Annotated in this window: 49 protein-coding genes (2 of these 49 cut by a window edge); 24 read left to right on the top strand and 25 right to left on the bottom strand. The window is 72.2% G+C overall.

Features of this window, described 5'->3' with window-relative positions; all coding sequences use genetic code 11:
* The 9 genes from B4N89_RS33065 to B4N89_RS33110 form a co-directional block, all read left to right on the top strand.
* A protein-coding gene (locus B4N89_RS33065; RefSeq protein ID WP_235619055.1) for an alpha/beta hydrolase crosses the window boundary here: on the top strand, positions 1 to 349 show its final stretch. 647 nt of this gene lie to the left of the window's left edge; 349 of the gene's 996 nt are visible here — the last part of the coding sequence; its start codon lies beyond the left edge, outside the window; the stop codon is at positions 347 to 349.
* A gap of 153 nt (positions 350 to 502) precedes the next feature.
* Positions 503 to 1,264: a ParA family protein gene (locus tag B4N89_RS33070; RefSeq protein WP_235619056.1), complete on the top strand. Its 762-nt coding sequence runs from the start codon at positions 503 to 505 to the stop codon at positions 1,262 to 1,264.
* Positions 1,264 to 2,070 (top strand): hypothetical protein, encoded by an 807-nt coding sequence (locus B4N89_RS33075; RefSeq protein WP_078980145.1) that lies wholly within the window; start codon positions 1,264 to 1,266, stop codon positions 2,068 to 2,070. The genes B4N89_RS33070 and B4N89_RS33075 overlap by 1 nt, the downstream gene beginning before the upstream one ends.
* Positions 2,071 to 2,562: 492 nt before the next feature.
* Positions 2,563 to 5,154 (top strand): hypothetical protein, encoded by a 2,592-nt coding sequence (locus B4N89_RS33080; RefSeq protein ID WP_078980146.1) that lies wholly within the window; start codon positions 2,563 to 2,565, stop codon positions 5,152 to 5,154.
* A gap of 877 nt (positions 5,155 to 6,031) precedes the next feature.
* Positions 6,032 to 6,802, top strand: coding sequence for an SDR family NAD(P)-dependent oxidoreductase (locus B4N89_RS33085; RefSeq protein WP_235619057.1), 771 nt, complete (start codon positions 6,032 to 6,034; stop codon positions 6,800 to 6,802).
* Positions 6,803 to 7,632: 830 nt separating this feature from the next.
* Positions 7,633 to 9,024 carry a hypothetical protein gene (locus B4N89_RS33095; protein WP_161500906.1) on the top strand — a complete coding sequence of 464 codons (1,392 nt, stop codon included), beginning with the start codon at positions 7,633 to 7,635 and terminating at the stop codon, positions 9,022 to 9,024.
* A gap of 142 nt (positions 9,025 to 9,166) precedes the next feature.
* Positions 9,167 to 9,649, top strand: coding sequence for an NUDIX domain-containing protein (locus tag B4N89_RS33100; RefSeq protein ID WP_078980149.1), 483 nt, complete (start codon positions 9,167 to 9,169; stop codon positions 9,647 to 9,649).
* Positions 9,650 to 9,971: 322 nt separating this feature from the next.
* Positions 9,972 to 11,933, top strand: coding sequence for an IPT/TIG domain-containing protein (locus tag B4N89_RS33105; RefSeq protein ID WP_143658170.1), 1,962 nt, complete (start codon positions 9,972 to 9,974; stop codon positions 11,931 to 11,933).
* Between the two features lie 295 nt (positions 11,934 to 12,228).
* Positions 12,229 to 13,557, top strand: a complete 1,329-nt coding sequence (locus tag B4N89_RS33110) for a low temperature requirement protein A (protein WP_078980151.1) — start codon at positions 12,229 to 12,231, stop codon at positions 13,555 to 13,557.
* Between the two features lie 114 nt (positions 13,558 to 13,671).
* Here B4N89_RS33110 and B4N89_RS33115 read toward each other — a convergent pair whose 3' ends face one another.
* The gene (locus tag B4N89_RS33115) at positions 13,672 to 15,957 is read right to left on the bottom strand and encodes an MMPL family transporter (RefSeq protein WP_078980152.1); all 2,286 of its coding nucleotides are present in this window, start codon (positions 15,955 to 15,957) and stop codon (positions 13,672 to 13,674) included.
* A 431-nt stretch (positions 15,958 to 16,388) separates the two neighbouring features.
* Between B4N89_RS33115 and B4N89_RS33120 the strand changes: the two genes are divergently transcribed.
* On the top strand, positions 16,389 to 16,994 hold the full coding sequence (locus tag B4N89_RS33120; RefSeq protein ID WP_078980153.1) for a TetR/AcrR family transcriptional regulator: 606 nt from the start codon (positions 16,389 to 16,391) through the stop codon (positions 16,992 to 16,994).
* A 591-nt stretch (positions 16,995 to 17,585) separates the two neighbouring features.
* On the opposite strand, the gene B4N89_RS33125 is transcribed toward B4N89_RS33120, so the two are convergent.
* Positions 17,586 to 18,377, bottom strand: a complete 792-nt coding sequence (locus tag B4N89_RS33125) for an aminoglycoside adenylyltransferase family protein (RefSeq protein WP_078980154.1) — start codon at positions 18,375 to 18,377, stop codon at positions 17,586 to 17,588.
* Between the two features lie 198 nt (positions 18,378 to 18,575).
* On the bottom strand, positions 18,576 to 19,334 hold the full coding sequence (locus B4N89_RS33130; protein ID WP_078980155.1) for a DeoR/GlpR family DNA-binding transcription regulator: 759 nt from the start codon (positions 19,332 to 19,334) through the stop codon (positions 18,576 to 18,578).
* A gap of 50 nt (positions 19,335 to 19,384) precedes the next feature.
* Between B4N89_RS33130 and B4N89_RS33135 the strand changes: the two genes are divergently transcribed.
* Positions 19,385 to 20,032: an HAD family hydrolase gene (locus B4N89_RS33135; RefSeq protein ID WP_078980156.1), complete on the top strand. Its 648-nt coding sequence runs from the start codon at positions 19,385 to 19,387 to the stop codon at positions 20,030 to 20,032.
* A 111-nt stretch (positions 20,033 to 20,143) separates the two neighbouring features.
* Here the strand turns inward: B4N89_RS33135 and B4N89_RS33140 are convergent, their stop codons facing one another.
* Entirely contained in the window at positions 20,144 to 20,689 is a 546-nt protein-coding gene (locus B4N89_RS33140; protein WP_078980157.1) for a YceI family protein, read from the bottom strand.
* 127 nt (positions 20,690 to 20,816) lie between these two features.
* Here B4N89_RS33140 and B4N89_RS33145 point away from each other — a divergent pair, with 127 nt between their 5' ends.
* A complete protein-coding gene (locus B4N89_RS33145; protein WP_078980158.1) occupies positions 20,817 to 21,416 on the top strand; it encodes a MarR family winged helix-turn-helix transcriptional regulator in 600 nt (199 codons plus the stop codon).
* Between the two features lie 43 nt (positions 21,417 to 21,459).
* On the opposite strand, the gene B4N89_RS33150 is transcribed toward B4N89_RS33145, so the two are convergent.
* The 4 genes from B4N89_RS33150 to B4N89_RS33165 all read right to left on the bottom strand — a co-directional run bounded on the left by B4N89_RS33150 (position 21,460) and on the right by B4N89_RS33165 (position 29,739).
* Positions 21,460 to 22,254, bottom strand: coding sequence for a putative protein N(5)-glutamine methyltransferase (locus B4N89_RS33150; protein WP_078980159.1), 795 nt, complete (start codon positions 22,252 to 22,254; stop codon positions 21,460 to 21,462).
* 2,703 nt (positions 22,255 to 24,957) lie between these two features.
* Complete coding sequence (locus B4N89_RS33155; protein ID WP_078980160.1) at positions 24,958 to 26,100, bottom strand: terpene synthase family protein; 1,143 nt, start codon at positions 26,098 to 26,100, stop codon at positions 24,958 to 24,960.
* Between the two features lie 221 nt (positions 26,101 to 26,321).
* Positions 26,322 to 28,478 carry an NAD-dependent DNA ligase LigA gene (gene ligA / locus B4N89_RS33160; protein WP_078980161.1) on the bottom strand — a complete coding sequence of 719 codons (2,157 nt, stop codon included), beginning with the start codon at positions 28,476 to 28,478 and terminating at the stop codon, positions 26,322 to 26,324.
* Between the two features lie 76 nt (positions 28,479 to 28,554).
* Positions 28,555 to 29,739 (bottom strand): MFS transporter, encoded by a 1,185-nt coding sequence (locus B4N89_RS33165; RefSeq protein ID WP_078980162.1) that lies wholly within the window; start codon positions 29,737 to 29,739, stop codon positions 28,555 to 28,557.
* A 59-nt stretch (positions 29,740 to 29,798) separates the two neighbouring features.
* Here B4N89_RS33165 and B4N89_RS33170 point away from each other — a divergent pair, with 59 nt between their 5' ends.
* Positions 29,799 to 30,770 (top strand): ArsR/SmtB family transcription factor, encoded by a 972-nt coding sequence (locus tag B4N89_RS33170; RefSeq protein WP_078980163.1) that lies wholly within the window; start codon positions 29,799 to 29,801, stop codon positions 30,768 to 30,770.
* Positions 30,771 to 30,837: 67 nt separating this feature from the next.
* The gene (locus tag B4N89_RS33175; RefSeq protein WP_078980164.1) at positions 30,838 to 31,584 is read left to right on the top strand and encodes a YqjF family protein; all 747 of its coding nucleotides are present in this window, start codon (positions 30,838 to 30,840) and stop codon (positions 31,582 to 31,584) included.
* A gap of 1,174 nt (positions 31,585 to 32,758) precedes the next feature.
* Here the strand turns inward: B4N89_RS33175 and B4N89_RS33180 are convergent.
* The 4 genes from B4N89_RS33180 to B4N89_RS33195 all read right to left on the bottom strand — a co-directional run bounded on the left by B4N89_RS33180 (position 32,759) and on the right by B4N89_RS33195 (position 37,015).
* A complete protein-coding gene (locus tag B4N89_RS33180) occupies positions 32,759 to 33,286 on the bottom strand; it encodes a nucleotidyltransferase domain-containing protein (RefSeq protein WP_235619058.1) in 528 nt (175 codons plus the stop codon).
* A gap of 289 nt (positions 33,287 to 33,575) precedes the next feature.
* Positions 33,576 to 34,571, bottom strand: a complete 996-nt coding sequence (locus B4N89_RS33185) for a carbohydrate kinase family protein (protein WP_235619059.1) — start codon at positions 34,569 to 34,571, stop codon at positions 33,576 to 33,578.
* Complete coding sequence (locus B4N89_RS33190) at positions 34,568 to 35,599, bottom strand: LacI family DNA-binding transcriptional regulator (protein ID WP_078980166.1); 1,032 nt, start codon at positions 35,597 to 35,599, stop codon at positions 34,568 to 34,570. The genes B4N89_RS33185 and B4N89_RS33190 overlap by 4 nt, the downstream gene beginning before the upstream one ends.
* 111 nt (positions 35,600 to 35,710) lie before the next feature.
* A complete protein-coding gene (locus B4N89_RS33195) occupies positions 35,711 to 37,015 on the bottom strand; it encodes an AGE family epimerase/isomerase (protein ID WP_078980167.1) in 1,305 nt (434 codons plus the stop codon).
* Positions 37,016 to 37,354: 339 nt separating this feature from the next.
* Between B4N89_RS33195 and B4N89_RS33200 the strand changes: the two genes are divergently transcribed.
* The 3 genes from B4N89_RS33200 (at position 37,355) to B4N89_RS33210 (ending at position 40,360) form a co-directional block, all read left to right on the top strand.
* Positions 37,355 to 38,128 carry an ATP-binding cassette domain-containing protein gene (locus B4N89_RS33200; protein ID WP_078980168.1) on the top strand — a complete coding sequence of 258 codons (774 nt, stop codon included), beginning with the start codon at positions 37,355 to 37,357 and terminating at the stop codon, positions 38,126 to 38,128.
* Positions 38,125 to 39,309 carry an ABC transporter permease gene (locus B4N89_RS33205; RefSeq protein WP_201261048.1) on the top strand — a complete coding sequence of 395 codons (1,185 nt, stop codon included), beginning with the start codon at positions 38,125 to 38,127 and terminating at the stop codon, positions 39,307 to 39,309. The genes B4N89_RS33200 and B4N89_RS33205 overlap by 4 nt, the downstream gene beginning before the upstream one ends.
* Positions 39,310 to 39,391: 82 nt before the next feature.
* Positions 39,392 to 40,360 carry an ABC transporter substrate-binding protein gene (locus B4N89_RS33210; RefSeq protein ID WP_078980169.1) on the top strand — a complete coding sequence of 323 codons (969 nt, stop codon included), beginning with the start codon at positions 39,392 to 39,394 and terminating at the stop codon, positions 40,358 to 40,360.
* 234 nt (positions 40,361 to 40,594) lie between these two features.
* Here the strand turns inward: B4N89_RS33210 and B4N89_RS33215 are convergent, their stop codons facing one another.
* The 10 genes from B4N89_RS33215 to B4N89_RS33255 all read right to left on the bottom strand — a co-directional run bounded on the left by B4N89_RS33215 (position 40,595) and on the right by B4N89_RS33255 (position 49,742).
* Positions 40,595 to 41,182, bottom strand: coding sequence for a septum formation family protein (locus tag B4N89_RS33215; RefSeq protein WP_078980170.1), 588 nt, complete (start codon positions 41,180 to 41,182; stop codon positions 40,595 to 40,597).
* Positions 41,183 to 41,326: 144 nt separating this feature from the next.
* Entirely contained in the window at positions 41,327 to 42,001 is a 675-nt protein-coding gene (locus tag B4N89_RS33220; protein WP_235619060.1) for a S26 family signal peptidase, read from the bottom strand.
* Complete coding sequence (locus tag B4N89_RS33225) at positions 41,998 to 43,818, bottom strand: ABC transporter ATP-binding protein (RefSeq protein ID WP_078980171.1); 1,821 nt, start codon at positions 43,816 to 43,818, stop codon at positions 41,998 to 42,000. The genes B4N89_RS33220 and B4N89_RS33225 overlap by 4 nt, the downstream gene beginning before the upstream one ends.
* Positions 43,815 to 44,339 carry a redoxin domain-containing protein gene (locus B4N89_RS33230; protein WP_078980172.1) on the bottom strand — a complete coding sequence of 175 codons (525 nt, stop codon included), beginning with the start codon at positions 44,337 to 44,339 and terminating at the stop codon, positions 43,815 to 43,817. The genes B4N89_RS33225 and B4N89_RS33230 overlap by 4 nt, the downstream gene beginning before the upstream one ends.
* Positions 44,339 to 44,860: a MauE/DoxX family redox-associated membrane protein gene (locus B4N89_RS33235; RefSeq protein WP_078980173.1), complete on the bottom strand. Its 522-nt coding sequence runs from the start codon at positions 44,858 to 44,860 to the stop codon at positions 44,339 to 44,341. Before B4N89_RS33235 ends, B4N89_RS33230 begins: the two co-directional genes overlap by 1 nt.
* A 336-nt stretch (positions 44,861 to 45,196) precedes the next feature.
* Entirely contained in the window at positions 45,197 to 45,358 is a 162-nt protein-coding gene (locus B4N89_RS50150; RefSeq protein ID WP_161500907.1) for a hypothetical protein, read from the bottom strand.
* A 193-nt stretch (positions 45,359 to 45,551) separates the two neighbouring features.
* Positions 45,552 to 46,280 carry a class F sortase gene (locus tag B4N89_RS51850; protein ID WP_078980174.1) on the bottom strand — a complete coding sequence of 243 codons (729 nt, stop codon included), beginning with the start codon at positions 46,278 to 46,280 and terminating at the stop codon, positions 45,552 to 45,554.
* A gap of 3 nt (positions 46,281 to 46,283) precedes the next feature.
* The gene (locus tag B4N89_RS33245; RefSeq protein ID WP_078980175.1) at positions 46,284 to 46,754 is read right to left on the bottom strand and encodes a hypothetical protein; all 471 of its coding nucleotides are present in this window, start codon (positions 46,752 to 46,754) and stop codon (positions 46,284 to 46,286) included.
* Positions 46,755 to 46,915: 161 nt separating this feature from the next.
* On the bottom strand, positions 46,916 to 48,682 hold the full coding sequence (locus B4N89_RS33250; RefSeq protein ID WP_235619061.1) for a SpoIIE family protein phosphatase: 1,767 nt from the start codon (positions 48,680 to 48,682) through the stop codon (positions 46,916 to 46,918).
* A 40-nt stretch (positions 48,683 to 48,722) separates the two neighbouring features.
* Positions 48,723 to 49,742: an ACP S-malonyltransferase gene (locus B4N89_RS33255; protein WP_161500908.1), complete on the bottom strand. Its 1,020-nt coding sequence runs from the start codon at positions 49,740 to 49,742 to the stop codon at positions 48,723 to 48,725.
* A gap of 428 nt (positions 49,743 to 50,170) precedes the next feature.
* Here B4N89_RS33255 and B4N89_RS48120 point away from each other — a divergent pair, with 428 nt between their 5' ends.
* Together B4N89_RS48120 and B4N89_RS33265 are read left to right on the top strand one after the other, a co-directional pair.
* Entirely contained in the window at positions 50,171 to 50,668 is a 498-nt protein-coding gene (locus B4N89_RS48120) for a hypothetical protein (RefSeq protein WP_143658171.1), read from the top strand.
* Positions 50,669 to 50,711: 43 nt separating this feature from the next.
* Positions 50,712 to 51,620, top strand: coding sequence for a Gfo/Idh/MocA family protein (locus B4N89_RS33265; RefSeq protein ID WP_078980178.1), 909 nt, complete (start codon positions 50,712 to 50,714; stop codon positions 51,618 to 51,620).
* A 50-nt stretch (positions 51,621 to 51,670) separates the two neighbouring features.
* Here the strand turns inward: B4N89_RS33265 and B4N89_RS33270 are convergent, their stop codons facing one another.
* Positions 51,671 to 52,108, bottom strand: coding sequence for an ankyrin repeat domain-containing protein (locus B4N89_RS33270; RefSeq protein ID WP_078980179.1), 438 nt, complete (start codon positions 52,106 to 52,108; stop codon positions 51,671 to 51,673).
* Between the two features lie 111 nt (positions 52,109 to 52,219).
* The gene (locus tag B4N89_RS33275) at positions 52,220 to 52,651 is read right to left on the bottom strand and encodes a hypothetical protein (protein WP_078980180.1); all 432 of its coding nucleotides are present in this window, start codon (positions 52,649 to 52,651) and stop codon (positions 52,220 to 52,222) included.
* Between the two features lie 192 nt (positions 52,652 to 52,843).
* Here B4N89_RS33275 and B4N89_RS33280 point away from each other — a divergent pair, with 192 nt between their 5' ends.
* The 3 genes from B4N89_RS33280 (at position 52,844) to B4N89_RS33290 (ending at position 55,430) form a co-directional block, all read left to right on the top strand.
* A complete protein-coding gene (locus B4N89_RS33280; RefSeq protein WP_143658172.1) occupies positions 52,844 to 53,731 on the top strand; it encodes a SecDF P1 head subdomain-containing protein in 888 nt (295 codons plus the stop codon).
* A 185-nt stretch (positions 53,732 to 53,916) separates the two neighbouring features.
* Positions 53,917 to 54,873, top strand: coding sequence for a prolyl aminopeptidase (pip, locus tag B4N89_RS33285; protein ID WP_078980182.1), 957 nt, complete (start codon positions 53,917 to 53,919; stop codon positions 54,871 to 54,873).
* 68 nt (positions 54,874 to 54,941) lie between these two features.
* The gene (locus tag B4N89_RS33290; RefSeq protein ID WP_078980183.1) at positions 54,942 to 55,430 is read left to right on the top strand and encodes a GNAT family N-acetyltransferase; all 489 of its coding nucleotides are present in this window, start codon (positions 54,942 to 54,944) and stop codon (positions 55,428 to 55,430) included.
* A 1-nt stretch (position 55,431) separates the two neighbouring features.
* Here the strand turns inward: B4N89_RS33290 and B4N89_RS33295 are convergent, their stop codons facing one another.
* Positions 55,432 to 56,409, bottom strand: a complete 978-nt coding sequence (locus tag B4N89_RS33295; protein WP_078980184.1) for an acetylxylan esterase — start codon at positions 56,407 to 56,409, stop codon at positions 55,432 to 55,434.
* Between the two features lie 319 nt (positions 56,410 to 56,728).
* Here B4N89_RS33295 and B4N89_RS48125 point away from each other — a divergent pair, with 319 nt between their 5' ends.
* Both B4N89_RS48125 and B4N89_RS33305 read left to right on the top strand, forming a co-directional pair.
* A complete protein-coding gene (locus B4N89_RS48125) occupies positions 56,729 to 57,502 on the top strand; it encodes a hypothetical protein (protein WP_101897408.1) in 774 nt (257 codons plus the stop codon).
* A 28-nt stretch (positions 57,503 to 57,530) separates the two neighbouring features.
* Positions 57,531 to 57,671, top strand: the 5' portion of a protein-coding gene (locus B4N89_RS33305; RefSeq protein ID WP_078980185.1) for a class I SAM-dependent methyltransferase. Its footprint extends 615 nt past the window's final position; 141 of the gene's 756 nt are visible here — the first part of the coding sequence; its start codon is at positions 57,531 to 57,533; its stop codon lies beyond the right edge, outside the window.

A 57,671-nucleotide genomic window follows, 5' to 3' on the forward strand; every position in this document is an offset into this window, starting at 1 on the left:
TACGCGGGACAAGGCGACCGGCTGGGGGCTGACGACGGACGCCGTGGCGTGGGGTGTCGAGAATCTTGTGCCCGATCCTGTTCGGCGTGCCGATCCGGTGGTCAGTCCGCTTTTCGCCGCTGACCTGGCCGGGTTGCCGCCGGCGGTGGTTGTCACCGCCGAGCACGACCCGCTGCGCGACGAGGGGGATGAGTACGCGGATCGCTTGCGTGCCGCCGGAGTTCGGGTTCGGCATCGGTGTGAACTCGGGATGGTTCACGGGTTCTTGACCATGGAGCTTGTTTCGCCGGCGGCGGACGCGGCCGGCGGTCGGTTCTTTGCGGATGTGGCTGATCTTTTGCTGGGCTGAGGTGGGTGGGCTGCGGCGGCGCCGATGCGGGTATGGCTGGTTTGTTCGGGCTTGTGGAGTGTCGTTCGTCCCGAATGGGGTTTGCCCGGTGGGGGTCTGGCATGCTGGGTGATGTCCGAGTACCCGTTTCGGGGAAGCCAACGGAGGTCCCAGATGAGCCCTGCCCGCAGGTCGGCGGCGCCGCCGTCGAAAGCCAGAGTCGTGGTCGTCATCAACCGTAAAGGTGGTGTCGGCAAGAGCACGATCGCGGTGAATCTGGCCGCTGTTCAGGGTCAGAACTTCACCCCCACCGGGCCGATCGATCCGGATGCCGACGCGCCCGTGGTCGCCTGTGGGATCGACCCCCAGGGATCGATGGAGGACTGGGCGGACCGGGTTCCCGAGGAACTGCTGCCGTTCGACTACATGTCCACCAAGGGCAAGCCCGGCATGTTGGCCGAGTTGAAGGCCGACCCGAGCGTTGCCCGGATCGTGGTCGACAGTCCCGGCTTCATGGACACCGATCCCGACGCCGAACTCGCCACCGACCCGCTGGGCCACGGCGCGGCGGCGGACGCGCTGCGCGACATGCTCGAAGTGGCGGACCTGGCGGTGGTACCGATCACGCCGGAGTTCATGAGCTGGTCGCCCAGCGAGTACACGATCGAGCGGGTGCTCAAGCCGCGCGGGATCCCGTACATCGCGGTGGTCAACCTGTGGGATCCGCGCGACGGCGAGACCGACCGGGCGCGGGTCGAGGCGTGGATAGACGAACGCGGATATCCGCGGGCGCGGGAACCGATTCGCAAGTACAAGATCCACGCTCATGCGGCGGAGGGCGGGCTCGTGGTCACCCAATACAAGGAGAGCGGTACCGCGTTGCGTGCCCGAGAGGATTTCTACAAGCTCGCCCTCGCGATCGAGCAGGCGCTCTGATGGGCCGGCAGCGTACTCCCCGGACGGCCGCCGAGCCGCGTCGACTGCGTACCGCCGCCGACATGGCCAAGGAACTGCCCACGCCGTTCCGGCCGTTGTCGGACAGCCCGGTTTTGATCGACGACGAGCAGCGGCAACTGGCCGCGTGCGAGGCGGCGATCGAGACGTTGCGGGTCGCGTTCTGGGCGGCGGGCAAGGCGCTCCAGATCGTTCGTGACGCGCGGTTGTACCGCACGCGGTACGAGAGCTTCGAGGAGTACTGCCTCGATCGTTGGGACATGCAACGCCGTTATGCGGACCGGCTGATCCAGGCGTGGCCGATCGCCGAGGCGTTGAGTCCAATTGGACTCAAGGCGGTGAACGAGGCCCAGGTGCGCGAACTGGTCCCGCTGGCGGGGCGGTACGGGAACGAGGCCGCGGTGACGGTGTACCGCACGGTCGCGGAGGCCGAGTTCGTGCCGCTGACCGCGTCGGTGCTGCGGGGTGCGGTCGCCGCCATCGGGGATGCCTTTTCGCCTGCCGCCGCGGTGGAGCAGGTCCGGCGCTACCTCGATTCGCTCGGCATCGAACCCGCGGAGCCCGAGGGTGAGCGGGTGGTCGACTACACGGCCAAGGCCGCGGACACCATCCCGCGCCGTTGGCTGAGCACGCTCGCCCGACAGGATCGCGCGGCGGCGGTGGCGTATCTCGACGAATTGGAGCGGCAGGTTGCCCAGGCTCGCCGGGAGCTTGCGGAGGCGGACGGGGGCGGCGGGGACGGGTCGCCGGGCGGGCAGCGCGCGGATGAGGATGCCTTGAGCGCGTAGGGCGGGCGGTTGATGCTTGGCTTGGCTGCCGGGTGGTTGCTGCCGGGTGGTTGCTGCCGGGTGGTGGTTCCGGGCGGTGGTGGTGGGTGGGTGCAGTGGGTTGCCTGGTGGGGGCTGCTGGGTGGCTGTTGACGGCTGCTGTTGGCGGCGGTGGTCTGGTGAGTCCAATTGGACTCGGTTGGATCGCTGGGATTTGGTTGGCTGCCGTCGGGGCGGCTGAGTGTGGCCTGTGTGGTGCCTGCCCCTGCGTGGCCGTGGTTCCTTTGTGTCCGGAGCTTTGTGGCGGTCGGGATGTCTGTGGCGTCTGATCGGATCGCCCCGGGAACGGGCCTGGTCCGGTAGCCGAATCGCGCATCGCACGTTGCGCAGTGATCATCGATCGGATCACCCGCCGGTGATTCGGGCCCTTCCCTGCGGTCGTTTCACCCACGGATACGAGCACATCCCGAATCGGACCCGTGCCTCGCGCGGGACGAAGGAGTTGTCGTACAGATGCTGGACCTCGCGCGCTGGGACTGGTCTCGGGACTGGCCCTACCTGGCCGGAGCCCTCGTCGTGCTCGCGTCGGCCGTCCTGATCGAACGGGCGCGCCGCCGGGCCGTCGCCGAGCGGGCCAGGGTCGCCGCGTTGCCCGAGGAAGCCCGGAAGGCGCTGGAGAGCGACCGGACCGCGATCCGGGATCGGCGCGGCCGGCGGGTCGAGGACCTGCTGACGGCGGGCGTCGCGGCTGCTGCGGCAGGTCTTTCGGCGGCTCAGCTGGGCAAGTTCGGTCGGGACGTCATGGGCCTGACCGGGCCGTGGGCGTATCTGCCCTTCGTCGCGCTGGACTTCGCGGCGGTGGTCTGCGCCTTGCGGGCCCGGCGGCGGGCCTCGCGGGGCGCGGCGGCGGGGCTGTCCGGGGCGTTGGTGTGGGTCCTGGCGCTGTTGTCGGCGTCGATGTCGGCCAGCGAGGGGGCCGGCCTCGGCGAGATGTTCGCGTTGGGCATCTGGGCCCCGATCGCTGCGGTGTTGTGGGAGTTGGGCCTGGCCGAGGAGCGCCACGCCCGGACCGCGCGGGCCGACCGCCGGGTGGGCTGGATCCGCTGGTTGCACCCGATCGAGCGGGTCCTGGTCCTGGCGGAACTGGCGAGCGACGAACACCTCGGCGCGGCCGACGCGACCGAGCGGGTCCGGGAGCGGCGTGCCGCGCGGGCGCTGTACCGGCTGCGCCAGGCCACGGAGGCCAGGGACGCGCGGGCCGGGACGGGTGGGGCCTCGGCGCGGTCGGTACGCGGGATCGACCGCCGGTATCGCCGCGCCGAGGCATTTGCCCAACGCACCGCGTCCCGGGTGCGGTTGGCCGATGCGGAGGTGGAGGCCGCGGTGCTTCCCCAGCTCCGAGTCCTGGTCGACGTCGGCCGGTTGGCCACGATGACATGGCCTGCCCCGGGGGCCGCCGAACCGCTAGCGGGTGAGGCCGCGCCGGCGCCGAAGATGCCCCGGCCGCGTGTGGGCGACGCGGATACGGGCGCGGTGCCGCCGAACGGTGACGGCCGACACGCCGATCTCGACCGCGGATCGGCGGTGGTGTCCGCAGCCGGGCCCTTTCGTCACGAGGTAGGCGACGATCGGGGCCGCTTCGCGGCGGTGGCGGTGGCGGGGCGGCCGGGGGAGATGGATGACCGGATGCCGGAGTCCGGTGTCGCGGTGTCCGGTGGTGTGTCCGACGAGGGGTTCGCCGGCCGGGCGGCCGCTTCGGACATGCGCCGGCGGCCGACGGACGTTGCCGATGTCGGGGCGCCGAGCGCCGGGGGCGGGGTCATCGCCGCTGACGCGCCCACTGGCCGAGCGATTTCGTCGGACATGCGCTGGCGGCCGGCCGACGCCGCCGACGACTCGGCGTTGCGCGACGCCTCGATGGCCGAGTGGCCGATGGCGGGTGCCGCCGTGGCCGGTGGTGTCGTGGCCGGTGGTGTCGTGTCCGGTGGTGTCGTGTCCGGTGGTGTCGTGTCCGGTGGGGTCGATACGCGTCGTGATGTGGTGACCGGATGGCCGGTCGAGACGGGGGGCCGCCACGAGGTGTCCGGTACATCGCAGGGTGCGTCGGACACTCGCCGGCAGCCGGCCGGTGATGCGGCGGCGTCCGCGTGGCCGGAGGAGGCGGGTGACCCGGTGCCGGTGTCCGGTGTGGACGATGCCGATGCCGATGCCGATGCCGAGCCGCTCGGTGGTGTCGGGTCGCGGCGCCATGCGGTGGCGGATTGGCCGGGGGGTACGGAAGTTCGCCGAAGTGGTTCGGGCGCCGGCGGGCGGCGGGACGTTGCGGTCGCGTGGCCGGACTCGGCGGACAGCGGCCGGGATGGGGATGTCGATTCACCGGATCCGGGACCGGTCGGCGCCACCAAGGACGCCGGATCGCGGAGTGCTTCGCGGGCGCCTGCGGAGGGGGATCTGCATCACCATACGTCGGCCGCCATCGCGGCCGACGTCACGGATCTGCGTCACCGGGGGACAGCCGGGGCAACGGGTGAGGCGCATGCTCCCTACGACGATGACGATGATGCGAGCGCGGGTCGGGGACGGCGCGTCGACGGCGCGGCCGCGCGTTCCGATGCGCGCCGTGGGTCGACTCGCGCCGACGCCGCCCGGGATGCCGACACCGACACGGCGCACCGCCCGGCTGCGACGCCGCCGGCGGTGTCGTCGGACGTGCCCCCGACCGATGCGCCGTCGCCGAACACGATCCCCGTACAACGAGCGACCGGGGGGAAGGGGGCCAACCGCCGGAGCGTTGTCGCCGATGCCGACGCGGCGTCCTCGGACAACGTGTCCCCCGCCGTCGAGGCGACGCCCGGCTACGACTTCCCGGGCCAGGGCCACGCCGTCGACGGCACCCCGCTCACCAGCGCCGCACGTCGCGACCCCCGGATCCTCGGATTGGTCACCCTCCTCGCCGCCGAAGCCGACGTGACCGGCGCCGAGGTCGGCCGCCGCCTCGGCGTCAGCAGCCGAACCGGTCAACGCCTCCTCGGCCTGGCCCAGGACGAACTCGACGCCCGCCGCAACCACGCCGACGACCCCGAACTCAGCGACGCCGGCATCTGACCCCGCGCCCAACGCCGAGGCGACGGCGGCTTGTTGTCGGCCGTTCGCCGAGGTTCTACCTGGAGGCGCGTCGCGTTGCGCGCTCGTGTGGTGATCGGAGCCGGCTGATTCGTGGCGGAGCGGGGTGGCTTGCCAGGGTCGCGCGTTGTCGTGGGGCGGGTCCGGGTCGCGTGGGGAGCGGGCGGCTTGCCCGGAGTCGGGGGCTGTGGTCGCGAGGGTCTGCGGGGTGAGTAGGGCGGCTCGGGGGGCCGGAGTCGTGTTCGCGGCGTTGCTGTTTGTTGGGCGCTTCGCGCCGGCTCGCGAGGGACCACTTTTTTCTCTCCCCCGCTTCGCTCCTCCGAGAAAAAAGCGGCCCCTCGCTCGGGGCCGGGTGCCCCTCCGCTTCGCTCCGGGTCACCCGGCCCAAACTTTGCGGCTCCGCCGCTCTCCGCGCTGCGCGCGTCGATCGCGTGGGTGGCCTCGGTCGTGGGCGCTGACGCGCCCGGGGGTGGGCGGCTGAATCGGATCCCGGAGCCCTCGAAATGTCGGCCCTTCGCGCCGGCCTGTGGTTTTCGCGCGTCGCGCGGCCGCAGCACCGCCACGCGAACCGGGCTTGTTTCGGGAAGGGTGCCTACTTGGATCGTTCTTCCGCGACGATCGTCCTCAGCGGGACATTCGGATGACTGCTCGGCTTCAGCGGTACACCCGGGGCTTCGGGATGGGAACTCCCGCGCTCATGGAGCAGGGGTGTTCGGCCCCGAGGGGCGGGTTTCGGCTTGATCGGGCATCCATTGCTCCGGTGCGGAGGGCGCTCGGCCGACGGGGAAGTGGGTCTGGTTTCCCCAACTTGGCTGTGGCACGATCCGTCTTCCAAATCCTCGTCCGATGGAGTGAACGCATGTCGATAGCCCATGTGTCCGGCCGGTTCGACGGTAAGACCGCGGTGGTCACCGGAGCCGGGTCGGGGGTCGGGCGGGCCACTACGTTGCGGCTGGCGGCGGAGGGGGCCAACGTGTTCGCGCTGGACATCGCGGCGGCGTCGTTGGCCGAGACCGCCGAGGCGGCGGTCGGGCTTGCGGGCAAGGTGGCCACTCGGGTCACCGACGTGGCGGTACGGGACGAGTGTTTCGCCGCGGTGGCGGCGGCCGTGGCGGAGTTCGGTGGGATCGACGTGCTGGGCAACGTGGCCGGCATCGCGCGGGCCGAGCACGTGCTGGAGGTCACCGAGGCGGACTACCGGCGGATGATGGGCGTCAACATCGACGGCTACTTCTTCATGTGCCAGGCGGCCATCCCGCATCTGCTCGAACGGTCCGGCAACGTGGTCAACATCGCGTCCAACGCGAGTGTGATGGGCCTGGCGTACAGCGTCGTCTACACCATGAGCAAGGGCGCCGTGGTCCAGCTGACCCGGTCGCTGGCCTGGGAGTTCGCCAAGCAGCCGCTGCGGGTGAACGCGATCGCGCCGGGCGGTATCGACACCAACCTCGTGGCCAACTACCAGATGCCGGCGGACGTGGACTGGGATCTGGTCGGCCGCGCCATGACGCCGCGCCCGATGGCGCAGCCGGAGGACATCGCGGCGATGTTCTCGTACGTCGCCTCCGAGGAGGCTCGGAACGTACACGGCGCGATCCTGCACAACGACAGCGGTCTGACGGCCGGCTGAGCCGGCGAGACGGCACGGGACGACGCGGGACGAGGCCAGGCGACGCGAAACGAGGCGGGACGAGGCGAGGCGGGACGAGGCGACGCGACGCGACGCGGGACGCGCCGACGTGTGCCCGCCCGCCACCCCCCCGGCCGTCTGCCACGCCGGCAGCGATGCCCGCGATACTTGCGACACCACCCACCCGTCGCCCCGTCGGGCCGCGGCAGGCCTACCCCGCCGACTCCCCGGAGGTCGCGGCTGCCGCTGCCGCCGAACGTAGGGTGTTGGCCGCCGTGTGCGGCGGGCTCTCTGTCGAGCTGTGGAACTCCCCGTCTCTCGGCGCGGGTTGGCACGTGCGCGAAGTGGTGGCGCACATGTCGCTTGGCTTTCGCGGCTCGTTGCCCCGGCTCGGTCCGGCCGTGGTCAAGGCACGCGGCAGTCTTCACCGCATGACCGGTCGGCGCGCTGTGCACCGATGACCCCCACCGCGGCCCTGGGCCACGACGTGGTGCACGGTCTCGCCGGCGCCGTCGCTCTGGGCTCGACCGGCGGGTTCCGCAGGAGCGGCTGCGTCCGCTGCCGGATGTGATCGGTCCCCGAAGTCTTCGGTTCTTCGAGGTGAACCCGGTCGGTGTCCGGCTGTGTGCCGACGACCTCGACTGGGCCTACGGGAGCCTTGGTGGTTCTTGGCTGCGGGCCTCGGCAGGGCCGACTTCACGGCGAACACCGCAACCGATTCATCACGACCTGAGATCCCCCGCCTACACACCGCTTCCGCGCATCTCCGACATCCGCACGGCGGCGTGGGTCGGAGTTGCGACGGGCGGGGGAGGGGCGAAGAGTTGTTCTTGTCGATCCATGTGCACCGTTCGATACATGTGCACCGTCGAGGCCGAGGTCTCCGGTGCCTGCAGGCTGCCCCCTCGGCGGCCGAGCCGACAACGGCACAGCAGCAACGTCCCCATCCGACTGGATTCGTCATGTCCAAAACCGCCCGGCGACAGATATCCCGCATCGTTGGCACGTCCTGTCTGGCTGCCGCACTCGCGCTGCCGACCGCCGCCGCGGCCGCCGCGCCCCAGGTCGCCTCGCCCGGCCAGGCCACGAGCCGCGTACCCGCCGACACCCCCGAACCGCCGAACACCCCGCAGGCGCCGGCGTACACACCGCCCCCGCCCAACACACCGAACACACCCAACGCGCCGAACAGCCCGAATACGCCGAACTCCCCCAACGAGCCGAACACGCCGGGGACGGGCACGCCCAGCGCCCCGGGCACCCCCTCGTCGGAGACGCCGAGCACACCCGGTCCGGGCGGATCGTCGCATCCGCCCAATCAACTGCAACAGGCCGCGCCGCCGCCGGATCCGAAGACGGACCCGGACGGCGCGAAGCGTGAGGTGGAGGGCGAGATCGACAAACTGGACGTCCCGCCCGATGTGAAGCAGAAGCTGAAGGAGGGGCTGAACACGGCGATCAACGCGATCAAGAATTCGTCCACGTCCACGGACGACCGGAACAGGTACGCCGAAGCCGTCTCGGCGATCAATCAGACGCTGAAGGCGATCCAGGACCCGACGACGTCGGCGCCGGACCGGGCGCTTTACACCAAGGTCGTGCAGGGCGTGAACGAGGCGCTGCGGCGCAGCCAGGACCCGAAGTTGGCCGTGGGGGAGCGGGGCGATTATCTGAAGACCGCGCAGGGCGTGGCGCAGATCATGGCACGGCTTCAGGATCCGACCTTCCCGGCGGCCGACCGAGGGTTCGCCATCCAGGTCGTGACGCTGATCAGCGACGCGCTGCTCGCGTCCAAGGATCCGAAGACGGCGCCGAAGAAGCCGGCGGACCAGCAGCAGATCCGGAAGGTCATCCAGGCCACCGCGACGGCGGCCACGCAGGCGACCGCGACGCTGCAGGACCCGAAGGCGTCGCCGCAGGCCAAGGACGCGGCCCGGCAGACCCTGATGGCGCAGGCCAACGTGCTGCAGAATTCCAAGTACCTGGAGTTCCTCAACGAGGTGAAACGCTACAACCCGACCACGGAATGCCTCACGACGATCGAAACGCGCACCCGTCAGGCCGGCTGGCCGGACGGATCCCTGTGGGGTCTTTCCGACGACACGTGCGGCGACGCGCTGACCAAGGCCGTCGCCGACAGCGGCAGCAAGTGGAACGCGCTGTTCACCTGCGTGCAGCAGAACGCGTTCTCGACCTGTCCGACGTATATCCCCAAGGACTGACCGACTCCCGAGATTCGACCGAAGCGGCTCTGCACGGTCCTGCCGGCTCCCGGCCGGTGGGGCCGTGCCGTCGGTGTGCGATGGTGACCCGGCGCCGAGTGCCCACCGCCCGCGGCCCCGTCCCGGCGCTAGGCTCGACGAAATGACTCACGAGTTCCTGCCGCCCGAGCAGTGGTACGAGCAACTGCCCTCCCTCTACGCCGCCGCCTCCGCGCTGATCACCGACGCCGATGACCGGGTCCTGGTGGTCAAACCCAACTACCGGGACTACTGGAACCTGCCCGGCGGCTTCGTCGACCGCAACGAATCACCGCACGACGCCTGTGCGCGCGAACTCCGTGAGGAACTCGGGCTCGACGTCGCCGTCGGCGAACTCCTGGTGATCGACTGGGTGCCCGAACTCGAACCCCGACCCCGCCCGTTGACCGGTTGGATGTTCGACGGCGGCACATTCGCCCCCGACCGGATCGCGGCCATTCGGATCCAGGAGGACGAACTCGACGACCACGCGTTCGTCACGGTCGAGCGGGCCGCCGAACTGCTGCCGAGTACGGTCGCCCCACGCGTGCCCGCCGCGCTGCGCGCCCGCGCCGAGGGCCGGACGGTATACCTGCCCAGGGACTGAGCAGACCACCCGCGATTCCCGTCCCCGCCCCGACACCCCGCATCAAGGCCCCCGGCGTCGGCGCCTCTACACCAACTCCCGCTCCCATGAAGTGATTTCGCCGTTAAGGCCGCATCGCCGCCTGCGGACCCGGTACGTTTCGGTCGATGCACCGACGAATCGCGATCCGTGGTTCGCGGCCGTCCGGCACCACGGCCCGGTACCCGTTGCCGGGCGTGGCGCCGGATTCGGGTGGGGGCCCGAGTGCTGCAATGCGGGGTGGGGATCGGTGTGCCCCGATGGAGCCGGCCGGGTGCGCTCCATCGTCAGGGAGGGGATCCCGATGTCACACGATCTCGCAGAGCCCGCCGACCGGTTACGGCACCCGCGCCGCCCGGCCCGGCCCCACCGTCCGCCGACCCACTCCGGGCTGCCCGGGCGGTTGATCGCGCTCGTCGCCGCCGCGGCCCTCGTACTCGCCGGCCTGATCGCCCAGGCCGTACCCGCCGCGGCGGCCCACCCGGGTGTGGCCGTCTATGTGGCCAACTCCGGCTCGAACACGGTCTCGGTCATCGACGCCGCGAACAACACCACCACGGCCACCGTCCCGGTGGGCCGGGGCCCGTACGGGCTCGCCGCCAATCACGCCGGCACCCGGGTGTACGTGGCGAACTTCGACTCCGGCGGCATCTCGGTGATCGACACCGCCACCGACGCGGTCGTCGCCACGATCGCCACCGGCGGCGCGCCGTTCGCGATGGCGATCGACCCGACGGACACCCGGCTGTACGTGGCCCAGGGCAACTCCGTCCTCGCCGTCGACACGGCGACCGACACCGTCGCCGCCACGATCGCGGTCGGCGCCGGCCCGATCGCGGTACTGGTCGCGCCGGACGGGGCACATGTGTACGCGGTCAACAACGCCGGACGCAGCGTCTCGGTGATCACCTCCGCGACCGGCGTCGTCGGCACGACCATCACGCTGCCCGGCACACCCGACGGGGCCGCGCTCAGCCCCGACGGGAGGCGGCTGTACGCGGTCGACAACCAGACCGGACTGTGGACGCTCGACCTGACCGCCGGCGGCCTGCTCGCCGCGACCGTGCCGATCACCGACGGCAGCAATGTCGCGGTGGACCCGACCGGAAGCCGGGCGTACGTCTCCGCGTTCCCCGCCGAGGTCGAGGTGGTCGACCTGGCCACGAACACGGTGGTCGACAGCGTGGCGGTGGGCGCGTACCCGGCCAACCTGACCCTGCACGTCGCGGGCCGATACGTGTACACCACCAACACCCAGTCCGGCGACGTGTCCGTGATCGACGGCTCGACCGACACCGTGATGGCCACCATCCCGGTCGGCTCCACCCCCTACGGCATCGTCGTCGTCGGCGTCCCCCAACCGCGCACCGTCACCTCGGTGCGCCCCGACTCCGGCCCCACGGCCGGGAGTACCTCCGTGACCGTCACCGGCACCCACCTGACCGGCACCACCGCCGTCGTGTTCGGTGCGACCCCGGCCGCCGCGTTCACCGTCGTCGACGACACCACCCTCATCGCGACCGCGCCCCCCGGCGCACCCGGCACCGTCGACATCACCGTGTCCGGCCCCGGCGGGACCAGCGCGACCTCGGCCGCCGACCGCTACACCTACGTGCCCGCCCCCACGGTCACCGCGGTGAGCCCGAACTCCGGCCCCGACACCGGCGGCACGATGGTCACCGTCACCGGCACCGGCCTCGCGGGCGCGACCGGCATCACCTTCGGCCCGGGCCGCCCCGCCACCGCCGTGACCTGCACCGCCACCACCTGCACCGCGACCGCGCCGCCCGGTCCGGCCGGCCAGGTCGACGTCCGGGTGACCACCGCCGGCGGCACCAGCGCGGCCGTGCCGGCCGACCGCTACACCTACATCGCGAGCGCGGCCGACGTGTCGGTGGTGCTCCGGGCCAACGGCGTCGGCGGCCTGTTCGGCGCACACATCGACTACACCGTCACCGTCACCAACCGCGGCCCGAACGCACTCGCCTCGGCGACCGTCACCGCACCGCTGCCGTCGCCGATGACCGCGACCTCACCGGACTGCGCGGTGGCCAACCGCACGGTGACCTGCACCGTCGGCCCGCTGGCCAAGGGCGCCACCACCACCCGCCACTTCACCGCCCCGATCGACCTGCTCAACCTGGGCCTCGGCTACGAGGTCACCGCGACCCGCACGGCGAGCACACCCAACGACCCCAACCCGGGCAACAACTCCTCGTCGGCATCGTGCACGGTGGTCACCTCGCTGCTGATCCTGTGCTCATGAGCACCTGAGCACCTGAGCACCGGAACACGAGCACCCGACCCCCGCGGCGGACCGGAAATCCGGTCCGCCGCAGCACATCCCGGCCCATCTCCGCGCGTCCCGGATACGCCGACCGCGAACGTGAGAATTTCCGCTGTCCCGGAACGCGCGGCGCGATGATGATGGGCCCTCGCACGTACGACCCGAACTCGACCACCCGCGCAGGTTCGGGCGGCCCGACCGGCTCGCGGCCGGCGGCCGCGACGCGTGTCGGGATCGAAGGAAGCATGCTCGCAAGACACCTGGAAGTGACCGCATGAACCCCTCCCCGACCCCACCGGACCGCGACCCGCACGACCACCCGCCAACCGCCACCGGCGACGCGCCCACCACGACCGCCGCCGAGCCGCCCCTTTCCATCCCCATGGACCTCCCGCACGACCCGATCGAACCCCCCGACGAACCGGAGCAGTCCACCGGCGTCACCCCGATCGAGCTGTTCTTCGACCTCGTCTTCGTCTTCGTCCTCACCCAGGCCACCCACCAGGTGGAGTCCCACCCGGGCTGGTCCGGCCTGTTCCAGGGGATGTTGCCGCTGGCCGCGCTGTGGTGGATGTTCGGCGCGTTCAGTTGGCTGACCAACGCGGTGCGGCCCGACGCGGTGGTGCATCGGTTGCTGCTCGCGCTGACCATGACCGCGTTCTTCGTGATGGGCCTGGATCTGCCGTACGCGTTCGACCCCGACGGCTGGGCGTTCGGCCTCGCCTTCCTCGTCGCGGTCGGGATGCACGTCGCGCTGTTCCTGACCGCCGCCGAGCCGTCGGCCCGTGCCGGGATCCTGCGGCTGGCCCCGTTCAACGCGGTCGGCGGCGTACTGATCCTGATCGCGCCGCACCTGTCCGACGTCGGGACCTGGGTGTGCTGGGCCGGTGCGGTGACGGTGTTGTACCTGTCGATGGTGATCGGCCGGATCCGCGGATTCGTGGTCGAGCCGCACCACTTCGTGGAGCGCCACGGCCTGATCATCCTGATCGTGCTCGGCGAGTCGGTCGTGGCGGTCGGCATCGGCGCGGGCGGGCGGCCGGTCGACTGGAAGCTCGCGGGGGGCATCCTGCTCGGCATCGCGGTCGCCACCGGCATCTGGTGGACCTACTTCGGCGGTGACGACGAGCGCACCGTGCGGGCCATGTCCGAGGCGTCGGTGGAACGCCGCCAGATGCTCGGCTATGTGGCGTTCGGCCTGGCCCACGCGGTGATGATCGCCGGCATCGTGCTGGTCGCGGCCGGCATCTCCGACGGCATCCACCACCTGGGTACCGACACCAACCGCTGGTGGCTGGGCAGCGGTGTGGCGGTCTTCCTGCTCGGCCACGCCTGGCATCGCCACGTACTCGGCACCGGCTCGATCGTGGCGCAAATCGGCGCGGCCGTCGTGGTCGTACCGCTGACCGCCCCACTGGCCGGCGCCGGCTGGGCCACGCTCGCCGCCGCCACGGTCGTACTCGCCGCGATGACCGTGGCGGACCACCACCTCCAACTCCGCACGACAATCCCGAAGCAGGCGCGGGAGCCCGGGGAGCCCCGGGAGCCCGAGGAGTCGCGAGAGCCCGGGGAGCCCCGGGAGCAGCAGCCGGTCGCGACCTGATCCGACCGACCCGCGCCGCCACCGCGGCAGCACGACGACGGGGTGTGCCCGAGCCGAAGCCCGGGCACACCCCGTCGTCGTTTGTCCGGCCGGATCAGACCCCGGTCATCCGGATCACACCTTCACGGTGTCCAGATCCAGATCCGGATCCCGGTCCCGTCGAGACGCATCCGCGCCCACCGGCGCCGCGTTCGCGTCGTCGTCCCCGAGGTACTTCCGCAGCCCCTCGCCCTCGACGTCGACGTTCGGGATCAGCCGGTTCAACCAACCCGGCAGCCACCACGCGGACTTGCCCAGCAGGGCCAGGACGGCGGGCACGATCGTCATCCGGACCACGAAGGCGTCGAACAGCACCGCCGAGGCGAGCCCGAAGCCGATCATCTTGACCATCGAATCGGGCGCCCCGATGAAGCCGGCGAACACCCCGATCATGATCAGCGCCGCCGCGGTGACCACCCGGGCCCCGTGGCGGAATCCGCTGACCACGGCCTGCCGGGGGCTTTCGCCGTGGACGTACGCCTCACGCATCCCGGTGACCAGGAACACCTCGTAGTCCATCGCCAGGCCGAACACGATGCCCACCAGGAAGATCGGCATCATGCTCATGATCGGCCCGGTCTGGTCGACCCCGATCAGGCTGCCGAGCCAGCCCCACTGGAACACCGCGACGACCGCGCCGAGCGAGGCCACCACCGAGAGCAGGAAGCCGCCGGCCGCCTTGATCGGCACCAGGACCGACCGGAAGACCGCCATCAGCAGCAGGATCGCGAGGCCGACGACCAGGGCCAGGTAGGGCAGGAGCGCGTCGTTCAGGCGCTGGGAGAAGTCGATGTTCAGCGCCGGTGCGCCGCCGACCAGGGTCTCCGCCCCGGTCCTGGCCTTGGTCTGGTCCGCCGTGTCGCGGATCGCGTGCACCAGGTCCTTGGTGGCGTTGCTGCTCGGCTTGGAGTTCGGCGTGACCTCGATGATGGCGGTGTTGCCCGCCTTGTTGAACGTGGCCTCGCCGACCGAGGCGATGCCCTTGACCCTGCCGAGCGCCTGGGTGACCTCGGCCGCCGCCGCCTTGCCGTTGTTGCTCTTCGCGGCGTCCACCACGACCAGCAGCGGTCCGTTGAAGCCGGGGCCGAAGCTCTCGGTCAGCAGGTCGTAGCCGCGACGCTGGGTGGTGTCGGTCGACTTCACGCCGTCGTCCGGCAGGCCGAGCTGCATGCTTCCGACGGGAATCGCGAGGGTGCCCAGGCCGAGTACGGCGATCACGAGCACCCGGATCGGGTGGCGCAGGACGAACCGGGCCCAGCGGGTACCCATGTTCGGCTTCTCCGCGGCCCGTCGGTGCACGCTGCCGCCCTCGGCGGCCTCGGCGGCGAGCAGTTCGGCCTTCCTGCGGGCCTTGCGGCCGAAGATGCGCTTGCCCGCGAAGCCCAGGATGGCGGGGACGAAGGTGAGCGCGACCAGTACGGCCACCGCCACCGTCCCGGCCGCGGCCAGGCCCATTTCGGTCAGCATCGGGATGTTGACCACCGCGAGGCCGGCGAGCGCGACGATCACGGTGAGGCCGGCGAAGACCACCGCGGAGCCGGCGGTGCCGACCGCCCGGCCGGCGGCGTCCTCCGGGTCGTGGCCCTTGGTGAGTTCGTTGCGGTAGCGCGAGACCACGAACAGCGCGTAGTCGATGCCCACCGCCAGGCCGAGCATCATGGCCAGGGTCGAGGTGGTGGGGGAGAGGTCGAACACGCCGGCCAGGGCGGTGATGCCGCCGACGCCGACCGCGACGCCGAGCAGCGCGGTGAGGATCGGCAGACCCGCGGCGACCAGGCCGCCGAAGGTGATCACGAGTACGACGGCCGCGATCGCGATGCCGACGATCTCGCCGTTGCCCGGACCGGAGTCGTCCTGCAGCGCGTCGCCGCCGACCTCCACGGTCAGGCCCGCGTCGCGGCCCTTCTGCGCGGCGTGCTCCAGATTGTCGCGGGTGGCGTCCTTCAGCGTGTCGCCGGAGACCTGGTAGGACACCGCGGCGTAGGCCGTGGTGTGGTCCTTGCTCACCGTGCCTGCCGTGAACGGGTCGTCGGCGGCGGCCACCTGGTCGCTGCCCTTGAGCGCGCCGACGACCTGCTCGACGGCCGCCTTGTTCGTGGCGGAGTCGATCTGCTGGCCGGCGGGAGCGCGGAAGACGATCCGCGCACTGGCGCCGTCGGCCGCCGCCTCGGGCATGCGCTCGCCGAGCAGGTCGACGGCCTTTTGCGCCTCGATGCCGGGCACGGTGAACGGCTTGGCGGCGGGCGCGGACGCGTTGGCGGCGCCGAACCCGACGAGGGCGATGATCGCCACCCAGAGCAGGACGACCAAGCGCCGCCGCCGGAAGGCGCTCCGGCCGAGTCGATACAGGAAAGTGGCCATGAAAGGGGTCTCCAGGCTCAGGCGAGTCGGGACTGGACGGGGCGGGACGTGTGGCATCGACCCGGACGACACGTGTCGAAACCGCCGGGTTGGATATGCGTGACGGAAAGGCGAAGGAGAGACAGGGGCAGGTGAGAGCAGGAGAAGGCAGGTGAGGGCATGTGCGAGCAGGTCGCGGCCCCGTCCGGCCGAGCATTTCTACTAGCCGGACAGTAGAAATTATTTCCCGCGATCAACCCCGCGGACGTCCTTCGGAGGTTCTGGCCGCGCGTACTACGTGGGGCGTACTTTCTACTGGCCGTACAGTAGAAATAGGTTTTGCGGCAGGTCTTGGAACCGGATCTCGGTAGCCGGTATCGGTAGAAGATCTCGCAAGCAGGTGCCGTGCGGGGGCGCGAAGGCGTTCACCGCCGCCGGGAAGGGATGCGCGCGTGACCGGTCAACGAGGCGACACCCGGCGCCGCGTCCGAGATGCCGCACTGACGCTGTTCGCCGAGCGGACCTACGGCGCGACCCGGCTCCAGGACATCGCCGACGCGATGGGCGTGACCAAAGCCGCCCTCTACTACTACTTCCACACCAAGGAAGAGATCCTCACCGACCTGGTCGAGCCGGCCGTCGAGGAGTTGGAGGCGATCCTCGACCGGGCCGAGGGGCACGACTTCTCGCCCGCCGCGACCCGTGACCTGCTCGTCGCGATGGGTGAGTTGTATGCGCGGGATCGGCGCCTGCTCACCGTGCTGATGTTCGACCGTACCTTCCGGGCCCAGCCCGTGCTGGGCGCGCGGGTGCTGGCTTGCCGGCGGCGTACCCAGCGGGCGTTGAACCGGAGCGACGCCGAGGACGCCATGGTCGGCGAGGTGCGGGCGCTGGCCGCGCTGGCCGCGCTCACCGTTCCATTGGCCGCGCTGGAGGGGTACGAGGACCTGCGGCCGCTGGTCGGGCCGTCGGTCGCGGCCGCATGCGCGGTGCTGGGGATCCGGCCGCCGCGCGCCCGAGCGGGGGCGGCGGCCGTCGGCTCGGCGGTTGCCGAGTAGCCGGGCGCCGGCTCGACGCGGGGGCGGTTGTGACGGGGCCGCGGCCTTCGTGGTCGCCGCCGTCGCGGGATGCGCGGAAGGCGTGGGCCGTGCTCGGGTACAACCGCCGGGTCGCCGGGTGGGACCCGTGCCTCGCGTAGTGGGATCCGCTGCCGCCGGCCCACCAGGCGCTCGACGCGCTCGACGCCGTCGGCGACCGGCTCGGCGACGGTCGCCGGTTCGGCAACGGCCGCTGGAATGAACGGAGTTGGCTGAGCGTCCCGGGGCCCTTCGTCATCGGCGCGGCCGATGTGCGCCCGAACGCCCGGATGGCCGCCGCCCATCTCCCGGCCGACGACGGGCGGCGGCCGCGCGAGGTGTGCGACTTCCTCGGGGTGGCCGCCGCCGGGCCGGCCGGCGGCTCCGGCGCGGCTGGATCGACGCCCGTCTCGCCCATCCCGATCCGGCCTACCATGACCCCGCGACGCTGCGGGCCTTCGCGGCTCATCTCGACCACGGCCTCGAGGACTATCTGCGCGGGTACCCGATCTGGCTGATCACGGGCCGGCGGCCGACTCGGCTCGATCCGCTCCGCCCCTGTGAGGCGCGGGCTCACCCGGCGTACCGATCTCCCTCCGCCGCGGCGACCAGACGCTCGATCGCGGCGACGACATACGCGGCGTGCGCCCGTACCTGCGGCCGCAGTTCGTCCCATCGATCCCGCTCGATGCCCAGGTAGCCGGCCCTGGCCCGGTCGAGCGGCGCCCGGTGCTCGGCCGGGAGGCGCCCGAGCACCCAGTCGGCGGCCCGGTCCTTCGACACGATGGCGCCGGTCGCGAGCGTGGTCCAGATCCGGGCGAGGGTCAACAACACGTTCCGGGTGTCGGATTCGAGCTCGTCGAGCAGGTCCGGGATGCCGGCGACGACGGCCCGTTCCAGGTCCCGCCGCGGAACCGGATCGAGGACCTCGTGCGGTGCCGGCCCGAGCAGCGCGACCCCGCCCGCCGACACCATCGTAAGCAACGGCGCGAGATCGGGATCCACCGTCGGCCCCGGTGTCTGCCCGCGCTCGTACGCCTCGCGCAGCCATTCCCCGTACTGGAACTCGCGTCGCGGCGGATACCGCCACGGCCGCACCTCGTCGTGCACCACGACGGTCAACTCCACGGGCCGCGCGGGTCCGCCCCGCGCCCGCGCGCCGGAGATCTCCAACAGCCCGTCCACCAGCGCCCGTCGCTGCCCGAGGGTGGTGGCCCGGCGTACCAGGACGAGCACGTCGAGATCACTGTCCGGCCGCAACCCGCCCGCCACGGCGGACCCGTGCGGGTAGGCCCCGACGACGTCGTCCCCCAACACCGCCCGCACCAGCCGAACGACAGGCTCCCAGCCGTCCGCGGCGTTCACCGAAGACTCTCCGGCCTCTGCTCCTGCTTCCGCATATGCCTCTGGTTCCGTATGTGCCTCTGTATGTGCTTCTGTCCGTACCGGTGTGCGTACCCGTGTGCGTACCCGTGCGCATCTTCTCCATCATCGCCGGTGGTGCCGACGGCGCGGTCGTGGGAAAGGGTGCGGGGCACGGAGCATTCCGAGCTTGCGACGGTGTCAGACCACCCGTACGTCCACGCCCAGGTCGCGTAGTCGCTCGACCGCCTCGGTCGGCGCGTCCGCATCGGTGATCACCATGTCGAGGTCGGTCACCGGACAGACGTGACCGAGGCCGGTACGGCCGAACTTGGCCCCGGCGCAGACCGCGACGATCCGCTGCGCCGAGGCGATCATCGCCTGTTTGACGGGGATCTCGTCCAGATCGTGGGCGGTCAGCCCGTGCTCGACGGAGATGCCGCAGACGCCGAGGACGGCGGTGTCCACCCGCAGCGTGCGCAGCGAGTTCTCGGTGAGGGGGCCGCTCAGGCTGAGCGCGCCCGGGGTGCTGCGGCCGCCCGGGACGAGCAGGCGTACGTCGGGCGCGTCGCCGAGGACCCGGGCCGCGTGCAGGTCGAGGGGGACGACGGTGACCCGGCGGCGGGCCAGGACGCGGGCGATGGCCAGGCCGGTGGTCCCGCTGTCCAGGATCAGCGATTCGCCGTCGGTGACGAGCGAGTCCAGCTCGGCGGCGATGCGGCGCTTGCTCTCGGTCGCCTCGTGCTCCCGGACGCCGAACGGTGGCACCTCGCCGCGCAACATCAGGCTCACCGCCCCGCCCCGGACCCGCCGCAGCACACCGCGCTCGGCGAGTTGGTCGAGGTCGCGGCGGATGGTCATCTCGGAGCAGCCGGTCTCCTCGGCCAACTCGGCGACCGTGACGCGCTCCGTCGTACGCATCCGTTCAATGAGCGTTTGTTGACGTTCCGCACTTTCCATGCGTTCAATCAAACGTATCGGATGTTCGAAAGTCAACGGAGGGAGCGCCCATGGGTACCCGATGGATCGTCTTCGACTTCGGCGGGGTCATCTGTGTCCCGCCTTCCGACGCGGCGAGCGAGGCCCTGGCCGGTGTCGTCGGGGTCACCGCGGCCGAGTTGTGGCCCGCGTACTGGCCGGATCGCATCGACTACGACGCGGGCACGCTGGATGCCGCCGGGTTCTGGGGCGGGGTGTGTGCCCGGCTGGGCCGTCCGACGCCGGACGCGGCTCGGCTCGACGTGCTCGTGGCCGCCGATCTGGCGGTCTGGATGGACCTGAACCGGGACACCCTCGACCTGTTGGCCGAGTTGGCCGAGCCCGCGGGCGATGCCGACCCCGTCGGCCTCGCGCTGCTCTCGAACGCCCCGATCGAAATGGCCCGGCACATCGAGGAGCAGGACTGGTCACGGCTGTTCCGACACCGGGTGTTCAGCGCGGACCTGGGCCTGGCCAAGCCCGACGCGCGCATCTATCTCCACCTGTGCGAGCGGCTCGACGCGCGCCCCGACCAACTGCTGTTCATCGACGACCGACCGGAGAACCTGACGGCGGCCCGGGCCCTGGGCATCGAGTCCCTCCACTACACGGACACTCCGACGCTGCGCGCCGACCTCGTCCGGATCGGGATCACCGCTGCCACTTCGCCGCGCCTGTAGCGTCCCCGAGCCCGCCGGACACCGGACCCGCCGGGTTCGCCGGGCCCGGTGCGCTTCGGGAAGCGGGCGCACCGGGGCTCGGCGTGGGCGGGGTCGGGCTACAGGCGGGGGTCACGCCTGCTTGGCTTCGATTTCCAGGACGATGGTGATCTTGTCGCCGACCGCCGCGCCCGCCGCACCGCCGGTGACGCCGAAGTCGCCGCGGCTGATCTCGGTGGTGGCGGTGAAGCCGGCGACCGGGCTACCGTCGAAACCGGTGCCGAAGCCGTTCAGTTCGAGCTCGAGGGTGACCGGCTTGGTCACGCCGCGCAGGGTCAGGTCGCCGTCGACCTGGTAGACCAGCGCGGACTCGGCACGCAGACCGGTGGAGGTGAAGGTCAGCGTCGGGAACCCGTCCGTGTCGAGGAAGTCCTCGTTGCGGATGTGGTCGTCGCGCATCTTGTTGTTGCTGTTGACCGACGCGGTCTCGATGGAGGCGGTGACCGAGGACTCCAGCGGGTTCTCTGCGGTGACGATCGTGCCCTCGAAGGTGTCGAAGCGCCCGCGGACCTTGGCGACACCGAGGTGACGTACCGAGAACGAGACGTCCGAGTGGACCGGGTCGATGGTCCAGTTGCCCGCGACGTAGCCGGGGATGGTCTCGACGGAGGTGGTCATGGGAACTCCTTGGGAAGTGCTGCGATGGGGTGGGTCGGTCCGCCGCGATGTTCCGCGCCGGGGTTGTTGAACGCTCAGCAACATAGCATCAGCAAGTTGAGGATTCAACAAGTCTTATGCTGTTCCCATGAACGACGACGATCGGTTGACCACCTCCGAGCACGAGATCTGGCGGTCGTACTTCACCGGCACCAGGGAACTCGCCGCCCATCTGGACCGACGGATGCGCCGCGAGGCGGGCATGCCGATGACGTACTTCGAGATCCTGGGCCTGCTCGCCGAATCGCCGGATCGTCGAATGCGGATGAGCGAGCTGGCCGCCGCGTCGTTGTCGTCCAGTAGCCGGCTGTCGCACGCCGTGACCGCCATGGAGAAGTCCGGATGGGTCTCCCGGGGCCCCGCCGAGGGGGATCGGCGGGGCTGGGTCGCACATCTGACCGACGCCGGCCTGACCGCCCTGGCGGAGGCCGAGCCGACCCACGCGGCCACCGTTCGAGAACACGTCTTCGACGCGTTGACGCCGCTCCAGGTGGCCTCGATGGCCGAGATCGGCCGAAGCATCCGGGACGGCCTGAGCGGGGTCTGCGCAAGCGCCCGAGCGGAGGCGGCGGGGACGGACGTATCCGAAGCCGGGGCCGGAACGGGAGCCGGAGCCGGGGTCGAGGTCGGTGTCGAGATGGAGGAGATCGACACCGGCATGGACTGTCCGCTGGACGGCTCGGAGTAGGCCGGGTCGAGCGGGGGGCCGGGCATTCCGGCTCGCCGGGCCCCTAACCGTCCACCCGCGTGCCGATCACGACCGTGGCGTACAACTCCTCGGACTCGACCACGCGCGTGCGCAAGCCGGCTGCGCGGAACACCTCGACCGTGAGCGCCGTCTGCCGCTCGCTGGTCTCGACCAGCAGCCCGCCGCCGGGGGCGAGCCAACCCGGTGCCGCCGCGGCGACCCGACGCTGGACGTCCAGGCCGTCCGAGCCGCCGTCCAACGCCACCCTGGGCTCGTGGATCCGGGCCTCCGAGGGCAGCAGCTGGATGTCGTCGGTGGGCACGTACGGGGTGTTGGCGATCAGGACGTCGATCCGGCCGCACAACGGGGTGGGCAACGGTTCGTACAGGTCGCCCTCGTACACCCGATCCGCCGCGATGTTGCGCCGCGCACACCGCACCGCGGCGGGGTCGATGTCGGCGGCGTACACCTCGACGCCGGCCACCTCGGCCGTGACGGCCGCGCCCAACGCGCCCGAGCCGCAACACAGGTCGACCACGACCGCGCCCGGACGGGCCAGCGCGACGGCCTGTTCGACCAGGAACCCGGTACGCCGGCGCGGGACGAACACGCCCGGGTCGACGGCGATCCGCAGGCCGCGGAACTCGGCCCAGCCGAGCACGTGTTCCAGCGGGAGGCCGGCCACCCGGCGATCCACCATGGCGGCGAGTTCGGCCGGATCGACGGCGGTGGAGACGAGCAACCGCGCCTCGTCCTCGGCGAATACACAACCGGCGGCACGAAGCGCGGCAACGATGGACGCCGTCGAGGACATCGGGGAGACGGAGGAATCAGACATGAGAGCCTTGGAGCCTTTCGGGATGCCGAAGGGTGCTCTCGCGGGCTCACCTATGCCAGGGAGGCCGCACGGTCGTGGAAGAAGAGCACCCGACCTGAAACAGCGGTAATGGGTCCCACCTCCTCGACGCCGAGTCCGATCCGCGCCCCGAACCGGGCGCGGCGGCAACACTACCCGACGGGGACCGGCACGTCCGTCGGGGATCCATCGCACATGTCCGCGAACTCCCACAACGCGCTCACCCCACCGAAACCGCACACAGGCGCCCCGACCCGGGCCGCCCGACACGGCGAACTCGCGGCCTCAGCGGGGCAGTACGGGTGTGCCGCCGAGGTGGCCCGGCGGGGTATGGCCACCACGCGAACCAGTCCTGACCCACTCGCACGGAACGGCGGTGAAAACCGTGACCCACCCGATGCATCCCGAACCGCCCACCGCCATCGGCACGCGAGATCCGGACCGCACGCGAAGCCCCGACCCCAACCCCACCCTGAGTCACCCGAGGAACCTTCCCAAGTGGACCGGGCGCTTCCGACGAACGTCGCACCTTGGGCTGCGGGTAGCCCGCGCGGGGCCGGTCCAAGTCGGTGATGGGCCGCCGCCAGCGTTCGGGGCTCCAAGACTCGAAGCTCCCGACGAGGCGGGTGTGTCGGTCGGCGAAAACCGGCCGGCAGCGGGGGCAGGGAGGGCGCTCGGGTCGAGTCTGCCGGGGGGCCTTTCCGAGGGGGCCGGGCGCTTGCGGCGCACGTCGCGCCTTGGGCTGCGGGTGGCCGGTCCGGGGCCGGTCCGAGTCGATGATGGGCCGCCACCAGCGTGCGGGGCTCCGAAACTCGAAGCTCCCGACGAGACCAGCGCGTTGCTCGGCGAAAACCGGCTGGCAGCGGGGGGCAGGGAGGGCGGCCGGGTCGGGTTCTCCGGAGGGCCTTCCCGAGGGGGTCGGGGCGTTTCGGGGGTGTTGGGGAGGGGCTGGGGCTCGAAACCGGATCCCGGCGGGTGGTTGTGGGCTTCGGGTTTCGGTGACCTGCGGTTTTGTGGTGCCGGGGTGGAAAGCCGGGCGTCGAGTGCCGGTTTCGTGCGCTCCGGCCCCCTCAACGCCCCAGTGGAGACCGAAACTGCCCGGTCGAAGCCAACTTCGGGCACTGCAACCTCGCAGAGGCCGCCGAGGAGACCGAAAGTGCCCGACGGGCGCCGAACCGGATCCCGAGACACCCGAAACCGCCGCCCATCCGCGCTGACCTGCGGTTTCCTCTCACACCGAGGCCACGACACCCCACGCCGTCCAGTTCCGTGAACTCTCACCCCTCACCCGCCCACCGCACCTCGAACTACCCTGCCCGACCCCCTCGGGAAGGCCCTCCGGAGAACCCGACCCGGCCGCCCTCCCTGCCCCCGCTGCCAGCCGGTTTTCGCCGACCGACACACCGGTCTCGTCGGGAGCCCCGTGTCTTGGAGCCCCGAACGCTGGCGGCGGCCCATCACCGACTCGGACAGACCCCGCACCCGCCACCCGCAACCAACGGCGCGACGTGCGCCGCAAGCGCCCAGCCGCCTCGAAAGGCTCCCCGGCGGACTCGACCCGAGCGCCCTCCCTGCCCCCGTTGCCAGCCGGTTTTCGCCGACCGACACACCCGTCTCGTCGGGAGCCCCGTGTCTTGGAGCCCTGAACGCTGGCGGCGGCCCATCATCGACTCGGACCGGCCCCGCACCGGCCACCCGCCACCAACGGCGCGACGCTTGTCGGGACCGCCCGGCCCCCTCGGAAAGGCTGCCCGGAGGACTCGACCCGGCCGCCCTCCCTACCCCCCGTTGCCAGCCGGTTTTCGCCGACCGACACACCCGCCTCGTCGGGGGTTTCGAGTCTTGGAGCCCCGAACGCTGGCGGCGGCCCATCATCGACTCGGACAGACCCCGGACCGGCCACCGGCAGCCCAAGGCGCGACGTGCGCCGCAAGCGCCCTGCCCCCTCGAAAGGTTGCCCGGAGGACTCGACCCGGCCGCCCTCCCCGCCCCCCGTTGCCAGCCGGTTTTCGCCGAGCAACGCGGCCGTCTCGTCGGGGGTTTCGAGTCTTGGAGCCCCGAACGCTGGCGGCGGCCCATCATCGACTCGGACAGACCCCGGACCGGCCACCCGCAACCCAAGACGCGACGCGCGCCGGAAACACCCGAGCCACGCACCGAACGCCGGCGGCCACCACCTCCTCGGGCCGACCCCCGGACCGGCACTCCGCAACCAAAAGCGCAAACCGCGCGCGAATCAGGGCGGCAGGCGGCCCTCGGGCTCACCACGTGGGGGTGACGGGCCCACCGTGTCGCGTTCCGCAGCCGAAGTCCCAGTGCCGCCAACTCCTCCAGCCCGTCCGGCGTTTGAGGACGCCGAGCCGTTTCGCGTCTGCCGCGCGACGTGGCAGGACCACCCCGCCGTGTTCCGCAGCCGAAGTCCCAGTGCCGCCAACTCCTCCAGCCCGTCCGGCGTTTGAGGACGCCAAGCGGCCTCGGGCTCGCCACGCGACGCGGCGGGACCCCGTGCCGCGCACCGCAGCCGGTTTCCTGGAAGTCGCCAGATCCAGCCCGTCCGGCGTTTGAGGACGCCGAGCCGCTTCGGGCTCACCATGCGACGCGGCGGGACCAGATCCAGCCCGTCCGGCGTTTGAGGACGGCGGGCCGCGTTGGGTTCACCATCCGCGCGATGGGGTCCGTCGATGTCTACGGCCAGCGGTGGCCTGCCGCGCCGCCGTCCCAACCGCGCGGGCGGCCTCGGACATCCAACAGGTCCTCCACGAACTCCGGTACGCGCAGGCCACCCTCGGCGCCGCGCGCACCACCCGCACCGGCCGCCCCCCGCCGACCGCCGATCGACCGGACGTTCTCCCACGCCCAGGCCTCCGTCCCCGCCATCCGATGGTGCATCGCCGAAACGCAGCGCCTCAGCACCAGATCGGTGGCCGGGTCCGCCAACGCCGCCGCGCTCCCGCGTCCCTGCAACTCCCGGCGTGCGCTCAGGAAGTCGGCCACCCGATCCTGGATCCGCGCGGCCACCGCCGATTCCGCATGCGCGCGACCCACATGCTCCGTGTACGCGAGCACACCGACCAGGTCGGTGGCCACATCCGCCCCGGAATCCGCCCCCGAACCCGCCCCGGGACCCGCGCTGTCTCGCGACGCGTAGTAGTCGCTCGTCCAGGACACCACATCCGCCTGGGCGTTCCGCACATCGTCGTACGCCGCGCCGTCCCGAATCTCCACCGGCAGTTCCCCGCCCGCCATGTACTCGTCCAGCAGCAGACACGGGAACTGGCCACAGGCGAACCGCCGATGCCGCACATACGCCTCGACCCCACCGGCATGATCCCGCCCTACCGTGCGTGCGCCGCCCGGAGGACGCGGCAACACGTGTCGCAGGGTCTCCAGGCCCTCGACGACGAAGCGCTCGCGCCAGTCCGCACTCATGGCCGGATACACCCGCCCCAGGATGTCCGCGAGCGCCCGCGCCATCGGCCCGGCGGCGGGATCGGCGCGGCCCGTGCGGTACACCGGCTCGACCTGGGCCGTCAGGTGCTCCCGGCCGGTTGCGGTGCGTTCGTCCGGTTCGGCGTAGCGGTCGTGCGTGAGGAACTGCCAGGCGATGAACTGCGCGTACAGCACCAGCCGGTCGGGCTCGGCGTCGGGGTGCGTGTAGGCGGCGAGATCCCCGAGCCGCGCGCCGACCAGCCGTTTCTCGGCGTCGGCGGAGTCGAGCAGGTCGTGGCGTCGGGCCCAGTCGAGCAGCCGGCATTCCGCCTCGGGCGCGTGCGGATTGCGGTCGAGGGCGAACGGCAGCGGTATTCGCGGGGGGTGTGCCTCGACCATGGGGACTCCATTCGTCGTCGAAGGGTGGTGCGGCCCGGCGGTCCCGCGCGCTGCGAACCTTCCCGGCCACCACCGGCTCCCGAACGCGACGATGCCGGCGTCCGAGACTTCGCACACCGATATCGTCCTATTCACCTCACGGTGTTCGTCGATCTGCTATGGATCGCCCCAACCACCGTCCCGGGGACGGGTATCGACGCGAATGCCGGCGCCCCTGTCGGTCAGGACGGAAGCAACGCCCCCACCAGTTCCGCGAATTCCTCCGGCGTCAGGATCCGCACGCCCAGTTGCTCCGCCTTGGCACGCTTGGATCCGGCCTTGTCCCCGGCGACCACGAGCGCCGTCTTCTTGGACACCCCGGACGAGGCGGTGCCACCGGCGCGTTCGATCAACTCGTTCATCTCGTTGCGCGACAGCGCCGCGAGCGCACCGGTCATCGCCCCGGTGACCACGACGGCCATGCCCGCCAGCGGCCCGGCCTCGCCCGCGGCGGCCGACTCCGAGCCCGCCGACACACCCGAACCCGCTCCCGAACCCGAACCCGAGCCCGAATCCGCCCCCGCATCACCGCGCGCGCCCGCATCCGCACCCGGCACCACCCCGGGCTCGGTCATGTTCACCCCAGCCGCCACCAACTTGTCGATCACATCCGCGAGTTCGACCAGTTCGGCGACGATCACCGCCGCCTTCCCGGGCCCGATCCCCTCGACCTGCGCCATCGCCTCCACGTCGGCCGCGCGGATCGCGTCCATCGTGCCGAAGTGGCGGGCGATCCGCCGGGACATCGAGCGCCCGGTCAACCGCACCCCCAGCGCGCACAACACCCGGCTCAGCGGCTTCGTCCGGGCCTCCTCGATGCCCGCCATCAGCCGGTCGGCGATCTTGTCGATCCGGTCCAGGGCCAGGAACTGTTCGCGCGTGAGGGTGAACAGGTCGGCCACGTCGGCGACCGCGCCGGATTCCACGAGTTGCGTGACGATCCGGCCGCCGATGCCCTCGATGTCGAGTTGGTCGCGGCCCACCGCGTACAGGATCCCGGCGTGCAGCCCGCACGCGCGGCCCTGGGCGCACCGCCACCGCTGCTGCGAGGTGTCCACCTCGCCGCCGCACTTGGGGCACGCGGTGGGGAACTCGATCGGCGTCTCGGCGCCGGTGCGCGCGTGCACCAGCGGGGCCTCCACGCACGGGATGATGTCGCCCGCCTTGTACACGCTGACCGTGTCGCCGATCATCAGCCCACGCCGCTCGATGTCGGACGGGTTGTGCAGGGTCGCGAAGCCGACGATGCTGCCGTCGATCTCGATCGGGTCCAGAATCGCGCGCGGCGCGATCACCCCGGTGCGGCCCACCGCCCAGTCGACCCCGAGCAGCCGGGTGATCTTGTGCACGGCCGCCAGTTTGTACGCGATCGCCCAGCGCGGCGCGCGGGTGCCGTTGCCGGCCTCGGCCTGGTCGGCGGCGGCGTCGGCCTTGATCACCACGCCGTCGATCCCGAACGGCAACTCGGCGCGCAGTGCGGCGATTTCGTCCACCGCGGCCTGCACCTCGGCGATCGTGGCGCACACCCGAAGCCGCGCCGCGGTACGCCCGGTGGTGAGCACGCCCAGCGCCTGAACCCGGGCCATCACCGCCGAGTGGTCGGCGGTGCGCAACTCGGCCGCGAACGTGCTCTCGTCGTCGGGCAGCGGCAGGGCCACGTAGCCGAAGAAGGTCATCGGGATCACGTACGGCCGATCCTTGGCCCGCAGCGTGCCGGCCGCGCCGCCGCGCGGATTGGCGAACACACTCGCGCCGAACTCCCGGCGGATGTCATTGGCCGCCTCGAACTGCTCGGCGGTGAGCAGGACTTCGCCGCGCACCTCGATCGAGACCGGCTCGGCCAACCGCTCGGGCAGACCGACGATGGTACCGATCGCGTGCGAGACGTCCTCCCCGGCGATGCCGTCGCCGCGGGTGATCAGCCGGTCGAGCCGGCCCTCGCGGTAGCGCACCGCGACCGCGAGACCGTCCATCTTCGGCTCGACCGTCAGCGCCGCCGGCGCCCGCCCCAGCCGGCGCTCCAACAACGCGGCCCACGCGGTCAGCCCCTCCGGGTCGAACACGTTGTCCAGGCTCAGCATCGGCACCGTGTGCGGCACGTCCCCGCCGGGCAGCGCCCCCGCGGCGACCTTGCCCACCGGCGACTCGGCGACCGCATGCTCCGGGTGCGCCCGCTCGTACGCCTCGATCCCGCGCAGCAGGCGGTCGTAGGTGTCGTCGTCGACGGTGGACTCGGCGCCGCCGTAGTAGGCCCGCGCGGCATCGGCGACGGCCGCGACGGCCTGGGTGTACGCGTCGAAATCGGCGAGAACGGCGGCCGGCGCCGGGGTGTCGATCATGCGTACATGCTCTCGAACGGCACCGACATCAGCCGCTCGACCAACACCGATGTCACCCGCTCGACCAGCACCGACGTCACCCCACAGGCACCCCCGCCGCCCCCGGCCCCGCCCGCAGCCCCGCCGTCAGGCTCAGCGTCACCGTGATCGACATCCCCGCCATCACCACCATCGCGGTGGTCGGCGACGTCACCTGCGCGATTCCGCCCGCCAGCGACGCGCAGACCCCCTGCATCGCCACCATCCCGGACGCGTGCAGCCCCAACGCCTGGCCGCTCAACTCGTCCGGCGTCATGGCCATCAGCCGCTCCTGGAACAGCAGGCTCGCCGAGTAGCCGACCGACGCGACCGCGACCACGATCAGCGCGAGCGGCAGCGCCGGATCCGTCACGAACAGCAGGTACGGCCCGGCGAGCAGCAGCAACATCGGCAGGCCCAGCCGGTGTCGCCACGGGCCCGGCACGAACCGGCCGCCGACCACATCCCCGGCCAGCATGCCCAGCGCCGCCGCCGCGAACAGCAGCCCCGCGTGGTCGGGTTCGAGCGGGATGAACAACGACTCGCAGCCGACGACCAGCCCGTTGGGTACCCACAGCGCGAGGTAGACGTAGCGGCGCGGCTTCACCGACCACAGCAGCGCGTTGTTGCGCCACGTCTCGGCCACCGACGGCCGACCGGCCGCGCGCGGCGGCCGAGCCGCCAACCCGCACCGCGACACCACCGCCGCGAGCAGGTACAACCCGGCTCCCACCAGGAGCGTGCCGCGCGCGGACAGCGCGGAGACCAGCACGGCGCCGAGCGAGAAGCCGAGGATCTGTACCGCCCCGTTGCTCATGTTGAGCACCGACCGGCCGAGCAGGTAGCCGTCCCGGGGCAGGATCTCGTTCAACAACCCGAAACGCACCCCACCCCCCACCGCGGCCACCGCGCCCTGGCCCAACACGATGGCGAACAGCGCCCACAGCGGCATCCCGGGCAGGGTCAACGCGGCCGTACCCAGGGCGAACACCAGGCCCGTCGCGGTCAACGCGGCCCGGGGCGGCAACCGGTCGGCCGCCGACATCAGCGCCGTCGCCCCCACCACCTGCGCGAGCGACCCGCCGAACATGCCGAGCGCGGCCAGCAACGGCGAGCCGGTCCGGTCGAAGACCAGCGTGCCCAGGGCCAGTCCGCTCACCGTCATCGCCGCCAGATGGGCGGACGTGGCGGCGAACAGCGGGGTGTACTCCGGCGTTCGGAACAGCTCTCGGTAGGTGCGCATGGCGAGAGCTTCGGGGCAGGCGGGACCGGGGCGTTACTGTTTCGCCGGGAGGCGAAAGCATGGGGTGGTGGCAGGTCGACGCGGATACGCTCGCGGGGAGCCGCTTCACCGTTTCGCCACTGGCCGAGGTCACCGCGACCCTGAAGACCCTGGAGCGCGGTACGGCCCGCCACCCCGGCGAGCACGCCTGGTTGGCCGCGCACCTGCCCGCCTACCGGGCCCGGCTCGCCGCCGATCCGATCACCGCGCTGCTGCTGCGCATCGGCTACGGCGGCAGTTGGAACGCCGACTTCCTCACACCCCCGCCGACGCGCGATCCGGAGCCGAGCTTCGACACGGAACTGGAGCGGGTCCGGGACGTCCGCGCCGCCGACGCCCGGGCGGACCTGGAGGTGTCGATGGGTGGCCCACTGCCGCCCGCGCTGCGGCGCGACGACCTCGCCGCCCGCGCCGCCGACATCCTGGACTGGGTCTGGAACGTGGTGGTGCGCCCCGACTGGCCGCGCCGCCGCCGGATCATCGAGGCGGACATCGTCGCCCGCACCGATCGACTCGGCCGCGGCGGCTGGGCGGCGGCGCTGGACGACCTGCGCCCGGGCATGCGCTGGCTGGGCGCGAGCCGACTGCGGATCAACGCGTACGACTACCCGCCGCGCGATCTCGGCCGTGCGCGGCTGTCGTTCGTCCCGGTCACCCCCGGGCGCGGCTGGGTGGCCTGGGACGAGGCGCGGCACTACGCGGTGATCTACCCCTGTTCCGGCGTCCTGGCCGACGGCCCCCGACCGGCGGGGACCGAAGCGCTGGCGCGCCTGCTCGGTGCCGGCCGGGCCGGCGTACTGATCCGCCTCGACACGCCCAAGAGCACCAGCCAACTGGTCGCCCTCACCGGCCAGGGCCTCGGCTCGGTCGGCCGCCACCTGCGGATCCTGTTGGACGCCCACCTGGTGCTGCGCCGCCGCGCCGGCCGCTCCGTCCTGTACTACCGATCCCCGGCGGGCGAGGCCCTGATCGCCGCCCAGGCCCCGCAATGAAGCGGCGCCGGTCCCGCACCGGGCGATGCGCCGACACCCGCCCCCGCCGATACGCCACCATGGCCCGATGAGGATCGAACCCGTCACCCCGTTGGCGCCGCGCGGGATCCGGCACGTGGTGCTCACCCAGCGCTGGAGCGAACTCACCTTCCTGCACTGGCCCGTGCCGCCCGCCGAGGTCGCCCCGCTGCTCCCCGAGGGCACCCGGCCCGACGTGCTCGACGGGGTGACCTACGTCGGCCTGGTCCCGTTCCGGATGGTGGACGTCGGCCTGCTGCGGCTGCCGCGCGTTCCGTGGCTGGGCACCTTTCCGGAGACCAACGTACGGCTGTACTCCGTCGACGGCGCCGGCCGTCGCGGCGTGGTCTTCCGCTCCCTGGAGGCCGCCCGCCTGCTGCCGGTGCTGACCGCCCGGGCCACGCTTCGCCTGCCCTACCGCTGGGCCCGGATGCGGATCGAGCGCGCCGGCGACCGGGTGCGCTACACCACCCGCCGGCACCGGGTCGAGGGCGCGGCGCACGCGGCGACGGTCGAGGTCCGGGTCGGGCCGCCGGTGGCCGAACCCGGCCCGTTGGAACACTTCCTGACGGCGCGTTGGGGCCTGCACACCTCGGTCGCCGGACGCACGCTCTACCTGCCCAACGCGCATCCGCAGTGGTCGCTGCACCACGCCGAGGTGCTGCACCTCGACGAGAACCTGATCGCCGCAGCCGGCCTCCCGAACGTCACCGGCGCCCCGAGCAGCGTGCTCTACTCCCCGGGCGTACCCGTGCGCTTCGGCCCGCCCGTCACAGTCGCCTCCGGCGCACGGTGACCCCGAAAAGCCGACGCGGGTCGCCCGGGACGGCAACACCGGGCACGAACCCCGCCCGAGCACGATCGCGGCACGCGGAGCGATCCGGATCGGCGCTGAAGCGGTTGCCACGTCGACGCTGCTCGGCCGCGCCCCGCCGGCTCCCACACCAACCCGCACACCCCAAGCAACCCGAACCACTGCCACCGCACATACCCCAACCCGACCCCCGCAGGCCCACCGCCCCGGGCACCCCGGCTCGACTCCGACAGGGCTATCGCCCCGGTCACGCCGGCTCGACCTCCCACAGGCCTACCGCCCCGGGCACCCCCGGTCCGACCACCCGCAGGGGGAGCGACCGGGCACGCCGGCTCGACCTCCCACAGGGGTAGCGACCGGGGCACCCCCGGTCCGGCCACCCGCAGGGGGAGCGACCGGGCACGCCGGCTCGACCTCCCACAGGGGTAGCGACCGGGGCACCCCCGGTTCGACCACCCGCAGGGGGAGCGACCGGGCACGCCGGCTCGACCTCCCACAGGGGTAGCGACCGGGGCGCCCCCGGTTCGACCACCCGCAGGGGTACCGCCCCGGTCACGCCGGCTCGACCTCCCACAGGGGTAGCGACCGGGGCGCCCCCGGTTCGACCACCCGCAGGGGTACCGCCCCGGTCACGCCGGCTCGACCTCCCACAGGGGTAGCGACCGGGCACGTCGGCCGGACCTCCTGCAGGGGTAGTGACCGGGGCGCCCCCGGTCCCACCTTCCACAGGGGTAGCGACCGGGGCACCCCCGGCCCGACACCCGCACGGATATCGGACCCGGGCACCCCGCCCGACCACCCGCACCCCTACCGACGCGCCCACCGCGACTCGGCATCCCCGAAAGCGCGCAAGCGCGCAAGCGCAACGGGCGCATGGACGCACGCCGAATCCCCCGGTCACCCTCGACCGGCGACCGCATACAAATCACGGATTGTCGATGTCGGTCTCAGCCCGCTCGACCGACGACGCGGCCGGCTCCCCGACTCGAATTTCGCCTCGAATCCCGCTTCGAGGCCCGACCCGGATCACGGCCGAATCGGTGCCGCCGCCCGGGTGAAGCCCGGCACGCTCCCCAACGCATTCCCAACGTCTCCAACATCCCCACCCTCCCCACACTCCCGGGTCACGCGGTCCCCACCGCGAACCCCCCACCGCCTACCGGGCCAATCCCTCACGCAGGCGTTCGATGTCCTCGGCGTCCTTGGCCCGGCGCGGTCGGTGCGGTCGCCAGACCGGGGTCATCAACTTGATCTCGATCTGGGCCTCGGGCGAGATGATCGGACACGACACCCCGGCCAACTTCCCGGGGGGCGTGTCGAGCATCCCGTCCGGCCAGCGGGCGCCCGCCCACGGGCCGCCGGCCACGATCACGCGGCCCTCCGGATCGCGGGCCAGGAAGGCGAAACCCAATTCCACGTCTCCCGTCGTGTAATCGAGCTGCTGTTCGGCCGGTGCCCGGGCCAACCGCACGAAGCCGCGCGCGGCGAACGCGACCGTGAGCGCCGGGGCGTCCTCGGCCCACGCGAACCAGTCGACATCCACATGCTCCCGGGTGATCCGGCCGAGGTAGAAATCCATCGCCCAACCGCCGCGCAACCAGACCTCGATACCCAATTCCCGGGCCAGATCCTGGACTTCGACGATCAGTGCGAGCTGTTTGTCGGCATCCGACGACACAGTCATGGGTTTACCGTAGAGCGCCCGAATCCCGCCTCGGCACCGTCCGGGCCGGCCGTCATCTACCCGTGACCGAAACGGGCGTCGATCGTCGTTCCGGCCAACTACCGGACCCACTCCCACCCACCGGACACCACCGGAATCGGCCACCGCCCCGATCACCCCAGCCAAGCACCGACACGGGACAATCACGAGGTCCCCGACCCGATGTCACCCCACCCGCCGACGACACCCACGCTCGACCGAGTGTCCGAATATCGACGCCTGAAGCCCCTTCCCCTCGGTCGCCAAGTGATTACACACGGTCATCGTCAAGCCCGAGGCGTGCGTCCCGCCGGTACGCCTCCACCTCTGCGGCCGTCGGCGGATCCGCGCCCGGCCGGGAGCAGGTGAGCGCCGCCACCGACGAGGCGTCCACGATCAGTTCGGCCAGGGACGTCGGGTCGAGGTCGCGAACCCCGTTCGGGCTCAGCAGGTCCCGCCGACGGAGCGCGTCGAGCAGCCCGGCCGTGTACGCGTCGCCCGCGCCGACCGTGTCCACCACCCGCACCGGCACGGCCGGTGTCGTCGCCCGACCCGCCCGGCAGACCCCGTACGCACCCTCGGCCCCCCGGGTCACCACGACCAGACCCGGCCCCCGGACCAGCCACTCGTCCGCCACGTCGAGGAACGACCGCGCCGGATACAGCCATTCCAGGTCCTGATCGCTGACCTTGACCAGATCGCACAGGTCCACCAGCGCCTCGATCCGCGCGCGGGCCGCCGACGGCTCGCCCATCAGGGACGGCCGGCAGTTCGGGTCGTACGACACGAGCGCGCGGCGCCCGGCGTGCGCGGCGGCCAGCAACTCCCGTACCGTCTCGGCCCCCGGCGCCAGCGTCGCCGCGATCGAACCGGTGTGCACGCACCGCGACTCGGCCGGCACCCGAACCCCGGGGGGCAGATCCCACACGATGTCGAAGGAGTAGTCGGCCACCCCCGCCGCGTCCACCCGCGCGTGCGCCACGCTCGTCGATCCCGAGTGCACCCCCTCCGGCGCCGGCACCACCCCACTCGCGGCCAGGTGCGCGGCAAGCAACTCGCCGAACTCGTCCTTCCCATAACGGGTGATCAGCCGCACCGGCACCCCGAGCCGCCCCAGGCCCACCGCCACATTGGCCGGACTGCCGCCCGGATGGGCGACGGGCGCGCCGCCCTCGGTCCGGACCAGATCGATCAACGCCTCGCCGATCACCGTGATCACGGCCGAACCTCCCCGCTCGTACGCCGACTTCGCATCTCGCGCGGTCACGGCCCCACCTCGCCCGAACCCCGGGGGATGAGCCGGGTGCGCATGTGTATGTGCTGGACCGGGGTCGGATCCCCCGCCAGTCGCCGGAACAACAACTGCGCGGCGGCCTGCCCGAGTCCGAACGGATCCTGGGCGACCACGGTCACCGCCGGCGTGAGCATGTCGGCGAGCTCGAAGTCGTCGAACCCGACCAGCGCCGGCTGTACCGGGGAGCGGCGGATCTCGCGCACCGTCTCGACCGTGAACCGGCTGTTCCCGCAGAACACCGCGGTCGCCGGATCGGCGCCACCCAGCATCGCCCGCAACCACGCGCGCAGTTCCTCACCGTACGGCGGCCCGTTGTACACCAGGCGCGAATCGACGTCGATGCCCGCCTCGGTCAACGCCTCGCGGTATCCGCGCACCCGCTCGCGCGCGGTGAAGATCTCCAGCCGGTCGCCGATGAACGCGATCCGCCGATGCCCGTGCCGAACCAGGTGCCCGACGCCGGTCCGGGCCCCGCCCACGTTGTCCACCAGGACCGTGTCCGCCTCTATGTCGCCCGGCGGCCGGTCGACGAACACGCACACCATGCCCGCCTCGATCTCCGGCAGCAGATAGGTATGGCTGCCGCTGGCCGGCACCACGATCAGCCCGTCCACCCGCCGGGCGCACAGGGCCAGCACGAGGTCGCGCTCCTTGTCGGGGTCCTCCGCCGACGACGCGCTGAACAACACCGTGCCGTGCTGGTGCGCGATGTCCTGGATGGAGCGGGTGAGCGCGGACGAGAAGGGATCCGCGGCGTCCTCCAGCACCAGGCCGATGCTGGAGGTGTGCCCGGAACGCAACTGCGCGGCGCTGTCGTTGCGGCGGAACCCGGTCTCGGCGACCGCCGCCCACACCGCCTGCCGCTTGACCGCGCTCACGTTCGGTTCGCCGTTGATCACGCGCGAGACGGTCTTGATCCCCACGCCGGCGAGGGCGGCCACGTCCTTCATCGTGGAGCGACCGCGCCCGCGCGGTCGCTCCGGTGTCGTCGGGCCGGCCATCGCATTCCTTTCCGGCGACCGGGCTCATACCCGGCACTCACGGTGCGTCTCGCGTGTCGCGTGGTGCGTGTTGCGCGTGGGAAGGGGGACGGGAGCGGGACGGCGCCGCGCTCACCCCCCGGCCCGACGACGCAGCGCCTCCGCGATGGTCGGTGCGGACCGGAGCCGAGGCAGCAGGGTCGCCTGGACCGCGTGGTACGCGTCGGGCTTGCCCCGCCAGACGTCGGCCGAGGGCCGCGCGTCGGCGTCGAGTTCGTGATGCCAGCCGCCGTGCTCCCGGTCCAGGAATACGGCGTCGGCATGCTCCCACCACACTCGGTACCAGTCATCGTAGTCGGCGTCCCCCGAGGCCCGACGCAGTGCCGCCGCGGCCGCGATCGCCTCGGCCGCGACCCAGTGCATCCGGGTCCGGACCAGGGGCTTCCCGGACCAGTCGACGGTGTACACGAAGCCCGGCCGACCGTCGGCGCGCCAACCCTCCCGCACCGCCGCGTCGAACAGCGCCACCGCGTCCGCGCGAAGCCACCCGGGCGGCCGCGGCAGCGCCTCGGCCAGCGTGATCAGCAGCCGGGACCACTCGAACCAGTGGCCGACGGTGGCGCCGTAGGGGCGGAACGGGTCGGCGGGGCGCTCGCGGTTGTACTCGGGCCGCGGCGTCCAGTCCGCGGCGAAGTGTTCGATCAGCCGCCAGTGGTTGGCCCGGGCGTGCTCGTGCACCACGCGCTCGGCGATCCGCAGGGCCCGCTCGCGCCAGCGGGCCTCGTCGGTGGCGTCGGCGGCGGCCAGGAACGCCTCGACGGCGTGCATGTTGCTGTTGGCGCCCCGATACGGCTCGCCTACGGTCCAGGTACGGTCCCAGGATTCCGCGCACGCGCCGCGGTCCTCCTCCCAGAAGCGACGCTCCACCACGTCGAGGGCCTCGGCGAGCAGCGCGGGCGCCTCGGGATGGCCGGCGGCGCACGCGCTCGCGGCGGCCAGCACGACGAACGCGTGGTCGTACATCCGCTTGCCGTCCGGCCGTTCGGGATCGACGTCGGTGTCGCCGTCGCCCGACGCGGGTCGGCCGGTGCGATCCACGACCGGATGCCACCCGCCGTACTCGTGGTCGCGCAGCGGCCCGGTCAACGCGGCGATCCCGTGCGCCACGAGCGCGTCCGCCTCGGCGGCGTCGAACGCCGAACCACGCGCCTCCGCACGCAGCCGGGCCAGGGCGAACACGTGCGTCATCCGCGCGGTCACCCACGTGTGCACCACCCCGTCCGGCAGCGGCCGGCCGACGTCGTCGAGCCAACCGAAGCCGCCGCCGGCCAACTTGGCACCGGTCGCGAAGCGGATCAGCCGGTCGCATTCCGCGTCGAGCCGGGCCGCGTGTTCGGGGGAGTCCGGCCAGGGTTCCGGCCAGGGTTCAGCTGCCATGTGCCGCACGCTCCCTCTGACATCGTTGTCATGCGGACCGTACCCGTCCCATCCCACGCTGTCGACATCCCGCCCCGAACGTCCTCGGCGGCCATCCGTTCGGCCGGTACCTGTCGGGGCAATCGCCGTAATCCCCACCCGATTTCCGCCTTATCCGAGACGGCGCAACCCCTGGACACCCGCCGGTGTGGCCGGCACTGTACTGACACCGTTGTCAGCGGCAGGCGGCGCGGATCCCCTCGTCACCGTCCCCGACACACGTGCGTACGCGTGGCGCCCGCCGGTTCCGGCCGAGCCGGTTCGCGGGGAACGACCCGACAATCCGAAGGAGTTGGGCACGTGCAACCCCTGATCGAAGGTCGCGGCCTGGTCAAGCGATACGGCCAGGTGCAGGCCCTGCGCGGCGCCGACTTCACGGTCTACCCGGCCGAGGTGGTCGCGCTGATCGGCGACAACGGCGCGGGCAAGAGCACCCTGACCAAGACCCTGGCCGGCACCGAACGCCCCGACGGGGGCCGGATCCTCTTCGAGGGCCGCGAGGTGCACATGGAACGCCCTACCGACGCCCAGGGGTTGGGTATCGAGACGGTGTACCAGGACCTGGCCCTGGCCCCGGATCTGGACGGGCCGGCCAACCTCTTCCTGGGCCGCGAACTGCTGCGCCGCGGCCTGGCCGGCCGTCTCGGCGTGCTGGACAAGGCCACGATGCGGGCGCGGGCGATCGAGGCGTTCGGCCGACTCGGCGTCGAACTCCAGGACGTGGACGCGCCGATCGGGACATTGTCCGGCGGCCAGCGGCAGAGCGTGGCCATCGCCCGCGCGGTCGCCTGGGCGGACAAGGTGATCTTCATGGACGAGCCCACCGCGGCGCTCGGCGTACTTCAGCGCGGCCGGGTGCTCGACGTGATCCGCCGGGTCCGGGACAACGGTATCGCGGTGGTGCTGATCAGCCACAACATGCCCGAGGTGTTGTCGGTCGCGGACCGCGTCGAGGTGTTGCGCCTCGGCCGCCGGGTGGCGAGTTTTCCCACGGCGGACACCACGGTGGAGGAACTGGTCGGCGCGATGACCGGCGCGCTCGACACACTCGACACGGAAGGCGCGCCGGCATGAACCGCGACGACACGGCCACCACCCCGGACTCCCACGACCGCCCCGACCAGCTGCCCAAGGACAACCCGGCCGACAAGCCGGACACCAACCCGGACGCCAACCCCGGGCACCGACCCGACGACCGTCGCCCCGATCACCCCGAACCGCCGGGCGCCGCCCCGGAGTCGGCGCGCGGTCCGCACCCGGCGGTCGCCTTCGCCCGTACCGTCCTGTGGCCCCGCCTCGCCCGTACCAACACCTGGTGGACCTTCCTGGTCCTGATGGTCCTGGTGACCGCCTTCTCGATTCTGCGTCCGTCGCAGTTCCCGACCACGTTCAACCTGCGCAACGTGGCCACCGACGCCGCCGTGCTGCTGATCATCGGCGTCGGCATGACCTTCGTGATCATCATGGCCGGCATCGACCTCTCGGTCGGCTCGGTCCTGGTGTTCGCGGGCGTCGCGGCGGCCAAGACGATGACGGCCGTCTCCGGCCCGGACGCGGGCTGGGGCGCGATCCTGCTCGGCGTGCTCGCCGGCCTCGCCGCCGGTGCCGCGTGGGGCGCGTTCAACGGATTCCTGGTCGCCAAGGCCCGGGTACCGGCGCTGATCGTCACTCTCGGCAGCCTCGGGATGGCGCTCGGCCTGGCCCAGGTGATGACCGAGGGCCAGGACGTCCGGGGCGTGCCCACCCGGTTCACCGACACCATCGGCAACGGCCGGATCCTGGGCGTGCCCTGGCTGGTGGTGATCGCCCTCCTGGTTACCGGGGTCGGCGCGCTCGTGCTCGGCACCACCCGATTCGGCCGCCGCACCTACGCGGTCGGCTCCAACGCCGAGGCGGCGCGCCGAGCCGGCATCCCGGTCAACCGGCACATGATCGCGGTGTACGCCTTGTCGGGCACCCTGGCCGGCCTCGCCGGCGTGTTGTCCCTCGCCCGCTTCACCACCACCACGATCGGCGGCCACGCCAACGACTCGCTGGGCGCCATCGCGGCCGTGGTGCTGGGCGGCACCAGCCTGTTCGGCGGCATCGGCACGGTCGTCGGCACGCTGATCGGCGTGTTCATTCCCGCGATCCTGCAGAACGGCTTCGTCATCCTCGGCGTGCAGCCGTTCTGGCAGAGCGTCGCGGTCGGCGCCGTCCTGATCGCCGCCGTGTACGCCGACCAGTTGCGCCGCCGCGGCCGCCAACGCCGATGACACGCACGCCGGTTGCCGCTTCGCCAAGCGTCCTTCGCCACCACCCCCGCATCGCCCCACCACCGCCAGGAGGCACTGCCCGATGAAGACACCGACCTACGTCGCCGTGACCATCGCCCTGACCGCGGCTGCCGCCCTGAGCGGATGCGGCGACGACGGCGGCGGCTCCGGGGGCGGGCGCAAGATCACCTTCGTCCAGGGCGTCAAGGGCGACGAGTTCTACATCTCGATGGCCTGCGGCGCGCAGCAAAAGGCCAAGGAACTCGGCGTCAAGCTCGACGTGACCGGCGCGGACAAGTGGGACGCGTCGCTCCAGACTCCGGTGGTCAACGCGGTCGCGGCCAAAAGCCCGGACGCGGTGCTGATCGCGCCGACCGACACCCAGGCCATGCGCCAACCCGAGCAGCAGCTCAAGTCGCGCGGCGCGAAGGTGATCGAGGTGGACACCAAGCTCGACGACGGCTCGATCCGGGAGACCGCGATCTCCTCCGACAACGAACGCGGCGGCATGCTCGCCGCGCAGACCCTGGCCGCCCAGGTCCAGGAGCGCGGCGCCGTCGCCGCGATCAGCGTCAAGCCCGGCATCTCCACCACCGACGCCCGCCTGAAGGGCTTCGAGGCCGAGATCAGGAAGCATCCCGGCATCACCTATCTCGGCGTGCAGTACAACGACGACGACCCGGCCAAGGCGGCCTCGATCGTCACCTCCACCATCGCCTCGCACCGCGACCTGGTCGGGGTCTTCGCCGCCAACGTGTTCAGCGGCGAGGGCGCGGCCACCGGCATCGAGCAGGCGGGCAGGGCCGGCCAGGTCAAGCTGATCGCGTTCGACGCCACCCCCAAGCAGGTCGAGGCGCTGCGCAAGGGCTCCATCCAGGGCCTGATCGCGCAGAAGCCCTTCGACATCGGCGCCCAGGGCGTGGAGCAGGCCGTGGCCGCCCTGGACAAGAAGCCGGTCCCCAAGGCCATTTCCACCGACCTGATCGCCGTCACCAAGGAGAACGTCGACCAGCCCGACGTCAGCAAGTACCTGTACAAGGGCGCCTGCTGAAGCGGAGGCCCGCGCCCCCCGCGAGCCCCCGCACCCCGGCACCGCACGGCGCCCCTGGCGGCACGGCGCGGCCCCGGAAAACGGTCGAGCCCCCGTGGGCGGTCACGGGGGCTCGACCAGTGCAACGGCACGCGTCGCGAGGGGGCGTACGCGACGCGCCGGATCCGGCCGGGGTCGGGAGGGGGCGAGGAGCCGAGGGCCGTCATGCCTCGACCGGCACCGCCGGAGTCGGTGCTACTTGATGATCGTGGTGAGCGGCAACTTGTCCTCGCGCTCGATGATGCACGCCGCCTGGTGGTTGCCGTGTCGCCAAGACTGCATGTCCAGCGGGTACGTGAACGAGAACGTGATCTTCGGCGAGGCGGGCTGCCGGTCGACGATCGGGCCGACGTACTGCTCGCACAGCTCGCTGACCTTGTCCTCGTAGCCGGGGGTTTCCGGCGTGACCGTGGACGGCAGCTCGAACGCCCGACCGACCTGGCCGTTGTGCGACTTGCTGCACGGCACGTCGTCGGTCTTGGTGCCGTTCTGGTTGATGCACTGGCCGGTCCTGTACGTGAACGCGTCGATCACGTCGGCCGTGCCGCTCGCGGAGCCGGTCGGCTTGGGCAGGCCGGTCGCCTTGCCGGTCGGCTTGCCGGTCGGGCTCGTGGTGGCCTTCTCGGTGGCACTCGCGCTCGTGGACGCGGTCGCAGAGGAGGTGGGAGCCTTGCTGCTCTTGTCGCTCTTGTCACTGCCGAGACAACCGGACAGCAGGGCGGTGGCGGCGACGACTCCGGCCACGGCCGGCGCGATCGTGCGCAGGCGGTGGGTGGTGGGCATGAAGGACACAACCTTTCGCTTTCGGGACGCCCAAGATCCTGTCGCGATCCCCGGTCGAAAGGTTGAGGGAAACGGCGCTTGAACATTCGCCGCATTCGGCGTATTCGCCCGAGGTGGTTCAGCCGCGGCGGTCAGCCGCCGCGATCAGTCGCGGTACGCGTCGAACCAACGAGGTTCGAGCCCGCGCCAGGCGCCGTCCATCGTGTCCGTTTCACGCAGGCCCCCATCCTCGTACGCCGGTGCCGTCCACGCCAGCCCCTCGCGCGTGGTGCGTGCCGCGCCGCCCGGCGGCGCGATCCGGCGGACCGCCACGCCGACCACCTGGTCGCGGTGCACGAAGCCGTACGCGCGCGAGTCCCAACTCGACGCGGCGTTGTCGCCCAGCACGACCAGCGCTCCCTCGGGCACCCGTTCCTCGGCCACGTCGCGCAGCACCGGGAACCGCTCCCGGGGCACCCGATCGCCGCCCACTGCCACCGCCCGCTTGATCATCAGCCGACCGGCCGGCCGCGGGGCCGACTCCGGCCGCATCGGCAGCGCGGCCAGCTCCTCGGGGGTCAACTCCCGCAGCTCGGGCGGCAGTCCGGGCAGCGTCGCCGGATTGGGCACCAGGACGACCACCACCTGACCGGCCCGGACCCGGGCACCGCGCCGCACCAGGAGCCGATCACCCGGGGCGAGCGTGGGCTCCATGCTGGGCCCCTCGACCGTGGCCACCAGATAGCGCCGCCGTACCCACAGCAGCAGCGCCGCCCCGCCCAGCGCCCCGGCCGCCGTCCCGGCCACCACGATCGTGCGCCCGTGTGCCCTTGCGCTCACTTCGCCTCCTGATATCCCGCGGCCTGGAGCCGGAACAGCTTCGCGTAGTGCCCCTCGCGGTCGAGCAGTTCCTCGTGCGAGCCGTGTTCGGCGACCCGGCCGGCCGCCAGCACCACGATCACGTCGGCGTCGCGCACCGCGCCGAGCCGGTGCGAGATGAGCAGGCTGGTGCGGCCCTCGCGGTACTCGCGCATCCGGGTGTGCACCTCGTGCTCGGCCTGCGGATCCAGGCCCGAACCGGGCTCGTCCAGGATCATCAGATCCCGTCCCACGCGGATGAACGCCCGCGCCAGGGCGAGCCGTTGCCACTGCCCGCCGGAGAGCACCACGCCGGTGTCCGGGTTCTCCTTGTCCGCCTCACTGAAGAACATCCTGGTCAGCAGCGTGTCGTAGCCGCGCGGCAGCGCGGCCAGCTTCTCGTGGATGCCCGCCCGTTGTGCGGCGGCCTCGATCCGGTCCCGGTCGTCGAGGTGGGCCGGGTCGCCGAGCGCGATGTTCTCCGCCGCGCTCATGTCGTAGTTCATGTGGTCCTGGAACACCGCGCTGATCCGCTCCCGCAGCGCGGCGGGCGGGATCTCGCGCAGGTCCACGCCGTCCCAGGTGATCCGACCCCGGGTCGGGTCGTACATCCGGCACAGCAGCTTGACCAGCGTGCTCTTGCCCGCGCCGTTGAGCCCGACCAGGGCCACCGCGCGGCCGTGCGCGATGCTCAGGTCGACCCCGTTCAGCACCCAGGGGTGCTCGTCGCTGTAGCGGAACCAGACGTCGTGGAACTCGATGCCCGCCCCGGGCGCGGGTACCACCGCCGGGCCGGCGGTCGCCGAGACCAGGTCGGGTTCGGCTCGGGTCACCGCGACGTAGTGGGTCAGGCCGAGCAGTTGCCCGTAGGTGGCGGCGATCGAGGCGACCAGGGTGTTGAGCGCGTTTTGGATACCTGTCAGCGCGGCGACGAACATCACCACGTCGCCGACGGTGAGCCCGCCGTCGTGGGCCGCCGTCACCGCCCACCACAGACCGCCGCCGGCCACCGCGGCGCCGAGCGCGCCCAGCGCCGCCTGGGTGACGAACTCGCGCAGGTCCATGCGCCGTTCGGCCTGGTCGGCGCGCCGCCGCTCGCCCAACATCCGGGCACGCAGCACCGGCCCGATCCCGAACAGCCGGATCTCGGTGGCCGCCTGAACACCCGTCAGCAGCCCGCCGTAGAAGAACTCCCGGCGGTGTGCCTGCTCGTTGTCCCACAGCATCCCGGCCCGCATGCGGGACAATCGCAGTTCGGCGATCAGCACCGGCACGCCCGCGACCAGCACCAGGGCGGTCATGGTGGGGCTGAGGATCAACAACGAGCCGATGAAGCCGACCAGGGTCAGCGTGCCCCGCAGGGTGCTGCCCGCGCCGTCGACGAGGCCGCCGAAGTCGGTCGTGCTCTGCTTGGCCAGCCGCAGCCGGTCCAGGAACGCCGGGTCCTCGAACCGGCGCAGCCCCACCTGGCGTTCGGCCGCGCCGAAGAGTCGATCGGTGGCGAGCACACCGGTGGCCCGGCCGATCTGCGCGTGCAGATAGCGCCCGAGCCCGGGCAGTACGGTCGCGGCGAGCCCGATGCCCGCGAGCGCGAGCGCCGGCGCGGTGATCGCGTCGTGCGGGTCGGCCAACCGGTCGATGACCAGCTTGGTCGCCCACGCGGTGGCGATCGGCAGGCCGGCCGAAACGATCGTGGCCGCCAGCGACGCGCCGGCCCGGCCGGGCGCGGCGCGCAGGATCAGCGCCAGTCCCACCCGCGCGGCGCCGGCCGCCTCGCGGGTGGATATCCGTCCGCTCACGCGGGGGCTTCGCTGAACAGGTCCGCCATCCGGCCGCCGGCGGCCACCACGCGTCGATCCCGCCCGAGCAGGTACACCCACGGTGTCCAACTGTTGTGGAATGCCGCCTGTACCGCGCCGTCGTAGTCCTCCACGATCACCCGGGCCACGGGGGCGAGGAGGGCCGCCAACTCCGGGTCGGTGTCCGCGATCACCGCGATCACCCGGTCCCGGCCCATGACCTTGGCCTGCTCGGCGAACTGCGGCGCGAGGGTGTGGCAGGGCGTGCAGTGCGCGGAGAAGAACCCGACCATGCCGTAGACGTCGGAGTCGCGGACCTGCTCGCCGTCGGCGGTGGTCGCGGTGAACACCTCCGGGCGCGCCCCGAGCGGCAGCCCGTGCGCGGGTGGGTCCGCGGGCGCGTGGCCGCCGTGCGGCGGGGTCGATTGTTCCCGCAGGCGACGGATCACGCCCAGGGTGAGCAGCAGATTGACCGCGGTGATCAGGGCGAGCAAGACCACGGCGGCGACCAGGTAGGGCATCAGGCAGTCCTCGCGAACAGGTCGACGATGTCGTCGAGGGTGATGATCAGGAGTGCGCCGACCAGGCCCGCCGCGCCCGCGACCACGCCGCCGGCGAGCGGCGGGGAATCGGTGGCACCGCCCGGCACGGCGGCTGCGGCGCCGGCGCAGGCGGCGGCGAGCAGGACCCCGTTGCGGGCCAGGTGGCGCGCGCCGAGCGGGGCGTCGGAGGCGCCGAAGCAGCGGCACGAGGAGCGCCGGCCGAGCCGCAGCGCGCCGGCGACCGCGACGGTGAAGGCGAGCAGCAGCACCGCCGCGACCGTGAACCCGAGTGCGCCCAGGGGTGGAACCGCGACCAGGACCGGCACCGCCGTCTCCGCCGCCACCACGAGGATCGCGATCGGCCGGGCCCGCTCGATCGGCATCGGCACCAGGTGCGGCACCGACGCGACGAAGCCCGCGAAATCCCGGAACTTCGAGACCGCCGAGGCGACGAATACCAGGCCGACCAGACAAGCGCAGCCCACATATGCATATCCCATGGGCACCCCCTTTTATGGCACACGGAAACGGCGGGCGGCGAAATTCTCGCGGCCCGCCGGCGAGTCGGATGGGATCGTTCGTGCCTCCGATCGCCCGGCGCATGTCCAATTCGTCGGTCGGGGTGCGACGAAGGTGCGTGCGCGATGCGATGCCGGAAGCGGTGTCGAGCGATCCGCGGGACGTCGGCCTCGTGGGTCGGGCGTCCCGATATCGACGGCAAATCGCTCCCGCTCGGAAATCATTGAGTCGGGGAATTCTGTCGCTGCGAAATCGCTTTCGCGGAGTGCTGCGGGCGGGGCTCGGGGCCCGCCCGCAGCGTCTTCACCGGTCTCGAATCAGCAGCCCTTGGCGATCAGTACGGTGTGGCAGCCCTCGTTCAGGCAACACTGCCGCAGGTAGTAGTAACCGTTTTGGCAGTAGTAGTAGTTCGAGCAGCCGGCTTCGGCGGTGACCTTTTGGGCCACGCGGTTGAGCAGGCGGTCGGCGAGACGCATCATGACGTCTCCTCTCCCGGCCGGGTAGGGCCGTATGGATTGGTGAACGGATTATTTCCAGTTCTGCTTTTTATTGGCAAGACCCAAAATCCAGCCGGTAGAGATGATCAAGAAATGCCGGTCGGGGTCGCCGCCCAATTCCCCGCAGGTAATGAAGCGACCGCATGCCCACCCGCGGTCCACCAATACGACCCGCTTACGGGACGAGATGGGCGAAAGCGACGACATTGCCGGAGTAATGCTTCTTCTTGCTGTACGCACCACCGCAGGTGATCAGCCGCAATTCCGGCCTGGTCGCGTCGCCGAACACCCGCGCGGTGGGGAACGCGTCCTTCGCGAACGCCTCGACCCCGTCCACCTCGAACGCCGCGACGCTGCCGTCCTCACGATCGATCTCGATCCGCGACCCGCGCGGGAGCGCGCCGAGCGGATAGAAGACCGCCGGGCCGGCGGCGGTGTCCACGTGCCCGGCGATCGACGCGGTGCCCTTCTGCCCGGGCGTGACGCCACCCTGGTACCAGCCGGCCAGGTTGCGCTCGCTCTGCGCGGGCACCTCGATGCCGCCGTCCTTGTCCAGGCCGACCCGGGCCAGCGGCGCCGAGATGTCCAGTGCCGGAATCCGGATCCGGATCGGGACCGACGCGCGCATCGGCGCCGGCTCCGACGCGGGCGCGGGCCCCTCGGCGGCGGCGGCCACCGGCGCCGGAGTCGCGGCCACCGGCGCCGGATCCGGCCCGGGAATCGGCACGGCCGCCGCGGCGGGCGGGCGCGGCGGCGGCCGGTCGGCGTCGAACCCGGCGGACAACAGTCCGGTGCCGCAGATCGCCAGCGCGCCGGTGGCCGCCGCCCAGAGCAGGCGGCGGCCACTGCGTCGGCGCTGCCGATCCGCGGCGCCCTCGGGTGCCTCGGGTACGGAACCGGCCATCGCTCAGGTGGGGTTCGCGGCCCGACGGCGCAGCGCGACGAAGCCGGTTCCGGCCGCGCCCGCGAGCACCAGACCACCCGCCGCGAGCAGCGCCGGGTCCGTCCCCTGGGTGCCGCCGAGGCCGGCCGTGGACGGCGCGGTCGGCGCGCCGCCCATCACGTGCAGGCTGCCGATCAACTCCTGACCCTCACCGCAGACCACCTTGACCTCGTAGTCGCCGGTGGCCACGTCCTTGATGGTCGCCTGACCCTTGACCTCGTCGCCGGAACGGGTGAGGGTGACCGCGGACGTGAACGCCTCCGAGGTCGCGGTCGCGGTGTTCGCGGTGCAGTGCTTGTCGTCCGACAACAACACGGTGTCGCCGGGGCGACCGGAATCGGCCTGCATCGGCGCGGCGGCGAACGCCGCGCCTGCGGAACCGCACACGGTGAGACCGACGATCGTGCCGACGACGGCGAGACGGGCACAGCGCATTTCGTCCTCCAATGGACAGCCGGAACCCGAACCCGACAGACCGGGTTCAAGGGGGAGTTCCGCTACAAGGAACGTAAAAAGCCGCCCAACCACCCGCCACCGCTCGCCGCCGAACGGTGGATCACGCCGAGCGTGGGGGTGGAACGCGCCGGCCGAGGGGTTTACCGCTCCCCCGTCGAGCCCGCGTCCGACAACCGGGCCGCCACCACCGCGATGTCGTCCTCCACCGGCGGCACCACCAGCCGGTCCAGGATCGTGTCCACCAGCGACTCCAACGGCGCGTCCGGCGCCAGCCGCACCCCCGCCAGGCGGGCCAACGACGCGTCGATGTCCTCGTCCCGACGCTCCACGAGGCCGTCGGTGTACAGGATCAGCACCCCGCCGGCCACGTCCGGCCGGATGTACGACGCGTAACCCCCGCATCCGGTGCCCAGCGGCGGGCCGGTCGGCAGGCGCAACAACCGGCTCGCCCCGCCCGGCGCGATCAGCAGCGGCGGCAGATGCCCGGCGTTGGCGAACGTGGAGATCCCCGCGCGCGGGTCGATCAGGACCAGCAGACACGTGGCCACCCGATCCAACTCCGCCTCCTGGCTCATCCGGTCCGCGCGGGCCAGGATCTCCTCCGGCGCCAACCCACCGGCCGCCAACACCCGCAGCAGCGCCCGATAGTGGCTCATGTCCACCGCCGCCTGCACGCCGTGCCCCATCACGTCGCCGACCGCGAGCAGCGTGCGCCCGTGCGGCAGCGCGATCGCGTCGAACCAGTCGCCGCCCACCTCCGCGCTGCGCCCGGCGGGCAGATACCGCGTGGCCAGTTCCACGTCCGGGTGCGGCACCTTGGGCCGGGACAGCAGCGCGCGTTGCAGGGCCAGCGCGACACCGTGCTCGCGCGAGTAGCGCCGCGCGTTGTCCACACACGTCGCCGCCCGGTACGCGAGATCGCGGGCCATCTCCACGTCGTCCTCGGTGAACGGCGGCGAGGCGCCGGCCCGGATCAGGCTGAGGGTGCCGATGATCTCCCCGCGCGCGATCAACGGCACCATCAGCGCCGAGTGCATGCCCGCCTCCCGGTACACCGCCACCCGCGACGCGTCCGGCGCGGTGGCCCGCAACCGGTGGTCGGGCGGCCGGTTGTCCACCACGGTGGCGCCGGTGCGCACCACGCGCGCCACGTCGGCGCCCGGCTGATAGTCGATGTGCTCGCCGGGCCGGCCCAGAACGGCGCTGAGCCGGCGCAACTCCGGGATCGCCGTCCACGCGGCCCGGCGCAGCCGCACGGTGTCCGGCGCCGGGCGCGAGCGACCGCTGTCCTGGTCCGGGTCGGCCGGCTCCAAGAGTTCCACACCCACCACGTCCGCGAGCACCGGCACCAACAGCTCGACCAGTTCGCGGCAGGTGGTGTCGGTGTCCAGGGTGGTGCCGATCTCCAGCGCGGCCCGGTCCAGCAGCGCCAGCCGACGGTGCGCCTGGTCCAGGGCCAGTTGGGTGCGCCGCGACCGGGTGGTCTCCATCAGGATCCCGACCACGCCGAACACCCCGCTCTCGTCGTCGAGCCGGTGATACGCGGCATGCCACCAGCGTTTCTGCGGCAGACCGTGCCCCGTGGTGACGCCGCTGATCGTGGTCTCGCGCGCGACCCCGTCGGCCAGGACCGCGCGCAGCAGGTCCTCGGGCACCTCCAGACCGGGAAAGCCCTCGGCGATCGACCGCCCCACCTGCTCGCTCGCGGGCCGACCGTCGATCGCGGACATCGCCGGATTGACGTACACGTGGCGCAACTCGGGGTCGAGGATGCCGATCGGCGCCTTGGTCTCGGCCAGGACCCGGTGGAACAGTCGCAGTCGGGCACGCACCGACAACCGCGAGTCGGCGCCGAGCAGTCCGCCCACGTCGAACTCGTCGTCCGCCGGATCGACATCCCTGTGCAAGCCGCTCCCTCCTCGTCGCCACCGCCGCCGTCACCCGCACTCAGCCCGTGGGCACCCCCGACGGATCCGCGAGCGCGGCCGGGTCGAGGGGCAACAACCCGCACGCGCGCAGCGTGCCCGCGACGCCGGCCACATCGGCGCCGGCCGCCACCGGCACCGCGGTACGCACCCGCGGATCGGCGGCCCGCGCGAACGCCCCCAGCACGTCCCGGGCACCGGTCTCCACGAACACCTCGATGCCGCGCTCCCGCAACGTGGTCACCGCGTTGCGATAGCGCACCGGGTGCCGCAACTGTCCGACCACGCCGTCGCGCAACTCCCGCTCGTCGGCGTAGTCGCGCCCGAGCAGCGGCGAGTACACCGGATAGCGCGGAGCACGGAACCCGACGTCGCCACCGAGGCGACGCCACTCGGTCGCCGCCGACTCGCGCAACCGGTTGTGGAACAGGGTGCGTACGGTCAGCGGCTTCGAGGCCACCGCCCGCCGCTCGGCCAACGCGGCGAACGTCGCCAACGACTCGTCCGGCCCGGAGACGACCGTGTGCTTCGCCGAGTTGTCACACGCCAGGTCGAGCCCCGGCAACTGCGCCGAACACAGCAGCTCCAGGGTGTGCCCCGGGGCCAGCCGCAGGGTGAGCAGCCCGCCCGGATCGCTGGTGTGCAGCGTGCAGGCCGCGGCCCGCGCCAGGTACAACCGCGCCCCGTCGCCCGCGGTGAACACCCCGGCCCCGGCCAGCGCCGCCATCTCGCCCAGGCTGTGCCCGAGCAGCACATCGGGACGGATCCCGAAGTCGCCCTCCAACAACCGGAACGCGGCCAGCGCCCCGGCGTAGATGGCCAGATGCAGGGCCAACTCGTGCCGATCCATCAACTCGTGCGCGTCCGGCGCGTGGGGATCGACGAGCAGGCGCGACGCCGGCAGGGTGGCCCTGTCGCCCACCGCGTCGTCGACCTCGTCCAGGGTGTCGCGGACGGCGGGCCGATCCTGGAGCCGGCGCAACGCGCCCGGCACATAGGAGCCAACACCGGGCATGACGATCGCGGTACGTGGCACGCTCACGGAGACTCTCCCTTGACTCGGTGGTCTCTGGCACCAGGAGGCGACTCGCGGGACTCGCGGCAACGGCTGCGCCGCGCGACTCGCGGATCGCCCCCGCTCATGGCGGAAGCCCGGGCGCGCGGGTCGGGCGCGGTCCGGGTGGGGCGGTGGGGACGGGGCCGTGGGCGGCGGGTCGGGAATGGAAGACGGCCCAGGGTTCCAGGAGAGTCGAGCCGGCCCCGCCCCGCAACCGCGCCCCGCGCCGCGACCGTCCCCGGACCCGGTCGCACACAGGCCCGCCGACCGGACCCGAGCCGGCCTCGGACGGCCCGCGTCGGCCGTTCGGCCGTATGCCATCCGGGTGGCCCCGGACCGCGAGCCGGTCGCCGATTCGAGTGGAGACCGCCGTGCGCCCGTCGCCCACGCGCGCCCGGGTCGTTGGGCCGAACGTGATCATCCTCCGCCGGGCACTCGCCGCCGGCCTCGTCGCGGCCGCCGTCCTCACCGGATCCGCGGCCGCCGCCGGGCCGGCCCCCGACACCGGCACCGCGGTCGTGGTGACCGGCGACGACCGCCTCGTGGTGGCGGGCCACGTCGTGGTCCGCCACAACCCCTCCGAACACTCCGCCGCGGTCGCGATCGTGCACCCCGGCGACGTACTGACCGTGGCGCACACCTCGACCACCGACGCGGCCGCGGCACCCGACCAGGCCCGTGCGTGGCTCGCGGTCACCGACCGCCGGAGCGGCGTACACGGCTACGTCCGCCCCGCCGACCTGCCTCCCGCCCCGCCGCGCCCCGCCCCCGCCGCCCCGATCGCGACCCAGGCGCCCAGTGCGGCCGCCGCCGAACCGTCGGGCCCGCGCGCGGAACACGAGCCGGAGCCGGCGAGCGTGGATCCGGGAGCCGTGCCGGCCGAGGGCACCCCTATGCTGACCACGCCATGACCCGGGCGCCCGGCCCGGCGGCGCGCATACGCGAGGAGTTCGGATGAGGGTCGGCGTCATCGGGTTGGGCGACATCGCGGAAAAGGCATACCTGCCCGTCCTCTCGACGCTGCCGGACCTCGACCTGCGGCTGCACACCCGTACGCCCGAGACGCTGCGCCGGATCGCCGCCGCGTACCGCGTACCCGCCGAGCACTGCCACGCCGACCTCGACGGGCTGCTCGCCGGGGGGCTGGACGCCGCCTTCGTACACGCCGCCACTTCCGCGCACCCGGCGCTGGTGACCCGGTTGCTGGAGGCGGGCGTGCCGACGTTCGTGGACAAGCCGCTGGCGTACACCCTGGCCGACAGCGCGCGCCTGCTGGAGTTGTCCCGCGAGCGCGGCGTCGGCCTGATGGTCGGCTTCAACCGTCGCCACGTGCCGGCCTACGCGGCGAGCCGGGAGCTGCCGCGCGATCTGATCGTGGTGCGGCGCAACCGGGTCGACACCGCGCGCGAGGTGCGCACCGTCGTCTTCGACGACCTGATCCACGTGGTCGACACGCTGCGCTTCCTCGCACCGGGCACGATCGAGCACGTCGACGTGCGGGCACGGGTCGTGGACGGCCTGGCGCAGCACTTCGTCCTGCACCTGTCCGGCGCGGGGTTCAGTGCGATCGGCACGCTCAACCTCCGCAGCGGGTCGAACGAGGAGATCCTGGAGGTCTCCGGCCGGGACACGATGCGCGAGGTGTACAACCTGGCCGACGTGGTCGACCACGACCGAGGCCTGCCGACGGCCCGGCGGCGCGGCGACTGGACGCCGATCGCCCGGCAGCGCGGGATCGAGCAGCTCGTGCTGGCCTTCACAGAGGCGGTGCGCACCGGCGTGTTCCCCGATCTCGACGACGTGCTGCGCACCCACGAGATGTGCGAACTGGTGGTCACCGAGGTGGAGAAGCTCACCGGCTGAGCCGAGCGCGGACGAACCGATGCGGCTGCGGGTGGAGTCGGCGCCCTCGCCTACCGCCCCGTCGCGCTGTGATCCGCCCGGGCGATCGCCGTCCGCAACACCGCCGCCGTGTCCGCGTGGGAGCCGGCCTCGGCCCAATGCAGCGGGGTGTGTCCGGTGCCGTGGTCCTCGCGCAGGCGGGGATCCGCGCCGTGGGCGAGCAGTTCCCGGACGGTCTCGGTGTGCCCCCAGCAGGCCGCCGCGCACAGCGGGGTGCCCTCGGTGCCGTGTCCGCTCTCGGTGTCGGGCGCGGCGCCGGCCCGGAGCAGGAGCGTCACCACGTCCGCGGCGCCGTGCACCGAGGCGGCGTACAGGGGCGTGGTGCCGTGCCGGTCGGCCCGCTCCGGATCGGCGCCCGCCCGCAACGCGGCGGTCGCCGCCGCGAGCCGGCCCAGTCCGGCGGCGGCCACCAGCAGTGTCGACAGTCGTTTGCGCTCGCGATTGTTCACGCCGGCGAGGGTAGCGGGGCGACCACGACCGAGGGCGACGATTTCCGGGCGGCCGGGCGGCCGGGCGGCCGGGCGGCCGGGCGGCCGGGCGGCCGGGGGCCGAGGACGGCCCTAGGCGCGGTGGCGGGCGGCGGCCCTGGTGCTTTCCTCCACCCAGGCGATCTCGTAGTCGCGGTCGAGGCGGTTCTGTTCGTCCTCGGTGAGGTGGTCCAGGGCGGGGCGCAGGTCGCGTTGTTCGTGCAGCAGGAGGCCGTCCATCGCGGACGCCGCGTCCTGCGCCTCGTCGTGGAAACCCGCGCCCTCCGGGCCGAGTCGCGTGGCCGAGTCCAGGAACGCCTCGATCCGGCGGCCCTGCGCGATCGCGGCGTCGACGTGGCCGGCGCGCTGCTCGTCGGCCTTGCGAACCGCCGGATACAACACCCGCTCCTTGGTCGCGAGGGTTGCCCGGATCGCGGCGTCGGCCTCGGCGAAGAGCGCGACGGTGCTCTGCGGGGTGGCCCGCCACCGGCGGATCAGCTCACGGAGGTTGCGGTTGTCCAGCACGGTTGTCTCCTCGCACGTCGACTCGGCCGCGCGCGTCCGTCCCGGGCGGACCGGCGGGCATCACATCCGGGACCAGTGCCCCTTTCGGCCGGGATCATCCCTGGATCGGCCGGACGCGGGGCCTTCCCGGAGCGGGTTCGCCGGCGGCGGGGGCGTTTCCGACCGGCTCGGCGAGCCGGCATGGTGTGGCGGGTGACTCAGCCAACGCGTACGCGCCGCGCCGCCCGGTCCCTCGTCGCCACCGTCGCCGTCGCCGCCGTGCTGGGGGTGGCCGGGTGCTCGTCGGATGATCCGGTGACGTTCAAGGACGGCGACCACACCGGGCCGGTGGACGAGGCAGCCGGTCGGGTCTTCGCCGAGGCCCGGCTGGTCCCGGAACGCGCGCTGGACGAACGGCAGTTGGCCGCCTCGGCGGAGACCATTCGCAAACGGGCGAGCGCGGGGCGGCTGCCGGTGAAGTCGGTGACGGTGCGCGACGGCGCGCTGGTGGTGCGGATCGCGGTGAACCCGTCCGGGGACGACACCCGGCGGCGACTCGCGGCGATCGCGCACACCGGGCAGCTGAGCGTGCGCGCCGTGACGGCCGTGACGCCGTACCCGCCCACGACCGGGGGGACGGGCGGTACGGCGACCCCCTCGGGCGGGCCGGAGTGCGGCGATCCGGCGGTGCCGCGCGTGGACGATCCCGCGGCGCCGATCGTGGCCTGCGACGACAAGCCGACGGAGAAGTTCACGCTGGCGCCCGCCGTGATCACCGGGGCCGATGTGGCGAAGGCGGAGGCCAAGGCGCCGCAGGGCTCGGGCGGTTGGGAGATACGGCTCGACTGGACGGAGAAGGGCCAGGCCGCCTTCACCGCGCTCACCGCCGACGCGGCCCGGCGCGACGAGCCCGGCAACCGGGTTGCGATCGTCTGGGACGGTAGGGTGCTGGTCGCGCCGATGGTGCGATCCGCGATCCCCGGGGCCGCGGTGATCGCCGGCACCTACACGGAGGCGGATGCCCGGCAACTGGCCGGGACGATCGGCTCGGGCATGTTGCCGGCGGGGTTCAGGGTCGAGTCGTTCGAGCCGGGGCGCTGAGGGGTCCGGTCCCTTTCGGGAGCGGGTCCGAACGCGGCTGCTCCTCGTGTGCGGCCGTGGCGGCGGCGATCCGCTCCCGCGTCGGGCGCCGATCCACGGCGGTCGGTGCTTCGTCGATCAACCGGCCGAGGGTTACCGAAGTCGTCGGCCCCCGCCCATCCGCCCCTTCGACCGAAGGAACAACCGTGACCGTCCCCTATCCGCCGATCGAGCCCTACGAGCACGGGATGCTCGACGTCGGGGACGGCAACCGCGTCTACTGGGAGAGTTGCGGCAATCCCGCCGGTAAGCCCGCGCTCGTCGTGCACGGCGGTCCGGGGTCGGGGTGTTCGACGGGGGTGCGGCAACTGTTCGACCCGAATCGCTACCGCGTCGTGCTCTTCGACCAGCGCGGGTGCGGGCGCAGTACACCGCACGCGAGCGATCCGGACACCGACATGCGGTACAACACCACCGAGCACCTGCTCGCGGACATCGAGCGGCTGCGCGAACACCTGGGCCTGGAACGCTGGTTGTTGTACGGCGGCTCGTGGGGATCGACGCTGATCCTGGCCTACGCGCAGCGCCACCCCGAGCGGGTGTCCGAGATCGTCATCCCGGCCGTCACCTCCACCCGCCGGGTCGAGATCGACTGGCTGTATCGCGGCGTCGGCCGCTTCCTGCCCGCCGAGTGGGAGCGTTTTCGGAACGCGGTGCCCGAGGCCGAGCGCGACGACCCGGTTGCGGCCTATGCCCGCCTTCTGGAGAACCCGGATCCCGCGGTGCGCGAGCACGCGGTACGGGAGTGGTGCGCGTGGGAGGACGCGGTGGTGGGGGGCGAACCGAACGGCCGGCCCGACGCGTACGGCGGCCGTCCGCCGGCGGCCCGCACGGCGCTGGTCCGGATCGCCGCGCACTACTTCTCGCACGGCGCGTGGTTGCCCGAGGGCGTCCTGATCCGCGAGGCCGGCCGCCTCGCCGGCATCCCGGGCGTACTGATCCACGGCCGCCTCGACCTGAGCAGCCCGCTCGACACCGCCTGGCACCTGTCCCGGGCCTGGCCGGATGCCACGCTGGAGGTCGTCGACGACGCCGGCCACCTGGGCAGCGACGCGATGCGCGCCACGATCCTGGCCGCCCTCGACCGCTTCGCCACGACCTGAACCCCGCCGCCGGAGCCGATCGCGAAACGCGGTGGCGGTTCCGCAGTGGCACCGGCATGCTGGGGCGAATGTTGATCAGGGAAGCGGAAAGCGGCGACTGGGCGGCGATCTGGCCGTTCTTCCACGAGATCGTCGCGGCCGGCGAGACGTTCACCTATCCGCTCGATCTCGGGATGGACGAGGGTCGCGAGTGGTGGTTGCCGGCCCCGCCCTCCCGCGCGGTGGTCGCGGTGGACGAGGCCGGAGTGGTGCTCGGCACGGCGAAGATGAATCGCAACCACATGGGCAACGGGTCGCACATCGCCAGCGCCAGTTACATGGTCGACCCCGCACACGCGGGGCGGGGGGTCGGCCGGGCGTTGTGCGAGTACACCATCGAGTGGGCCCGCGCGCAGGGCTACCGGGCGATGCAGTTCAACTCGGTCGTGGCGACGAACGAGCACGCGGTGCGGCTGTACCGCAGCCTCGGCTTCGAGGTGATCGGCACCCTGCCGGAGGGGTTCGACCACCCGAAACACGGCTACGTCGGGCTGCACATCATGCACTTGGCGCTGTGAATCAGGCGATTTCGAAGGCGCTGCGCAGGTAGGTCAGGTTCAGGCCGTCCTGATACGCGCCGCCGCCCTCGTGGCCGTTGAACGTATGTACCTCCATGCGCTTGTCCGCCGCGTAGTGGTGGTAGGCGGCGAACACCGTGGAGGGCGGGCACGTGGTGTCCATCAGCGCCACGCTGAACCGCGCCGGGGCGGTCGCGCGGGCGCCGTGGTTGACCGCGTCGAAGTAGTCGAGGGTGCGGAACACCCGGTCCACGCGGTCCCGGTGTACGGCGAGGTAGCGGGCCAGTTCGCCGTAGGGACCCGTCGCGGCGATCTCCGCGCCGCGACGGAAGTGGCACAGGAACGGGACGTCGGCCACCACCGCGGTCAGGTCCGGCACCAGGCCGGCGACCGTGAGGGCCAGACCGCCGCCCTGGCTCGCGCCGAGTGCGGCTATCCGGGTCGGGTCGACGGCCGGATGGCTGCGGGCGACGGCGATCGCCCGCACCGCGTCGACGGTGACCCGGCGGTAGTAGTACCGATCCGGGTCGGTGACTCCCCGGGTCAAAAAGCCCGGGTGGGTGGAGCCGTCGCCCGCGGGCGCGTCGTCCCCGGTGGCGCCGGCGCGCCAACTGCCGCCCTGGCCGCGCACGTCGATCACGAGATGGGCGAACCCGGCGGCGGCATAGAGCAGTTGCTCGTGCGGCAGGCCTCGACCGCCGCCGTATCCGGGGAACTCCACGACACACGGCAGGGGTCCGTCCCGATGCACGGGCAGCACCAGCCAGCCGTGCACCCGTTGGCCGCCGTGACCCGCGAAGGAGACGTCGCACACCTCGACGCCGGTCAGCGGACCGGTCTCGGGCGTGAACGTCGGGTCGAGGGGGTGGGCGTCGGCCTCGTCGAGCGTACGGGCCCAGAAGGCGTCGAAGTCGGCCGGTTCGGAGCGCTTTGGGAAAAATTGCTGCAACTCCGGCAGTGACAGGTCGCTCAAGGGCATGGCGGGTTCCTCTCCGGGGGGCGGCTCTGATCGGCATTGTCGGGGCCGGCGGATCGCGGTGATCATCCGGGGCGGGACGCCGACCGAACGGGTGCCCGAACCAAGGGTGTTCCCTGAGCAGTCGGGGGCCGTGGACGTAGGTTCCCGGCAGTACTTCCGTCCTGCTCGCTGCGTCGTCGGGAGTAGTACCCCTAGGGGAGAGTCCTCCCCAAGCAGTAACAGCAGTACCTACACACGACTGATTCACCGGTGCTTTCGGACCTCTAGATTTGTCGAGTAGAAGACGACGACCAGTCGCAGAAGAGAAACCAGGGGACTCATGAGCGCCGCAGGGAAGTCGGGGACCGTGGCCGCGTTCGTGCGCTTCGTCGTCTGCGGCGGTGGCACCGGACTCGCGTCGAGCGCCGCGCTCGTGGCCCTCACCGGGCACCTCTCCATAGCCGTCGCCAACGCCCTGGTGACCGTGGTCTTCACACTCCTGGCGACCGAACTGCACAGCAGGTTCACCTTCGGCGCGGGTCGGGCGCGGGGTCGACTGCACGTCCAGGCCGCGCTGTCCGCGCTGGTGTGCTACCTGTTCACCACCGGCGCGATGCTCGCGCTGCACGCGATGCAGTCGTCGCCCGGCGTGGTCAAGGAGCAGGCGGTCTATCTGACGGCCTCCGGGATCGCCGGGATCGCCCGGTTCCTCTTCCTGCGCTTCGTTGTTCGGGTTCGGGCGCGTTCGCACGCGGCGGAGGTGCAGACGGGGATCGGGGTCGGAGCGGAGTCGGTGACGGCGGTGGAGGTCGGTGCGTGGGTGGGTGCCGGCGCCGCCGTGGGCGAGTCCGCGGCCGGCCCCGCTGCCGCGCCGCCGGCCGTGCCCGTCTCGGGGCCCCTGCCGTCGGTGTTCGTGCCCGCGTCCGCGTCCGTCTCCCCCTCCGCGGCGGATGTGGTGTCGGCTCTGTTGTCCGCTCCCGCCTTCGTGCCCATGGCGTCCGCGCCGAAGCCGGCCGGTCGGGGTTCGGGGCGGGTGATCGAGTCGCTTCTGATTCTTCCTGCGTCCGATGGCTGGGTCGCGCCGACGCGCGCGGCCATGGTCGCGACGGCGTAGGCGTCATACCTTCGACAGGAGTCCGTGGATGACCCGCGCCGCCGCCGAACACTACGAGCGAATCCTGGCCGCCAACTACACCTGGATGCTGGGTGGCGACCTGGCACCGATCGCCGCCGGGCAGGGCGAGTTGCTGACCGGGCTGGGCGTCGCCCCGACGACGACGTCC

The organism is Embleya scabrispora (assembly GCF_002024165.1).
GTDB classification, from domain to species: domain Bacteria; phylum Actinomycetota; class Actinomycetes; order Streptomycetales; family Streptomycetaceae; genus Embleya; species Embleya scabrispora_A.

Excerpts from the sequence above, each read along its gene's own strand:
- B4N89_RS33070 (WP_235619056.1), top strand. The coding sequence starts at position 503 with ATGAGCCCTGCCCGCAGGTCGGCGGCGCCGCCGTCGAAAGCCAGAGTC.
- B4N89_RS33075 (WP_078980145.1), top strand. The coding sequence starts at position 1,264 with ATGGGCCGGCAGCGTACTCCCCGGACGGCCGCCGAGCCGCGTCGACTG.
- B4N89_RS33080 (WP_078980146.1), top strand. The coding sequence starts at position 2,563 with ATGCTGGACCTCGCGCGCTGGGACTGGTCTCGGGACTGGCCCTACCTG.
- B4N89_RS33085 (WP_235619057.1), top strand. The coding sequence starts at position 6,032 with ATGTCGATAGCCCATGTGTCCGGCCGGTTCGACGGTAAGACCGCGGTG.
- B4N89_RS33100 (WP_078980149.1), top strand. The coding sequence starts at position 9,167 with ATGACTCACGAGTTCCTGCCGCCCGAGCAGTGGTACGAGCAACTGCCC.
- B4N89_RS33105 (WP_143658170.1), top strand. The coding sequence starts at position 9,972 with ATGTCACACGATCTCGCAGAGCCCGCCGACCGGTTACGGCACCCGCGC.
- B4N89_RS33110 (WP_078980151.1), top strand. The coding sequence starts at position 12,229 with ATGAACCCCTCCCCGACCCCACCGGACCGCGACCCGCACGACCACCCG.
- B4N89_RS33115 (WP_078980152.1), bottom strand. The coding sequence starts at position 15,957 with ATGGCCACTTTCCTGTATCGACTCGGCCGGAGCGCCTTCCGGCGGCGG.
- B4N89_RS33130 (WP_078980155.1), bottom strand. The coding sequence starts at position 19,334 with ATGGAAAGTGCGGAACGTCAACAAACGCTCATTGAACGGATGCGTACG.
- B4N89_RS33135 (WP_078980156.1), top strand. The coding sequence starts at position 19,385 with ATGGGTACCCGATGGATCGTCTTCGACTTCGGCGGGGTCATCTGTGTC.
- B4N89_RS33140 (WP_078980157.1), bottom strand. The coding sequence starts at position 20,689 with ATGACCACCTCCGTCGAGACCATCCCCGGCTACGTCGCGGGCAACTGG.
- B4N89_RS33145 (WP_078980158.1), top strand. The coding sequence starts at position 20,817 with ATGAACGACGACGATCGGTTGACCACCTCCGAGCACGAGATCTGGCGG.
- B4N89_RS33150 (WP_078980159.1), bottom strand. The coding sequence starts at position 22,254 with ATGTCTGATTCCTCCGTCTCCCCGATGTCCTCGACGGCGTCCATCGTT.
- B4N89_RS33155 (WP_078980160.1), bottom strand. The coding sequence starts at position 26,100 with ATGGTCGAGGCACACCCCCCGCGAATACCGCTGCCGTTCGCCCTCGAC.
- ligA (WP_078980161.1), bottom strand. The coding sequence starts at position 28,478 with ATGATCGACACCCCGGCGCCGGCCGCCGTTCTCGCCGATTTCGACGCG.
- B4N89_RS33165 (WP_078980162.1), bottom strand. The coding sequence starts at position 29,739 with ATGCGCACCTACCGAGAGCTGTTCCGAACGCCGGAGTACACCCCGCTG.
- B4N89_RS33170 (WP_078980163.1), top strand. The coding sequence starts at position 29,799 with ATGGGGTGGTGGCAGGTCGACGCGGATACGCTCGCGGGGAGCCGCTTC.
- B4N89_RS33175 (WP_078980164.1), top strand. The coding sequence starts at position 30,838 with ATGAGGATCGAACCCGTCACCCCGTTGGCGCCGCGCGGGATCCGGCAC.
- B4N89_RS33180 (WP_235619058.1), bottom strand. The coding sequence starts at position 33,286 with ATGACTGTGTCGTCGGATGCCGACAAACAGCTCGCACTGATCGTCGAA.
- B4N89_RS33190 (WP_078980166.1), bottom strand. The coding sequence starts at position 35,599 with ATGGCCGGCCCGACGACACCGGAGCGACCGCGCGGGCGCGGTCGCTCC.
- B4N89_RS33195 (WP_078980167.1), bottom strand. The coding sequence starts at position 37,015 with ATGGCAGCTGAACCCTGGCCGGAACCCTGGCCGGACTCCCCCGAACAC.
- B4N89_RS33205 (WP_201261048.1), top strand. The coding sequence starts at position 38,125 with ATGAACCGCGACGACACGGCCACCACCCCGGACTCCCACGACCGCCCC.
- B4N89_RS33210 (WP_078980169.1), top strand. The coding sequence starts at position 39,392 with ATGAAGACACCGACCTACGTCGCCGTGACCATCGCCCTGACCGCGGCT.
- B4N89_RS33215 (WP_078980170.1), bottom strand. The coding sequence starts at position 41,182 with ATGCCCACCACCCACCGCCTGCGCACGATCGCGCCGGCCGTGGCCGGA.
- B4N89_RS33230 (WP_078980172.1), bottom strand. The coding sequence starts at position 44,339 with ATGCCCTACCTGGTCGCCGCCGTGGTCTTGCTCGCCCTGATCACCGCG.
- B4N89_RS33235 (WP_078980173.1), bottom strand. The coding sequence starts at position 44,860 with ATGGGATATGCATATGTGGGCTGCGCTTGTCTGGTCGGCCTGGTATTC.
- B4N89_RS50150 (WP_161500907.1), bottom strand. The coding sequence starts at position 45,358 with ATGATGCGTCTCGCCGACCGCCTGCTCAACCGCGTGGCCCAAAAGGTC.
- B4N89_RS51850 (WP_078980174.1), bottom strand. The coding sequence starts at position 46,280 with ATGGCCGGTTCCGTACCCGAGGCACCCGAGGGCGCCGCGGATCGGCAG.
- B4N89_RS33245 (WP_078980175.1), bottom strand. The coding sequence starts at position 46,754 with ATGCGCTGTGCCCGTCTCGCCGTCGTCGGCACGATCGTCGGTCTCACC.
- B4N89_RS33265 (WP_078980178.1), top strand. The coding sequence starts at position 50,712 with ATGAGGGTCGGCGTCATCGGGTTGGGCGACATCGCGGAAAAGGCATAC.
- B4N89_RS33290 (WP_078980183.1), top strand. The coding sequence starts at position 54,942 with ATGTTGATCAGGGAAGCGGAAAGCGGCGACTGGGCGGCGATCTGGCCG.
- B4N89_RS33295 (WP_078980184.1), bottom strand. The coding sequence starts at position 56,409 with ATGCCCTTGAGCGACCTGTCACTGCCGGAGTTGCAGCAATTTTTCCCA.
- B4N89_RS48125 (WP_101897408.1), top strand. The coding sequence starts at position 56,729 with ATGAGCGCCGCAGGGAAGTCGGGGACCGTGGCCGCGTTCGTGCGCTTC.